This window comes from Shewanella sp. N2AIL (genome assembly GCF_022690845.1).
Lineage (GTDB): Bacteria > Pseudomonadota > Gammaproteobacteria > Enterobacterales > Shewanellaceae > Shewanella > Shewanella baltica.
In genome coordinates this window covers 1-53493 of the sequence record NZ_JALBYT010000034.1, presented here as the reverse complement: position 1 = coordinate 53493, position 53493 = coordinate 1, and the positions used below count along the sequence as shown (strand labels likewise).

Sequence of the window (53493 nt, the reverse complement as noted above, 5' to 3'; positions counted from 1 at the left end):
GCGCCATCAAGATAAACAAGATCAGGAACATGAGGCTCAATTGTCGTTGCAGATGATGTAGGTTCTTGGAATAGCCCCTTCCAGGGGCAAGTCAAAGCCGCCTTCTAAGAAGGCGGATTCTTTACTGTGGCGTAATACTTATCATAGACAGGCAGAGTGTATCGACACTCCACCTGAATTTGAGTCTGACTTTGCTACTTGATATTGAAGTTGTAATAGATATCAAGGGATTGGCCTAAAGTGCCCGATACGGTTTCAAGATAAAGCTGCGAGAGCAGGTAATATCTGACCGTCATCTCATAGCCAGGGTTAAACACGCCCACCCCGTATTTCACCATCAAGTTCTCGCCGATAAAGCCACTGATCGCCACACGGCCCTCATCGTTGGTGTCGAGTTGTACGTTAGAGAAACCAAACTCTTCAATCAATCCGGTCGCGGTATTCCCTATGTTGTTAATGGCGCCGCCGCCCACCTGCGAGCTTAAACCTAAGGCTGCGCCCATCATCAATGAGTTATTTTGCTCATTGTTGGCACTGTTAAAACCACTGCCTTTAATAATGTAAGACAAGATCTCAGCCTGCTCTTTGGCAGGATTAGAGAACAGGGTCACCACAGGACGGGCGGGAGTGCCAGTGACGCGCACACCCGCGACTAAGTCTTCACTCTTAATCTCGCGTATTGCCTCAATATTCAGGTTAGGCACTGACGTTGGCCCCACAAACTGCACTTCACCAGTACGGATCCTCAGGGTTTGACCCATAAACCGGTAACTACCCTGATTAACTCTAATATTACCGAAGAGCAAAGGCGGACGGAACGCTTGCTGTTGCAGTTTTAAGGTTCCTTGGAGCCTACCTGTGAGGCCCATGCCATCAATCCTGAGTTCGTTGCCCACACTGATATTCAGATCGGCCACGATTGCATAGGGGCTGGTTTTAGGTTGCGTGGCGGCAATGGAGTCGTCAAATACCACGTCATCAGATGTGGCGATACCACCTTCCGCTAATGGCACAATTTTAATGTTGCCAGAAGGAACGGCTATTTTGCCCTTCACCGTTAATTGTTTACTGTTGAAGGTTAAATTGATGTCGGGTGAAACATCAAGGATAGCCAGTGGCGGTTGGATCACGGCAAGTTTGTCACCTTCAAGGGCTAATTCACCGCTAAATTGACCTTGTGGCCATTGCAGCTGGCCAGTCACTCGACCCAAGCCATTGCCCATCATCCAGCGACCCTTGAGCTCGGCTTGTTGACCCGCGAACGACATTGACATATCAATTTTGTCGATTAGCGTCGGGTTTGCCGTCAGGGCTAAGGAGCCCTCCGTTAAGGCCATGCTTCCCGACACTTCTGGCGCCTCTAGACTGCCCGCAAAGTTAAGCTGACTGGTCAGCAAGCCTTGTACTGTATTGAGTTGCGGGAAAAATTCTCCCAGTGGTTGTAAGTTGATTTGCTTGATATTGGCAAAACCTGAGAGCGCACGATCTGGGGTGACATTAACGTTGATCTCACTCTGCCAACTGGCCACGCCTTCAGATTCAAAATTTAATACCGTTGCAAGCCGTTTAGCATCTAAGGTCGCCAGCAATGACAGATGTTGGTAATTAATGGTGACTTCACGATTCTTATCCCGCTTGAGCATGATACTGCCAGGGGCAAAATCAAAGTCCACATCGGCTGTGGGTTTACGACCCGCAGCCCAAGCAAAATTAGCTAACAGCGAGGCGGGGCCATCCCAGCGCATATTCGTTGGCAATATCGGCACGAGTAATTGCCCCGGATTTCCTGAGTAGCTCACCTGCGCGCTGCCTTTTTTGCCGATTGTCGTCTCGCTGTTTAGGCAGATGCGGCTGTTCGGGTTCATGAGGCAAAACGGCGTGATGCTGCCCTGATTCTTGTTTTGATCCCAAGCGAGATTAATGGCGTTATCGAGCTGCCATAGGCCAACGGGGGTATTGAGATTTAAACGTTCGACATCGAGCCGTAGTCGCGATTTTTTCACATCGTATTGGCTACTCACTGTGGTATCTAGGCCAAGATCGCCCGTGGCATTCAGGGTCAGCTTTTGAGCGTCAATCGTGCCTTTCGCCCCAAGCGTCACTGTATCTAAATTCTGATCCGCAATCTGTAAGGCTTTTGATTTCAGCGAGATAGCAAATTCATGTTGATCTAGCGGCTTGTAATAGGCTTTTAAGTTGGATTCTCGCAGTTTAATGTTTTGATAAAACAGTTCAGCGAGTTGGGCGGTGAGTTCAACTTGAGGGTGTTTTTCATCCCCTGTGACATTAATTTGCGCCTGCAATTGGCCGCTGGCCTTAGGCAACCAAAGACCGAAGTCGGGCACTTGCAGCTCACCCTGTAGATCCCAGTTGGCGTTGGCTTCGCCTTTGAGTGCCAGAGTAGAGCCCAGTACTTTGGCGTTCAGCCCCTTAGAACTGACATACAGGGAATCATTCACACTGATATCCCCTGTGATATCGAAGGGATAACCTTGCAGGGTGCCCGTGAGCTCAGTGTCGTTCAGGGAGACTTGCCAGCGAGGATCAGCAAATGAGCCTTGAGTGCGTAATTTTCCTGAAATCAAACTGTCCGGTAGACCGGTTGCAGCTTGTGCCGTATCCGTTTGTGGCAGTTGTACTTCCTGCAGTTTGACGTCATTGAGCCAGAGATTGGCGTTCCAGCGAATGGCTTTTTGATAATCGAGTTCGCCCGTGAGCTTGACCTGACCAATCGCGCCCGTTGCATCAAGATTATTAATGGTTAACTTCGCATCTTGATGCTGAAGGCTAGTGTCTATGGTGAGTACTTTATGGAACGGCGTCGTCAGTTCACCTTTAAGGCTCGCCTCTTGACGATTGAGATCGCCTTGACTTTCCAGTGCCACATCGCTGACTGAGTATTCAGGGCTTTTTAGCGGCCACTGCAGCCGTGTCTGTTCAAGTTTTACCTTGTAGGGCAGGTTAGGATCGCGAAGCGTTATCTGCCCATCTAGCGTGAAGTCGGCATCGCCCTTGGCGACAGCGTTGACTTGTAGTTGCCCTAAGCTTTGGCTCAGCTTTACATCTAATACTTGGTGAGTCAGCTCAGGTAATTCGGCTAATTGGTTAAGGGTGAGGTTGGCTTCTAAATCGAGTGGATAATCTTTATCGAGCGTTAAACTGCCTGTGATATCCGCGCTGCCATCTGTATGGCTGATGGCGAGATGATCTAAGGTCAATTGATATTCGCGGAAACGACCTTGCAGCTCGGCATGGCTAAAGACATCTTTACGATCGCCGATTTGCAGCGTGGTGTTATCAAGCGTGAGGGCATTGACCGTCACAGGAAAAGGCATAAACACTTGTGGTAAGTGCGCTAGAGCCCATTCAGCACTACTGTCTTTTGCTGGCTTGTCTTTTGCCGGCGAGTTGGCCGATGGATCAGGCGTTGCATTGGCTGTTGTGCTGGCTGTGCTGGCCGCTGCGTTGGGTGTCGTACTCTCGGCTATGTCGGCGTTAGAAGCCGTCGTTGTCGCTGCTTGGTTCGTGTGTGCGGCATCGGTTGATGTGGGGATCAGCACGAACAATCCTTCGCTGGAAAGCTGCTTAACCGACAAGCCTTCGGCAAGCCACTTTGCCTCTGCGTTAAGGCGATTGGCCGTAAATTGCATCTCATCCACTTGGATATTCACAGCCTTGAGCTCCGCGGAGTCTAACTCAATATCAAAGGGTAATTGCAGCTCGTTGGGCTCTTCATTGAGCGGCACTATCGGGGTTTCGTTTGTGTCGGCAGACAGGGCTAAGGTATCAATAGTCACATCGACTTTGGCTGCAGATAAGCCGTTCACGCACAAACGCTTTTGTAGTAAGCAAGCGGGTTGCCAGAGTAAATGCAGATCTTCAAGTTGCACCTTAATGCCCGCCATAGACCAAGACGCATGGGACAGGGCTAAGTCTTTATTAATGGAACCTGAGGTGTAAGTGAGATCAAGATCGGGCACAAATTGATCGGCTAAGCCTACGGTTATGCGCGAGCCAAACTCAGTGCCGAGTAATAGTGCGATTAACACTAAAAGCCCTAATGGCACATAGATGATAATCCGAGTCCAGAGTTTGAACTGCCGCCACAGTTTTTGGATGAATGACACAGATTGGCTGACAGAGGTCGCAATGGCTTCAGTGACTTCGGTGATAGGGCTGTCTATTACGTCTTGCTCTGTTGGCTTATTATGCTCTGGGGGCTGGCTCATAGATCAGTCCCCATGGTCAGGTGAATACGCCATGATCTTTCAATGGTATCGGTTTCTTTCAATCCAACCCCTAAATCCAGTTTGATTGGGCCGATGGGGGAGATCCAATGGATACCGCCACCGACAGAGACAACAGGTTCAAATTGATTATTATCGAAGGCGTTACCCGCATCGATAAAGGTACCGACCCGCCAAGTGGGGGTTACATAATATTGATATTCTAAACTGCCGACCATTAAATAGCGGCCACCTATGACCTCGCGATTGGTTTTGCCATCATCTGCGACATAATCTAAATAGGGACCCAATTCTTGATAACCATAACCACGTACACTTTGATCACCACCGGCAAAATAGCGCAGCGAAGGCGGAATAGAGGCCAGATCATTTTCGTTGGCTAAGTTGGCGGCTAAATCGATACGCGCGACAATTCTGTGGTTGTCGAAGAAGGTATCAATCCATTTAAATTTTGCCTGTAGGCGCGCCAAACGGGTTTCTGAGCCCAAATAGGGATCGGCATAATCTAGGCTGTAAATCTGCCTAAAACCGGACTTAGGATCGAGTGAATTATCCCCGCGCGTTGTCCGCGAAAAGTTAATCCCCGCCAGATAAAACGACGGCATATAATCGACATCAGACTGGGTATATTCTTCGCGAATAGCCTCAAGCGAATAACTCATTAGCCATTGGTTTTCGAGTCTTTGTTGGCGTAATAGCCCAAGAAGATATTTAGTCGATTCAAGCTGACCTGTGTTACTAAAATCGCGATTCTCGGCGTCATACACTTGGGTCACACCGTATTTGTCCCGTAGCAAACCGACGCGGATTTTTAATTGATCATCTAAGGGATGCGTCAAGGGGATAGTATAAGTGGTTAATAACTTTGGTCTATCCGGTGACCATTCAAGGCTGGTTTCCTGTGAGTGACCGTATTTATTGATTTGTGGCGTCCGCCAAGTCACGCGCACTCTTGGGTCGAAAGCTTGATCTGTCTTGCCAATATCACCACCAAAACCGAGCTCAATGGCGTGGCTTGCCTTAGGTGTTAATTCCACCAGCACAGGAATATGGCTCTCTTCGACACCGTCGATTTGCGGGATCACTTTAATATTGGCGAAATAGCCCGTATCTAATAACTGGCGATTCAGCGCGCCCACACGGCGAGTCGAGTAGGAAGCGCCTTCTTTAAAGGGAATAAGTTTTTCTAAAATTTCAGGTTCTAAAGTATGGCCTTCGAAGCTGACTTGGCCAAATTTATAACGTTTGCCAGAGTCAAAATGCAAACTTATCTGTGCGGTATTGATGTCGCGGTTAACTTTAATCTGTGATTCCGTAAATTCGCCATCGAAGTAACCTCGGGCCAGAGCTAAGGTGACCAGTTGCGATTTTATGTCGCTATACACACCGTGGTTTAGCACATCGCCAGGCTTAAGGTTGACCTTTGCCAACCATTGATCGAAGGCGCGATCATCGAGCATTTCGCCACTGAAGTTAATATCGACCCACTGTACTATGGTTGGCTCGCCGGCAGTGATCACCAGTTTTAGTTCCCACGGTCCCTTGTCATGTTCCGTCAGTTTTTCTTCCACTTCGCCATGATAGTAACCCATGGATTCTAAGGCTGTGCTGACATTGTCATCGACATTAAACAGAAAGGCACGGCGCTGCACCTCGGATTCGGGTAAGGTGCCTAAGTGCGCAACTATGTTACGTTGCAGAGCTTCATTCACGCCTGTGACAGATAATTTAATAAATTCATCTGCCGCCGCAGCGACGGATGTGACTGAAATCAGACTCAGAAATAAGCAAAAACGAAAGTAATGTGAGGTGATTTGCAAAAATGGCTGCACTTTATAGTCCCTGTGATGTGGCATCATTGTCGCCAGAATAAAACCAACAGGCAAGGAGATGATTGAAATTACACGATGAAATGGGTACAAAGGACGCTACTTTTTAAGGGGATGTAAAGAATGAAAACAAAATTAGCCACCTTTAGTTTAATTATCTCGGGTTTACTTTTTATGTCACACAACACCTTTGCCAATGACAAACCGTTCGCCATTGCGATCCACGGCGGCGCTGGCACGATTTCTAAGGCTAATCTCACCCCTGAGCAACGCCAAGCCTACAAAGATAAGTTAAAGGAAGCCGTTGATAAAGGCTCAAAAGTGTTAGAAGAGGGCGGTGACAGTTTAGTTGCGGTGCAAACAGCTATTAACATTCTCGAAAATAGCCCACTGTTCAATGCTGGTATAGGCGCGGTGTACACCTACGACGGTGGGCATGAGTTAGATGCGTCTATTATGGATGGCAAAACCATGAATGCTGGCGCAATTGCTGGAGTGCGCCATATCGCCAATCCCATTGATCTCGCTTTAGCTGTGATGAATAAGTCTGAACATGTAATGCTCTCGGGCGCAGGTGCAGAAGAATTTGCACTGACTCAAGGCTTTAGCTTAGTGCCAAACAGTCATTTTGATACTGACGAGCGTTATCAACAATTACTCGATGCTAGGCAAAAACTGCAAGCTGCGGCTAAATCAGAGCAAGTCGCGGGTGTTGAGATGAAAGATCTCGATTACAAATTTGGTACCGTAGGCGCCGTCGCCTTAGACAAAAATGGCAACTTAGCTGCTGGTACCTCAACTGGCGGCATGACAGCAAAACGCTTTGGCCGCATTGGTGACTCTCCTGTGATAGGTGCCGGTACTTATGCTGAAAACGGGGTGTGCGCCGTATCGGCAACCGGACATGGTGAATTCTTTATTCGTTACCAAGTGGCGGGGGATATTTGTGCCAAGGTGAAATACCAGCAGAAATCCATTATTCAAGCCGCCGATGAAGTGATCAATCAACGCCTTATCACCGCAGGTGGTTCGGGCGGCGTGATTGCCGTCGATCAGCGCGGTAATATCGCCACGCCATTTAATACCGAAGGCATGTACCGCGCTACCCGTAGCAATGGTGAACCCGCCCAAGTGCTGATCTGGCAAGACCAATAACTTGAATTGTAAAAGCAGTTGGTTCGAGACGGACATTGCTTACAAGATTGTTTAGAAATATCACATAGAAACATCACTTATAAACCTTAAAAAGCGAGTGCTGCGAAAGTGGCACTCGCTTTTTGCTAGCGGATTTTTGCTTTAAGAGTGAATAAGAAGCTGATAAGTTTGGGCTATTACGAATAGTTAATGGTATGTGGGGTGTCGCCCGTTGTTTGATTTCATTAGGGGTACAATAGTCACACACAAAGCCGCACTTAACTCACCGTCAAAGCTGTCGTTTGTGTCCAGCGAACTCATCGCGTCTGCATGAGATTGCACTCAGCGTAAAGGATATTTACATGATTTCTACCGTGTTAACCGACCGCGTCAGGGTTTTCCTCAATCGGTTTCGCCATCGACTTTGGGTTAAACCACTGCTTGTTTGCCTATTATCGATTGCAGTCGCCTTTGTCGCAAAATTGGCTGATGGCACTGAGCTTGTCGAGATTGCACCTAAGGTGTCATCGGCCTCCATCGAGGCGCTGTTATCCGTTATGGCTTCCAGCATGCTGGTTATCGCCACTTTTTCCGTGGGTTCTATGGTCTCGGCCTATGCTTCGGCGGCGAACACGGCAACACCACGTTCATTTATTTTAGTTGTCGCCGATGATGCCTCTCAAAATGCGCTATCGACCTTTGTTGGGGCATTTATCTTCAGTATTGTGGCACTCACTGCGGTTAAAAATGATTACTTTCAAACGGCAGGTCTGTTTATCCTCTTCCTGCTGACCACGTTTATTTTTGGCATGGTGATCTTTACCTTTGTACGTTGGGTTGATCGCATTGCCCGTCTTGGCCGCATGGCAACCACAATTGAGAAAGTTGAAAAGGCGGCGGCCGATGCCCTGACACGGCGACGCAATATCCCACATCTTGGCGGCGTTTCTGTGCGTCCCCAAGCGCGTGGACGAGCCGTGTACGCGGCTAACGTCGGTTATGTTCAGTACATTGATATTGCTGCGATGCAGCGCTGGGCAGAGAAAAACGAGGTGCGAGTCGTGATTGCAGCCTTGCCGGGCACGTTCACTGCGCCCAATCGACCATTGGCATACATTAGCGCCGATGGTGCGGAGCAGACTGAGATTGATTGCACCTGTGTTGCCGAGTCATTCCAGATTGGTGATACCCGTCTTTTTGACGACGATCCGCGATTTGGTTTGGTGGTACTGTCGGAAATCGCTGGCCGCGCCTTATCACCCGCGGTCAATGACCCAGGTACGGCCATTTGCATCATAGGCACACTGGTACGGCTGTTTACACTATGGGGTGAACCTGCGGCAGATGATGACAAACCCGCGCCAGAGTGCGATCGCATTGAAGTCCCGCACGTTTGTGTGCAGGACATGTTTGATGATGCGTTTACCGCGATAGCCAGAGACGGCGCGGGAGTGGTGGAAGTCGCAGTACGGCTACAAAAAGCGCTTGAATCGTTAGCATCCAGTGGTGACGGGGAAATACGCGCGGCGGCCGAGCACCACGGGCGGCTGGCACTTAAGCGTTCACAAAAGGTGCTTGATATCGAAGAGGACTTACAAGCCGTACAAGACGCCGCCAAGTTTGCCGAGTCAGCAGCTTCGTCTAACACTTAACGAGACATTTATTATTTCGTCGTGCTGTGTATCCGTTTGTTGTTTCTTTCTATTCTGTCAGCACTTTTTGACATTCGGTTTACATACTCGATAAGCGCAATCGATATAAATCGCACATCCTTGCCGATATTTTGACTAGACTTCAAACGTAGAGTTAATTCGAGGGGAAGACTATGGACTTAATTAAGATTCGTGACCATATGGATCGTCAGCCCGTGTTACTGCGCGCGAATATGTCGCTGGCGACCGCGGTCGAAAAGCTGTTAGATAATAATAAAATGGGTGCTGCAGTGGTTGATGATGCGGGCGATTTGGTGGGCTTTTTATCCCAGCAGGATTGTCTGGCTGTGATGATCAAGAGTAGCTATCACTGCGATATGACCTCAGTGGTGAAGGATTGTATGCGCACTGAAGTGCTGTTTGTCGGGCCTGATGACAGTATTTTGCAACTCGCTGAACAAATGCTCGGGCCTAAACCTAAGGTTTATCCTGTGGTTGAACACGGTAAAGTGATAGGCACGATAAATCGTACTAATGTGCTCAAAGCAATGAATATCTATATGCAACAATGCTATCTGTCACCGGTTTAATCTGAGCTGCTGTGGACATAATCTGACAGCCTTTATCCTGAGTGCAGAGTAATTAGCAATACCATTGCGCCACTTTCCTTGCTAGGATCGCCGTTTTTGATGCTAGCAATGGAATTTGGATTTGAACTCAGACAAACATCCGCTATCGAACGCCTTTCTTAATCTTTGTTATCAGGCTGATGCGTCTAGGATCCGTCGTCGTTTATTTAAGCTCAATAAAGAAGCCGACTCAGATAAAAAGACCCAAGTCTTAGCCCAGCTGAGTGAGCAAGCGCAGGCGGCGTTTGAGAAGGTTGAGCAGCGCCGTAACGCTCGCCCTAAAATCCACTATCCTGAAAACCTGCCCGTTTCCTTGATGCGCGATGACATTGCACGCGCGATTGCGGGCAATCAAGTGGTGATCATTGCCGGTGAAACGGGCTCGGGTAAAACCACGCAGCTCCCCAAAATTTGTTTAGAACTCGGCTTAGGTTGCCGTGGAATGATTGGCCACACCCAGCCAAGACGCTTAGCTGCCCGCAGCGTGGCGAGCCGAGTTGCTGAAGAATTACAAAGTCCGCTCGGTGAAGTGGTCGGCTTTAAAGTGCGGTTTGCCGATGCACTTAAGAGTGACTCTTATATTAAGTTGATGACCGACGGTATTTTACTGGCGGAATTGACGTCCGATCGCAATCTCGATCAATACGATACCATCATCATAGATGAGGCCCACGAGCGCAGCCTCAACATTGATTTTATTCTGGGCTATCTTAAACAAATTCTTAAAAGACGCCCCGATCTCAAAGTTATTATTACGTCGGCGACCATAGACGTTGAGCGTTTTTCTAAGCATTTCAACAATGCGCCTATTATCGAAGTGTCGGGTCGTACCTTTCCGGTCGAAACCCGTTATCGTCCATTGGTGCAAGATAGCGATGCCGATTTAGATCAAATCGAAGGCATTTTTGCCGCCGTCGATGAGCTGGTGGCCGAAGGGCTGGGCGATATTCTGATCTTTATGAACGGCGAGCGAGAAATTCGCGATACAGCCGAGCAATTGAGCCGACGTAATTACCGCGATACCGAAATTTTGCCGCTGTACGCGCGTTTGTCCTATGGCGAGCAGTCCAAAGTCTTCAGTAGTCACAGAGGTCGGCGGATTGTACTAGCGACGAACGTAGCGGAAACTTCGCTGACTGTGCCGGGCATTCGCTACGTTATCGACCCAGGTACAGCGCGTATCAGCCGCTATAGCTATCGCACTAAGGTGCAACGCTTACCAATTGAACCTATCTCGCAGGCGAGCGCTAATCAGCGCCAAGGCCGTTGTGGTCGTGTGGGACCGGGTATTTGTATTCGTTTGTACGATGAGGCGGATTTTAATAATCGTCCGGCGTTTACCGATCCTGAAATTTTGCGCACTAACTTGGCCTCGGTCATTTTACAGATGCTGGCCATCGGTTTGGGTGATATTGCTGGCTTCCCGTTTATCGAGCCACCCGATCCACGCCATATCCGCGATGGTTTCTTGCTGCTCGAAGAATTACAAGCGGTTGAGAGCAAACACGGCAAGCTAGTATTGACGCCACTTGGGCGTAATTTGGCGCAAATTCCTGTGGATCCGCGTTTGGCACGTATGGTGGTCGAGAGTCAGCAGTTAGGTTGTTTGAACGAAGTGCTGGTGATTGCCGCGGGCTTATCGATTCAAGATCCCCGCGAACGCCCGATGGAGAAGAAGCAAGCCAGTGATGAAGCCCATCGCCGTTTTGCCGATCCCAGTTCTGATTTTGTTAGCTGGATAAATCTGTGGCAGCACTTAAAAGATCAGCAAAAAGAGTTATCTGCTAGCCAGTTCCGTAAAAAGTGCCGCGATGAATATTTAGCCTATTTGCGCGTGCGCGAGTGGCAGGACTTATACACTCAGCTTAAACAAGCCGTGCACGATTTAAAGTGGCGTTTAAACGATACACCCGCCAATTACGACAGCTTGCACCGTGCGTTGTTGTCGGGATTGTTGAGCCATGTTGGTTTTAAAGATAACAATAACGAGTACTTAGGTGCGCGTAATCGTAAGTTTTTTGTGTTTCCCGGTTCGCCGCTCGCCAAAAAAGGCCCTAAGTGGATTATGGCGGCTGAGCTTACCGAAACATCGCGTCTATTTGCTCGCTGCTGTGCCAAAATCGAACCCGAATGGCTAGAGCCCTTGGCGGCGCATTTGATCAAGAAAAGCTATGTAGAGCCCCATTTTGAGGCAAAACCTGGCAGCGTTATCGCCCTTGAGAATCAAGTGCTCTACGGCTTGACGGTTGTACACCGTCGCAAGGTGCAATACGGCCCCATCGATCCCGTTGAAGCGCGTGAGATTTTTATCCGCAGCGCCTTGGCAGAAGGGCAGTTACAGACCCAAGAAGCGTTTTTTGTCGCTAACCAAAAGTTGCTCGAAGACATTGAATCCCTCGAGCATAAATCCCGCCGCCGCGATATTTTGGTGGACGAGCAAGTGTTGGTGGATTTTTACGAGCCGCGGGTCCCGGAAGGGATTTACAACGCCCAGCTGTTTTTTGGCTGGTGGAAAAAAGCCAAGCGCGAGCAACCGGATTTATTGGATTTCAGCAAAGCGTTGTTAATGCAGCGCAATGCTGACCATATTTCGACCTTGGATTTCCCCGATACGTGGCACAAGGGCAATTTGCGCCTGCAGCTGAGTTATCACTTTGAACCCGCTGCGGCGGATGACGGCGTGTCGGTGCACATTCCGGTGGCGCTGCTCAATCAAATCGACGATAGCGATTTTGATTGGTTAGTGGCTGGGCTGAGGGAAGAAAAGTGCATCGCGCTGATCAAATCTTTGCCTAAGAGTTTACGACGTAACTTTGTGCCCGCGCCTGACTATGCCCGTGCTTGTGTGCAGGCCATGGTGCCTTTTAGTGCCAGTTTGCTTGAGGCTATGTGCAAGCAATTGCTGCGCATGAGTGGCACGCGCATAACGCCGGAAGATTTTGATTTAACGCAGATCCCTGCGCATTTGCAGATGAACTTTAAAATCGAAGACGATAAAAACAACTTAGTGGCCGAAGGTCGGGTGCTCGATACCTTAAAAGCCGAGTTGCAGGGCGTGGTGGCGAAGGCTATTCGTCAGGTGGCGGATAAAGGTATAGAGCAAGAAGCGTTAACCGAGTGGTCCTTCGGCGATTTGCCGCAGCAATATCAACAGCAAAAAGGCAATTACCAAGTGCGGGCGTTTCCGGCGCTGATCGATAAAAAAGACAGCGTTGCGATCAAATTATTTGATGATGAGTTTGAAGCCTTAGATGCCCATCGCCAAGGTCTAAGGCGCTTATTGCTGTTAAACATTCCATCACCGGTAAAACATTTGCAGCAAGCTTTGCCAAATAAGGCGAAATTGGCGATGTATTTCAATCCCTTTGGTCAAGTGCAAATCTTGATTGATGACATTATTGCCGCCGCTGTGCAGCAGTTGTTGGATGAAAAAGCCCTCGATGTGCGTAATCAAACCCAATTTGAGCAGGCAAAGGATTGGGTTCGCCAAGAACTCAACCCGACAGCCGAGCAAATCGCCTTGAAGGTTGAGCAGATTTTGACCTTATACCAGAGCATTAAAAAGCGTCTCAAGGGCAAAATTAGCTTAGATATCGCTTTTGCTATGAGTGATATTCAAAGCCAATTAGACAAATTAGTGTTTAAAGGGTTTGTCGAATCCTGTGGTTGGGATCGGTTAGCCGATGTGGCGCGTTACTTAAAGGCAATTGAAATCCGTGTCGAGAAGTTGCCTGTCGATCCGACTCGTGACCGTTTGCATATGCAGAGCATTAACAAGGTACAGGAAGCATTGACTGCGCAACTGGCTAAAGTGCCACGATCGCAGCCGACACCGCCCGCGTTAATCGAGGCACGCTGGATGATTGAAGAGTATCGTGTTTCCTGTTTTGCGCAGGTGTTAGGCACGGCTTATCCGATATCTGAAAAACGCATTTTGAATCATATCCAGCAAGTATAAAATTATGATGTCAGTGAATTCATTATTTACGACTCAATAGTTGTTATTCTTGGTTATCTCATGACGCCGCTAAGCTTACTTAGCGGCGTTTTTATTTTGTGGTTTTAGTCATTCTCGTTTTGCGATCACTAACTTGCCTGAGCAAACAACATTTAATCTCGAAACGTCAACACGCCCTAATCAGTTTGCTTTACTCCTTTGGAGATATTTAGCGCTAATTTTAAGCATTCACCTTGCTAAAAAACTGATCTTTGACCATGTTTTAGCCACACCTTAATAACTTCTTTGTCCGAATTCACCTCATTACAATCTAATAAATCGTTTACAAACCATGAGCTAGTTAAATCTATCGTCAAATTGATGATCTGGATCAAGCATCATCAGCTTTACCAATTTGGAGGTATACAGTTTGTTAACAACTAAAAGGTATGATGTTTGAGTGAGTTAAAGATGCAACGGATATACATAAAACCTGCCGCTGACGCTTGTTCCAGCGCGAAAAAATGGCAGGAACACACCTCTTGGAGGATGCATGAGTGCTAGCACCGCAGAAGAAAAATCCTTAGAACTGAAAATCTTTATCTTTTTAACCGTGTTTCTCGCGCCGTTATTGTCTGTGCTGCTGGTCAGTGGCTTGGGCTTTGCGATCTGGTTTAGTCAGATCCTGACTGGACCGCCGGGAGCGGGTTAATCGCTTTATTATCAAATATTAGACAAAGAGTGGAATGTCGGATGAGCAAAGAACTCCATATCACCAGTTTAGTGGTGCAGGTCTTACCGCAGAAAATGGCAGATGTTAGACAAGAGATCATGACCATTGAAAATGCCGAACTTTCCGTCAACAACGAAGTGAAATTGGTCGTGGTTATCGAAGGTGAGACTCAGCGCGCCTTGATGGACTGCATAGAAGCGATCAATGCCATTCCGGGTGTGTTATCCGCCACTATGGTTTACCACCAGAGTGAAACGCTCGAAGAGGGTGAAGAATGAATATGAACAGACGTGACTTTATTAAGACCAACGCGGTGATCGCCGCTGCAGGGGCCGCAGGTTTAGCTTTGCCCGCTGGCGCAAGTAACCTGATAACCAGCTCAGAACAAACCAAATTAGAGTGGAACAAGGCGCCATGCCGTTTCTGTGGTACGGGCTGCTCTGTGATTGTCGCCACTCGCGACGGCAAAGTGGTGGCAACCCACGGCGATGCCAACAGTGAAGTGAACCGTGGACTTAACTGTATCAAGGGTTATTTCCTGTCGAAAATCATGTATGGCAGCGATCGCTTAACCACGCCCATGCTGCGAATGACCGATGGCAAATACGACAAGCACGGCGAGTTTTCGCCGATAAGCTGGGACAGCGCCTTCGATATCATGGCGCAAAAATGGAAAGAGACCATTAAAGCCAAGGGCCCAACCGCTGTGGGCATGTTTGGTTCGGGCCAATGGACTGTGTGGGAAGGTTACGCCGCCGTTAAGTTGATGAAGGCGGGCTTTGGCTCTAACAATATCGATCCTAATGCGCGTCATTGTATGGCGTCGGCCGTGGTCGGTTTTATGCGCACTTTCGGTATCGATGAGCCAATGGGCTGCTATGACGATATGGAAGCCGCCGATGCATTTGTGCTTTGGGGCTCGAACATGGCCGAAATGCACCCGATCCTGTGGAGCCGCGTGACCGACAGACGCTTGAGTGAACCTCATGTCAAAGTGGCCGTGTTATCGACTTTCCAGCATCGCTCCTTCGATCTGGCAGATTTACCGATAGTGTTCACCCCGCAAACCGATTTGGCTATGTTGAACTTTATTGCTAACTATATTATTCAAAACGATAAAGTGAACTGGGATTTCGTGAAGAAACACGTAAATTTCCGCCAAGGCACGACTGATATCGGCTACGGTTTACGTCCGACTCATCCCCTAGAGCAAAAAGCTAAAAATGCGAAAACGGCGGGAGATTCAACGCCAATCGATTTTGAAGCCTTCAAAGCCTTTGTCGCCGAATATACAGTCGAGAAAGTCAGTAAACTGTCTGGGGTACCAGAAGATAAACTGATCGAATTGGCTAAGCTATATGCCGATCCCAATGTCAAAGTGACGTCGTTCTGGACCATGGGATTTAACCAACATACCCGTGGAGTCTGGTGTAATAACCTGATTTACAACATCCATTTATTAACGGGTAAGATTTCAACCCCAGGTAACAGCCCATTTTCGTTGACCGGTCAGCCATCGGCCTGCGGTACGGCTCGTGAAGTGGGGACTTTCTCCCATCGTCTACCCGCCGACATGGTGGTGACCAATCCCGAGCACAGAAAACGTGCCGAAGAAACGTGGAAAATTCCAAGCGGTATCATTCCGCCCAAACCCGGTTATCACGCTGTCGAGCAAAATCGCCGCCTGAAAGACGGTGACTTGAACTGCTATTGGGTGCAAGTGAACAACAATATGCAGGCGGGGCCGAACATTAACGAAGAAGGGCTACCGGGTTATCGTAATCCTGCCAACTTTATCGTGGTATCAGATGCTTATCCTACAGTCACTACTCAAGCTGCCGATTTGATCTTGCCCACTGCTATGTGGGTTGAGAAAGAGGGGGCTTACGGTAATGCCGAGCGCCGTACTCAGTTCTGGCATCAAATGGTGCAAGCGCCGGGCGAGTCGCATTCGGATCTGTGGCAGCTGATGGAGTTTGCGAAACGTTTCACCACAGATGAAGTGTGGCCAAAAGATGTTTTAGCCGCTAATCCAGAGTTTAAGGGCAAAACCCTATTCGAAGTTCTGTACCAAAACGGCAATGTTGACAAGTTCCCATTGACGGATGCGGATCCTAAGTATCTGAACGATGAAGCGAAACATTTTGGTTTCTATGTGCAAAAAGGCCTGTTTGAAGAATACGCCTCCTTTGGACGCGGTCATGGCCACGACTTAGCACCGTTTGATGCCTATCACGAGGCCCATGGTCTGCGTTGGCCTGTGGTGGATGGCAAGGAAACCAAGTGGCGTTTCCGTGAGGGTAGCGATCCTTATGTTAAAGCAGGTAAGGGTTTTGAGTTTTACGGTAAACCAGATGGCCGTGCGGTGATCTTTGCGCTGCCCTATGAACCCGCCGCTGAGTCGCCAGACGAAGAATACGATATTTGGTTATCGACGGGCCGAGTACTGGAACATTGGCATTCGGGTTCTATGACCCAACGTGTGCCTGAGCTTTATCGTGCTTTCCCTGATGCTGTGTGTTTTATGCATCCAGAAGATGCCAAGAAGCGCGGTCTGCGCCGTGGCGATGAAATTCGTGTGGTGTCACGTCGTGGTGAAATTAAGACCCGAGTTGAAACCCGTGGCCGTAACAAACCGCCTGTGGGCTTAGTGTTTGTGCCTTGGTTCGATGCTAGCCAGCTCATTAATAAAGTCACCTTGGATGCGACAGATCCATTGTCAAAACAAACTGACTTTAAAAAATGTGCGGTGAAGATCGTCAAGGTTTAGGAGAACACGATGAAAACTCTACAATTAGTCTCAGCGATCGGTTTACTGGCATTCGGTTCATTGATGATGACGAGCGTATCTGCCGCCAGTATTCCCGACGAAAAAATAGCGACCCTGCGACAAGCGCCAATTGATGTGGAACCGACGCCGCCGGCGATGCAAAACGTGCGTAATACCGATGTGAAGGAAGTGCGCAGCTACCCCATGCAGCCGCCTGTGATCCCGCACAAGATCGACGGTTATCAGCTCGATCTCAAAGTGAACAAATGTATGGCCTGCCATGCCCGCAACCGCATTGGGGAATCCCAAGCACCTATGGTCAGCGTCACGCATTTTATGGACAGGGATAATAACTTCTTAGCCACATTATCGCCGCGCCGATATTTTTGCACTCAGTGTCATGTGCCGCAGTTGGATGCCAAGCTACTGGTCGAGAACGACTTTGTGGACATGGAACATCTGATCAAAGCTAAAACTGAGCAGAAAAAACACTAGGAGTTAGCATGTTAGATAAACTGAAAAAAATCTGGCAGGTACTCAATCGTCCGAGTGTGCATTACAGTTTAGGTTTTTTGACCTTAGGTGGCTTTGTGGCTGGAGTGATTTTTTGGGGCGGCTTTAACACAGCCCTTGAAGCGACCAACAAGGAAGCCTTCTGTATCAGTTGCCATGAAATGGAAAACAACGTCTATCAAGAGTTACAGACGACAATCCACTTCACTAACCGCAGCGGTGTGCGGGCAACGTGCCCTGACTGCCATGTGCCGCATAACTGGACCGATAAAATCGCCCGTAAAATGCAGGCATCTAAGGAAGTGTGGGGTAAGGTTTTCGGTACGATTAACACCCGTGACAAGTTTGAAAGTAAACGGCGCGAACTGGCTGAGCATGAGTGGGCGCGATTAAAGGCCAATGACTCGCTCGAGTGCCGTAACTGCCATAACTTTACGTATATGGACTTTACCCGCCAATCACCCAGAGCGGCGCAGATGCACTCAACGTCACTGGCGAGCGGCGAAAAGACCTGTATCGACTGCCACAAGGGGATTGCTCACCATCTCCCTGATATGGAAGGTGTGAAGGGATTTTAAGCTGAATCGTTCCCCGTGTTGCTTAGCGTGACTTTGTTTTGTGTAATCGTGACTTAGTTTTGTGTAGTTTAGTCTCGTTTAACTTAGCGTTGGTTAGTGTTAGTAAGTGTGACTTAGTGCGGCTAAATGTTTATTAGCCATCTCCAGCCAAAGGCCAAGCATAGTGATGCTTGGCCTTTTTATTGATTGTAATGGCACCGTGGCATAGTGACCTAAAGCCGTACTTGGTATGCTGAATTAAGGTTTAATCAATTAATTGTGTTACCGAGCAGCTAATGGCGTTTTATTCACTTCACAGCTCAGGATACAATCAGCAAAGAATCGTTATTGTATGATAGAGGTCAGTATGAAAAGGCCGCTATGGAAAATACCATTACGCAGGAGGCGATGATGAATGAACAACTTGAAAAACTCTTAGAAGACATAGGTTTTATGAGCCAGAGCCTGCTTGAAATCGTGCAGGGCGTGCGCCAAACCGTTAAAGCCACTGCCGCCGTATCCTCGCTCGACATCTCTGAAACTGTTAAATACGGCGGAATACTCTTTAGCGCGAAGAGCGCTTTTGGTGGGGTTTTCGCCTATAAACAGCATGTGTCATTGGAGTTCAGTCTGGGCGCAAACTTTAGCGATCCACACAAGGTACTCGAAGGCAGTGGCAAATTTCGCCGCCATATCAAGTTAACCTCAATCGATGAAATCGCAGCTAAACACGTGGCGGAATATATCACGCAGGCGCTGCATCAAGCGGATAAGTAACAAGTGGATTAGTATCAAGCGAATGAGTGGCTGTTTCGCCTTATGATGTTAGGTAATAGTGTTAGGCATTAGTGTTGGGTCGTGATGATAATTTATGTTGCTAACTCATGGTATTAGCTCAGAGTATTAGCTAAGCATGCTAGCAAATGCGCAGAAACAAAAAAGAGCTGAATAGTCAGCTCCTTTCGTTTTGCTAAGGTTTAATAGAGATGCCTTAGCAATGCAGTCCCAAGTTAAGGGATATTAGAAGTTCGCAGTACGCGGTGCACGTGGGAATGGGATAACATCACGAATGTTGTTAACGCCCGTCACGTAAGACACTAAACGCTCAAACCCTAGACCAAAACCTGCGTGTGGCACTGTGCCATAACGGCGCATATCACGGTACCACCAGTAATCTTCTTGGTTCAGATCCATTTCGGCTAAACGCATATCCAGCACGTCTAAACGCTCTTCACGTTGAGACCCACCGATGATTTCACCGATACCTGGGGCTAACACGTCCATCGCGGCAACGGTTTTACCGTCATCGTTTAAGCGCATGTAGAAGGCTTTGATATCTTTTGGATAGTTCTTCACAACCACAGGGGCTTTGAAGTGTTCTTCGGCTAAGTAACGCTCGTGCTCAGAAGATAAGTCGATACCCCAAGACACTGGGAACTCGAAGGTTCTGCCACATTTTTGCAGAATTTCAACCGCATCTGTGTAATCCACTTGCGCAAAATCACTTGAAACGAAAGATTGCAGACGGTCGATCACTGTCTTATCAACGTGCTGGGCGAAGAAAGTTAAATCGTCCATACGCTCAGTCAATACGGCATTAAATGCGTATTTCAACATCGCTTCGGCGAGGCCTGCGATGTCGTTTAAGTTAGCGAAGGCCACTTCAGGCTCAACCATCCAGAATTCCGCTAAGTGGCGGCTAGTGTTTGAGTTTTCAGCACGGAAAGTGGGGCCAAAGGTATACACTTTTGACAGTGCACAGGCGTAGGTTTCAGCGTTCAACTGGCCAGATACGGTTAGGAAAGCTTCTTTACCGAAGAAATCTTTATCGTAATCGACTTTCCCTGCATCAGTACGTGGCAGGTTTTCCATATCTAAGGTCGATACGCGGAACATTTCACCGGCGCCTTCACAATCTGATGCAGTAATCAGTGGGGTAGATACCCAAATAAAGCCTTCTTCGTGGTAGAAGCGGTGAATCGCTTGGGATAAACAGTTACGCACGCGGGCAACAGCACCAATAATGTTAGTGCGTGGGCGTAAGTGCGCTAATTCGCGTAAATGTTCAATCGAGTGACGCTTAGCGGCCATTGGGTAAGTGTCTGGATCATCAACCCAGCCCGCGACTTCAAGTTCAGTCACTTGCAGCTCAAATGCTTGACCTGCGCCTGGAGATTCCACCACGTCGCCTGTCATCACAACAGAACAGCCCGCAGTCAGCTTTAACACTTCGTTGTCGTAATTATCTAAGCTATTGGGCACGACACCTTGGATAGGATTAAAGCAAGAGCCGTCATAAACAGCTAAAAAAGAGATGCCGGCTTTAGAGTCACGACGGGTTCTGACCCAGCCACGAACTGTGACTTTAGAACCGACGGCGTGCTCACCTTTAAATACAGATGCGACAGATGCGATGCTCATTGTTGCTTAATTCTCCAACGAAACGTTTTATATGAAAATTTTGGAGGTTTATATTACCTTGCTGGTGGCTTTTCTCAAGCTGAAAAAGGTATCCTGAGGTTAATAATATCGATATTGGGCGATATAGTGAGTTAAACGGCGGGAGGCAGTATGAGTAAAGTTAGAATATTTCAAATTATCCTCGCGACATTATCCATTTTAGGCTGGGCGTTGGCCGTCTATGCGTTATTAGTGTTCGGTGATGCGAGGCCTGACCGCGAAGTCGGCGATTATTTAAGCCGTGGCGCGACATTTAGAGTCCATTGGGATCCACACGAAACCCAGTTATTACAGTATTTGATTTGGACCTGTGGCGGCATTAGTTTGGTCAGTTTAGCGTTTAACTATTATGTCGCCCACCATAGCCGTATGGGATATTGGTTTAACATTCCCATGTTGCTGTTAACCTCGATTGTCGCCGGTTTGTATATTCACTTGGTGGTTTAAATTAGCCAGTTGGCTTTTTAACGGTTTAGCGATGGTAAATTAAGTCAGAGAATATCGGCAGGAATGCTTAACTGGCGGCACAGATGGTCGATAATGGCGGCGGTCGCGCCCCAGATAAAGCGTTGTTGATAGGGAATAAAATGCACGCTGTAGTAGCGCCCTTGGCGTAAAAAGCGTTTTTGGTGGCGATTGCTCGGCTCAATAAAAAAGCTTAATGGCACAGTAAAGCAATCGGCTACCTCACCGGGATCGAGTTTCCAATCAAAGGCCTGCTTGATAATGCCGACCACGGGCGTGATTTCAAATCCGGTAAAGGTATTGTGGGCCGGAAATGTGCCCACCACATCGACGTTATACCGCGATAATCCAATTTCTTCTTCAGCTTCCCTTAACGCAGCCGCAATTGCATCGACATCGTAGGGCTCAATTTTACCGCCGGGGAAACTGATCTGTCCTGGATGGGCGCGAAGGTGCATCGGTCTTTGAGTCAAAATTAGATTCAGTTCACCGTTGATATCCTGCAGCGGGATCAACACCGCGGCTTTGCGCAGTCCAAGGTGTGGGAAGGCCGCCGGATCTTGCAGCGCTAAAGGGTGCAGATTAAATCTGAGTCTAAATTCCGCTTGATCCATCGACGTTCTCGTTACTGTTTAGTATGAAAGCTTACGGCTTTTGCGGCTCTGCGCCAAGCAAAGGCAAAATCCGGCTGATCTTATCGAAGGTTTCTTGGTATTCAGCATTCACTTCAGAATCCGCCACTATGCCGCCGCCCGCCCAGCAATAGAGTTTCCCCTGCTCAGCCACAATAGTGCGAATGGTGATACTGGTATCCATTTGGCCATCTTGGCTGATATAGCCCATAGAACCACAGTACAGACTGCGCCGTGAAGGTTCGAGCTCTTCAATAATTTCCATGGCGCGAATTTTTGGTGCGCCGGTAATTGAGCCGCCGGGGAACGCCGCGCGCAGCAAATCGCTGGCGCTGTACTTAGCATCAAGCTTAGCCGTGACTGTACTGACAAGGTGATGCACAGCAGGAAAGCTTTCAATCTCAAATAGATGCGGTACACGTACCGAACCAGCAGCTGCCACTTTGCCGATATCATTACGCAGCAAATCGACAATCATGACGTTTTCGGCGCGATCCTTTGGCGAGCTGGCAAGGGTTCTCGCGGCTTTGGCGTCGAGCGCGGGATCTGCGTGACGCGGCAGCGTGCCTTTGATGGGTTTAGTCTGAATATTATCACCGCGAAGTTGAATAAAGCGCTCAGGTGAAATCGATAAAATCGCGTTTTGCGGTAACCGCATAAAGGCCGAGAAGGGGGCTTTATTGGCATTGCGCAGTTGGCAGTAAGCCGACCATTCGTCGCCATGATAGCCAGCTTCAAATCTTTGGGTTAAATTTATTTGATAGCAATCGCCGCTGTGCAAATAGGCTTGTACTGCCTCAAATTTGGCCGTGTATTGGGCTTTATCGATTTGTGCTGTCCATGGGCCTGTGAGCATGAATGCATCTGAGTTTGGCTTGTGCGCCATTTTCGCTTGAATTTTATTCAATTCAATGTCGAGTGCTGCTTCACCTAAATAATGCAATAAATGCCAACACTGGGCTTGGTAATCATAAACTAACGCCCAGTCGTAAAAGCCGATGTTCATCTCCGGCAGTTGAATATCTTGCTGGGCGCTTGTTGGCAGGGATTCGATGCGACGGCCTAAGTCGTAACTAAAGCTGCCCATGGCGCCGCCACTGAAGGGCAGATCGCAATCAAAAGATTTTGAATACCAATGATTTAATAAAGTGTTGAGCAGGTCGAAGGGATCACGGTTTGGGTCCATCGCCTCGGGTAAGCTCAAGCTCGTATCGATGAGCTTTATATCGCTACGCTCGCCCTGAGTCACTAATGTTGCGATGGGATTGGCGCAAATGATGTCGAATCTGGCGTCCTGATGCGACGCGTTCGCCGAATCTAACAGGATTGCCCATGGGTCATTGGCAAAGTGTTCGAAGAGTGCTGCGGTGCTTAATGTCCAGTCAAGTTGGCGTGATGCAAGCTGTTTTGACGCCCTAATTGCCATCGATTAACCCTATTCAAAATGTGATGTAGCCCAAAAAGATGGGAAAGAGTATCATATTGGCCCAGAAAGAATTAAACAAAAATAAGTTAGGCCGCAAAGGCTGCTGGAGCGCTCCTACTATGTCATCTAACCATGAAATGTCTGTCAATTCTGTGATTAAGCAAGCCGACTTTATTGAAAGTGTGGCGGATGCTTTGCAATACATCTCTTATTACCACCCGAAGGATTTTGTTGATGCCATGAGCCAAGCTTATGAGCGTGAACAAAGTGCTGCGGCGAAGGATGCCATTGCCCAGATCTTAATTAACTCGCGTATGTCGGCCGAAGGCAAACGTCCTCTGTGTCAAGACACTGGGATTGTGACCACCTTCGTTAAAGTGGGTATGGGTGTCCAATGGGACAAAACCGATATGACAATTCAGGAAATGGTCGACGAAGGTGTTCGTCGTGCCTATACCAATCCTGATAACCCACTGCGTGCATCCATCGTGTCAGATCCTGCGGGCAGCCGTAAAAATACCAAAGATAACACCCCATCTGTGGTGCACATCGACATGGTGCCAGGCAACCATATCGAAGTGGCGATTGCGGCTAAAGGCGGTGGCAGTGAAAACAAAGCTAAGATGGTGATGTTAAACCCATCTGATGATATCGCCGCTTGGGTAGAAAAAACGCTACCGACGATGGGCGCAGGCTGGTGTCCACCGGGTATGCTGGGTATCGGCATTGGCGGCACGGCAGAAAAAGCCGCCGTATTAGCTAAAGAAGCGCTGATGGAAAGCGTGGATATCCATGAGTTGATGGCCCGTGGCGCGCAAACGACCGAAGAAAAGCTGCGTTTAGACATTTTTGAGCGCGCGAACAACTTAGGTATAGGTGCCCAAGGTCTCGGCGGTTTAACCACAGTGTTAGACGTTAAAATCAAATCGGCGCCAACCCATGCGGCATCAAAGCCTGTGGTGATGATCCCGAACTGCGCAGCGACTCGCCACGTGCATTTCCATTTAGACGGCTCAGGTCCTGCTGAATTGACGCCACCATCATTGTCAGATTGGCCAGAAATCACCCGTGAAGTGGGTGATGATGTGCGACGTGTTAACTTAGATACTGTGACTCAAGCGGATATCGAGCAGTGGCAGAGCGGTGAAACTATTCTGCTGAGCGGTAAAATGCTCACAGGTCGTGATGCTGCCCATAAGCGCATTCAAAGTCTAATCGAAAGTGGTGAAGGTCTGCCTGAAGGCGTGGACTTTACGGGTAAGTTTATTTACTACGTTGGCCCAGTTGATCCCGTCGGTGCTGAAGTTGTCGGTCCTGCGGGCCCAACCACGGCAACCCGTATGGATAAATTCACTGACTTAATGTTAGAGAAAACTGGCTTGATGGGCATGATAGGTAAAGCTGAGCGCGGCCCAGCGACAGTTGAATCGATCAAAAAACACAAAGCGGTATATCTGATGGCCGTTGGCGGCGCAGCGTATTTAGTGTCAAAAGCGATTAAACATTCTCGCGTTGTGGCCTTTGCCGATTTAGGCATGGAAGCGATTTACGAGTTTGACGTGCAAGATATGCCAGTGACTGTGGCTGTGGATTCAAATGGCGTGAACGCCCATGAAACTGGCCCAGCAATTTGGAAAGTGAATATCGCCAACGCGAAAGCCTAAGTGGGAGTGAAGCGAAGGCGTTAGCGGATTGAACTTGATGGCTTTTTAAGCAAAGCCGTTTAAATTTGCGCTCTGATATCGGTTGCTTCGGTAATCTGATATCAGTTCCTTACACAAATTATTGCGCCACTGACATTTTGTCACAAAAAAATACGCTCAGGTTCGCCATTTGGCTTGCCTGAGCGTTTTTGTTTCGATAGTGTGGCAAGCTTATCTTCAAAAGATACGATCTCAGATCGTTTTTAACATTCGTGTTTGCAGCAATGATGATTATTGAATATTTGCAAGCCTCGAACCTGTTCAACAAAAAGACGGACATAACAATGAAAATAGCTCCTCTCCTATTGGCGCTCGGCGCCGCAGGGTTGGCGTTATCAGCCCAAGCGGCCGATCCAACGCCTTTTACTGTGCAACAACTCATTAAACTCAATAAGATGCATTCTGCGACTGTGTCCCACGATGGCACTAAATTAGTTTATGGTCTTAAAACGGTAAACGATAAGGGAGAGGGCAGTTCTGATCTGTATCTATTGGATCTGACTGACACGAAAGCGAAACCGTTACAACTGACCTCTGCTGCGGGCACTGAGCACGATGTGAGTTTCGCCACTGACGACAAATCAATTTATTTCCTTGCCGGTCGTAGCGGTTCAAGCCAGCTATTCCAACTGCCATTAACGGGCGGTGAAGCGGTTCAAGTTTCTGATTTACCTTTGGATATAGATGGTTACAAACTATCAAACGACGGTAAACAAGTTGTACTTAGCATGCGTGTATTCCCAGAGTGTAAGGATTTAGCCTGCTCAAAGGATAAATTTACCGCTGAATCTGAGCGTAAATCGACTGGCCGCGAATACAAGCAGTTAATGGTTCGTCACTGGGACACTTGGGAAGATCACGCCCGTAGCCACTTATTTGTTGGCGCAGTCAACGGTGAAAAACTGACTAAAGTTGTTGATGTCACCCAAGGGTTAGACACTGAAACGCCGCCAAAACCATTCTCGGGTATGGAAGAAGTGACCTTCACCCCAGACGGTAAGTTCGTCGTTTATAGCGCTAAAGCGCCGAGCAAAGATCAAGCTTGGACCACTAACTATGATTTGTGGCAAGTGCCAGTCACGGGCGGCGCCGCAACTAACTTGACCAAAGACAATCTCGCATGGGATGCACAGCCAACGTTTTCGAGCGATGGTCGTTATATGGCCTATTTAGCGATGAAAAAACCGGGTTTTGAAGCGGATCGTTACGGCATCATGCTGCGCGACACCACTACTGGCCAAACTAAAGAAGTGGCACCATTATGGGATCGTAGCCCAAGCTCACTGATGTTTGCCCCTGACAATCGTACCTTGTATGTCACGGCGCAAGACATAGGCCAAGTATCTATTTTCCAAGTGAATACTCAATTTGGCGATGTGCGTTCTATCTACAGCGATGGCACAAACAGCTTAATTGCGGTCACTAACGATGAACTGATTTTCGACAGCAAAACCTTAGTTGAGCCAGGCGATCTCTACAGTATCACTACAGATGGCCAAGGGCTTAAGCGTCTGACTGAAGTGAATAAAGACAAGTTAGCCGAGATCAAGTTCGGTAAGTTTGAACAGTTCAGCTTCAAGGGTTGGAATAACGAAGACGTCTACGGTTACTGGATCAAACCGGCTAACTTCCAAGAAGGTAAAAAATACCCGATTGCCTACTTAGTACATGGCGGACCGCAGGGTTCATTTGGTAATGCCTTCAGCGGTCGATGGAACGCGCAGTTATGGGCGGGTGCAGGCTATGGCGTTGTCATGGTGGATTTCCACGGCTCTACTGGTTACGGCCAAGCCTTTACGGATTCTATCAGCCAAGATTGGGGCGGTAAGCCATTAGAAGATTTGCAAAAAGGCCTAGCGGCGGTGAGCCAACAACAAAAATGGCTCGATCCGCAAAACGCCTGTGCGCTCGGTGGTTCTTACGGCGGCTACATGATGAACTGGATCCAAGGCAACTGGAACGATGGTTTCAAGTGTCTTGTTGATCACGCAGGTCTGTTCGATATGCGTTCTATGTACCATGTGACCGAAGAGTTATGGTTCCCTGAGTATGAATTTGGCGGTACTTACTCAGATAACAAAGCCTTATATGAGAAGTTTAACCCAGTGAATTATGTTGAAAACTGGAAAACGCCCATGTTGGTGATCCACGGCGAGAAAGACTTCCGTGTCCCTTATGATCAAGGTTTAGCGGCATTTAGCTTTATGCAGCGTAAAGGTATTCCATCTGAGTTGTTGATTTTCCCAGATGAAAACCATTGGATCCTAAAACCTGAAAACCTAGAGCAATGGTACGCCAATGTATTCCGTTGGATGGACCGCTGGACTAAGCAGTAACTGCCAGCACAATAACAGACTGTTGAATGACAGACTGTTGAATGACAGACTGTTTAATAACAAACAGTGAATGGCAGTGTAATAAAAGGCGTAAGGCTCGCCCTGATAGGGTTATCATCGGCGAGTTGTTTGATGTGATTAACTATTAAAGTGTTTTACGCGAAGCGTCTTTTGTTCAAGCGTCTTAAAAAGCCAGGACTCTGTTCTGGCTTTTTATTGCGTCATGTAATGGATTTATTTTTAATCAAGGAGTTAAGATGAATATTCGAGCCGCAACCTTAGCTGATATCCCTGAAATAAGCGAATTGCTCACTCAGTTAACCCAAGACTTTATCGCTCCAACATGCACTGCAGAGGGCGCTGCAATCTTAGTGAATGCCATGTCGATTGAAGCGATTGGTAGCTACTTTGCTATGGGTTATCAGTATCATGTCGCCATAACGGACTCGGGCCAACTTGCAGGTGTAGTGGGGATGAAGGCGAATAGTCACTTATATCATCTTTTTGTTGCCTCCCATGCGCAGGGACAAGGCGTAGCGCGAATGTTATGGGAACATGCCAAAGCTCAATGTTTAGCCCAAGGCAATCCGGGCGTATTTACCGTGAACTCGGCATTGAATGCACAAGCTGTGTACTTAGGTTTTGGCTTTGAGCCATTAGGAGCAGAGCGAGAGCGCGGCGGGATCCGCGATATTCCCATGCAGTTGACGCTTTAGGCTGGCAGCACTCATTCATCCAAACACTAGTACTCTCAATTGAGCTAATAGAACTAAAAATAGAGGAATTATGGCAAATTTAACCTTTTATCCCATCGGCACCGCGGGTGAAAAATGGGGCGAGTCTGAAAAAGCCGCATGGCTGGCGAGCACCCAAATCAAGCGTTCGTATCATGATGATGTTGTGACGCCACTCAAGGCAATGGAAGCAAAGCTATCTTTGCTTGGGCTTGGCATTGTGCAATATGGCGCCTTATCGATTAATGCCGATCGTTATCCATTATTTGCGGTAAAAAGCCAACAGTTTGATCCACAAAAGCCAACCGTGCTGGTGACTGGCGGCGTGCATGGTTACGAGACCAGCGGTGTGCATGGCGCATTGGCCTTTTTAACGAATGAAGCGGCGAATTACGTGCAACAGGTGAACTTAGTAGTTGCCGTGTGCGTGAGTCCTTGGGGTTACGAGACTATTAATCGCTGGAATCCAAAGGCTATCGATCCAAATCGTTCATTCTATGCCAACAGCCCTGCAGAAGAATCGGCGGCCTTGATGGCTTTAGTTGCTTCAGTTGCGCAAGGTTTTGATGTGCATGTGGATTTACATGAAACCACAGATTCAGATGAGTTAGAGTTTCGCCCAGCGCTTTGCGCCCGCGATGGCATTGAATATGACAAAGGCACTATCCCAGATGGCTTTTATGCTGTGGGCGATACCGAACATTCAATGGATGCTTTCCAAAAAGCCATTATCGATGGCGTGAGCAAAGTGACGCACATTGCTCCTGCCGACGAGAAAGGCGAGATCATAGGCTCGACTGTGGTGCAGCACGGAGTGATTAACTACCCGCTTAAGTCATTAGGGCTTTGCAGCAGTGTCACGGGTTGTATCTATAACACAACGACAGAAGTGTACCCAGATAGCCCAACAGCCACACCTGCCGAATGTAATCTGGCGCAGGTTGCGGCCATCACCAGCGCCATCGATTATGTACTGGCGCAGCGTTAGTCGCTGTTTGTTGTGATGACCAGTCTAGTGATGTTCAGCTCAGTGGTGATCAGTTGAGTTAGCGGCAAGAGAAGTGATATTTCGTTCATTTCATTAACGTATCGCCTTATGCATTCCTTAATTAGGTCGTTCACGGAACATCACGCAGTAAAAAGCCCTCATTCGAGGGCTTTTTCATTTATGTTGCGCGGCGCTTAATTAGCACGCGCTTAGCATTGTTAGGCTATGGCTTAGTTGTTGTCGCTATAGTCACGGCCATAATAGCTATCGAGGAACAGTTGTTTCAGCTCGTTAATCAAGGGGTAACGTGGGTTGGCACCGGTACATTGATCATCGAAGGCATCTTCGGCTAATTCATCTAACTTGGCGAGGAAGTCGGCTTCGTTGACGCCAGCTTCTTGGATAGAAGCAGGAATGCCAATCGTCTTCTTGAGGTGTGTGATTTTCTCAAGCAATTTTTCGACTTTTTCTTCATCCGTCTTTCCGCCTAGTTTCAAGTGATCTGCGATGGCAGCATAACGGCACAGGGCTTTTGGCCTGTCGTATTGGCTAAAGGCCGCTTGCTTAGTGGGCAGATCCGTTGCGTTAAAGCGTATTACGTTATTGATCAATAGCGCATTGGCTAAACCGTGGGCAAGATGGAACTCTGCGCCCAGTTTGTGCGCCATTGAGTGGCAAATCCCAAGGAAAGCGTTAGCAAAGGCGATACCAGCAATAGTGGCGCCATTATGGACTTTTTCACGGGCGACAGGTGACTGTGAGCCCAAGTTGTAGGCATCGGGTAAATATTTGCACAGTAAATCGAGGGCTTGCAGTGCTTGGCCGTCGCTATATTCGTTTGCCATCACGCTGACATAGGCTTCAAGAGCATGGGTTACCGCATCTATGCCACCAAAGGCGGTCAGAGATTTAGGCATGTCCATTACTAGGTTAGGATCAACAATCGCCATGTTGGGCGTGAGTTGATAATCGGCAATCGGATATTTTTTACCGGTAATTTCGTCTGTCACAACGGCAAAAGGTGTGACTTCTGAGCCTGTGCCTGAGGTGGTTGGAATCGCCACCATCATGGCTTTACTGCCCATTTTAGGGAATTTGTAGATACGTTTACGAATGTCCATAAAGCGCAGTGCCAAATCAGCAAAATCGACATCGGGGTGCTCGTACATCACCCAAATAATCTTCGCCGCATCCATTGGTGAGCCGCCGCCGAGCGCAATAATCACATCGGGTTTAAAGCTTTGAGCCACCTTAGCGCCTTGACGCACTATGGCTAAAGTGGGATCGGCTTCAACATCGTAAAAGATTTCGGTTTCAAGGCCTTGGGCCTTTAAAATCCGCATGGTTTCGTCGCAATAACCGTGGTTAAATAAAAATCTGTCGGTGATGATCAGCGCGCGTTTTTTATCGCTCAGTTCTTCGAGTGCGATGGGTAAACTGCCGCGGCGGAAATAGATAGATGCAGGAAGCTTGTGCCACAACATGTTTTCGGCCCTCTTAGCGACGGTTTTTTTGTTGATCAGATGGCTCGGGCCAACGTTTTCTGAAATCGAGTTGCCACCCCAAGAACCACAACCCAAAGTGAGTGACGGTGCTAGTTTGAAGTTGTACAGATCGCCAATGCCGCCCTGTGAGGCAGGGGTGTTGATCAAGATACGCGCCGTTTTCATTCTAAAACCAAAGGCATGTACACGTTCGGTTTGGGTATCTTGGTCGGTATAAAGCCCTGAAGTGTGGCCAATGCCGCCAAGTGCGACTAAAGCTTCAGCTTTATCCATGGCATCGTTAAAGTCGATGGCGCGGTACATGCCAAGCAGTGGTGATAGTTTTTCATGGGCGAAGGCCTCACTGTCGCAAATGTCGGTGACTTCACCAATCAACACTTTTGTCCAGTGCGGCACTTCAAAGCCGGCCATTTGCGCGATACTGGCGGCGCTTTGGCCAACGATATCGGCATTTAAGCCACCATTTTTTAAAATGACCTGCTGCATCGCCGCGGTTTCATCCTTCGATAGCATATAGCCGCCGTGAGTCGCGAAACGCTCTTTGACTTGCTCGTAAATACTATCAACCACAATTACCGCTTGTTCTGACGCACAAACGACGCCGTTATCGAAGGTTTTCGACATGAGAATCGAGCTGACCGCACGTTTGATGTCGGCGGTTTCATCGATGACAATCGGCGTGTTACCCGCACCGACGCCAATCGCCGGTTTACCGGAAGAGTAGGCGGCTTTTACCATGCCTGGGCCACCGGTTGCGAGAATTAAATTGATCCTTGGGTGTGTCATCAATTGATTTGACAGTGCGACGCTGGGTTCATCAATCCAGCCAATAATGTCTTTAGGTGCACCCGCAGCAATGGCTGCATCAAGCACTAATTTTGCTGCCGTTGTGGTAGATATTTTGGCCCTAGGATGGGGCGAGAAGATGATCGCGTTACGGGTTTTAAGGCTGATTAAAGCCTTAAATATCGCTGTCGATGTGGGGTTAGTGGTGGGCACTATGCCACAGATGATGCCCACGGGTTCAGCAATGGTAATAGTACCGAAGGTGACATCTTCAGATAAAATCCCACAGGTTTTTTCATCTTTGTATTTATTGTAAATGTACTCAGAGGCAAAGTGGTTTTTGATCACTTTGTCTTCAACGACACCCATGCGGGTTTCTGCGGCGGCCATTTTCGCCAGCGAGATACGCGCATCGGCAGCGGCAAGGGCCGCTGCGCGGAAAATGTTATCGACTTGCGATTGGCTGAACGTCGCATACTCGGCTTGTGCTTTCGCTACTCGCTCGACCATGAGATCCAGTTCTTGTGCATTGGTCACTGTCATGATTAATACTCCTAAAAAGATTTAGTGAATCAAGTCATTCACTAAATCCTCTTTATGGTAGAAAATTACACCTAAAACCGCGTTGAAAGTGTGATATTACCGACAATATCGGGCTTTTATGTAATAAAACTACACTTAGGGTAACTTGTTTGTTTAAAAATGCGCTGAAAATGCATCGGCTTCGATAACTAAATATTATTCGAAGTTGTGATTTAACCTCAAAAATCTCATTTTTCAGTCAATAGCGCTTGAGATACTATACTTGCCCTCAAGCATATTTTGATGAAGACGGCGTGACACGCATATAAGGATAGTCCCTTGGAGTTAACTCTTTACGTTAAATTTTTTCTTGGCCTCGTTGCTATCATCAATCCGGTTGGCTTGTTGCCTGTGTTTGTGAGCTTAACCAGCCATCAAACGGAGGCTGAGCGGAATCACACGGGTAAAGTGGCCAACTTTGCGGTTGTGGTGATCCTCTTAGTCACAATTGTGGCGGGGCAGCACATTCTGAATATGTTCAGCATTTCGTTATCAGCCTTTAGGATCGCGGGTGGCAGCTTGATTGCCATTATTGCGATGTCGATGTTGCAAGGTAAATTAGGCGAAGTTAAGCGCAACCAAGAGGAAGACCGCGAATCCTCGGCAATGGAATCGGTGGCGGTGGTGCCTTTGGCCTTGCCACTGATGGCGGGACCTGGTGCTATCAGTTCAGTAATTGTCTTTGCCGCCGAGCATAATTCATTGTCGAACATTATTGCCATGTTCATCACTGTGATTGTGTTTGGTTTAGTCAGTTTTGGCCTGTTTAGAATGGCATCTATCATCTATAAGATTTTGGGTAAGACGGGGATTAACGTGATTACCCGTCTTATGGGGCTATTAATGCTATCTATAGGTATTGAAGTGATTGCGGCAGGTGTAAAGGGATTATTCCCGCAGCTTTTTAGCTAAGTATTACTCCGCAGGATTCATCGTACTTTTATCAATAAACGCACAGGTATTATTCCTGTGCGTTTTTATTTGTACGCTAATTTTTTTGAATTTTATCGGTTTACCTTGAGTGCACTTGATAAGTCAGCGCTTTTTTTCACCTTTAAAGAAAGGCATGAAGTCGCCGTTTATCAGCATATTAGCGACTACTTTTCTACAAACCTTAGTCGTCCTATGCATAATCTTATGCTATACCTAGTGTTCGCTAATTTAGTTAAAAATTCGTTTAAAAGGAAATTTCTATGAAATGGCAATGGATTGGTAATCTCAGTCTAAAACAAAAATTATTAATGGTCGTTTTGCCTCCCTTATTAGCTTGTTTCCTCTGCGGCTCACTTTACCTCATTGAAAAGTATGAATATAAGCAAGATTTAACCTTAGTGGTGCAATTGAGTGAGTTGGCTGTGACAAACAGTAATTTAGTGCACGAATTACAAAAAGAGCGCGGAATGAGCGCTGGATTTCTTGGCTCTGCGGGAAAAGCCTTTGCCGCGAAAATCCCTAGTCAAAGACAGCTTACGGATACACAGCTGAATCTCTATCAGCAATTTATCACCCAAAATCAGCTACCAGCGATATTTGCTCCTAAGCTTAAGGAACTTAATTCACAGTTAGGGCGATTAAATTCAATTCGCTCACAGGTGGACAGTTTAAGTATCAGCGTTGCCGACGAAGTCGCCTATTACACAGAATTAAATAAGATATTACTGGCGATAGTCGATGAAACCGCTAAAACTGGCGCCAACCAAGAAATCGCTATCAAAGCCGCAGCCTTTAGTGCCTTTTTGCAATTGAAGGAGAGGGCGGGGATTGAAAGGGCAGTACTCAGCTCAACCTTTGGTCAAGCCGGATTTAAGCCTAAGGTTTATGCAAAATTTATCACTTTAGTCTCGGAGCAAAATACCTACCAAGAAAGGTTTTTAGCCTTAGCCTCAATGGATTTATCCGCTGCATTTAACCGTTTACAGAGTTCAGCTGCAATGCATGACGTTGAACTGTTACGTCAAATTGCGTTTGAGCAAGATAATCAAAAAATTCAACAACAAAGCCCAGAAGATTGGTTTAGTAAATCAACCGCGCGGATTGAGTTATTACGTGAGTATGAGCAACAGGTTTCAGCTGATTTACTCAAGATCACCCATGAGAGATTATCCTCAGCAAATGAGAAAATGTTCTTAGTGCTTGCGACCTTAATCTCAGTATTAGCGATAGTCTTGATACTGAGTTTATCTGTGATCCGCTACTTGCACGACAGTGTGCATCATTTGTATTCGACTATTACACAAGCCCGTAAACATTATGATTTGAGTGTGCGTTTGACTCAAACAAGCTCGGATGAGTTTGGTGAACTTGCCATCGCCTTTAACGACATGATGAGTGATTTTGAAAAGGTTATCCTACATGTGCGTGCTAGCGGCGCGAAACTACAGCAAGCGGTAGCCCAAATGGACCTTTGTACCCACGCCATGGAGCAAGATGTGATGGCGGGTCACAGCGAGGCAGAGCAAGTAGCCTCAGCTATGACAGAAATGAGCGCGACAGTGACCGAAATTGCCAGCAATGCCGTACAGGCATCCGAAGCGTCCTCGGCTGCTAATCGTGAGGCAAAGTCAGGTAACATTGAAGTTGGCCGTACAGGTATATCAATTAAGGCTTTGGCAGATGATATTAGTGGTGCATCTCAAGCGATAAATGAATTGGATAAAGAGATCCACGGTATAGTCGTTGTGCTCGATGTGATCAGCAGTATTGCTGAGCAAACCAATCTACTGGCGCTTAATGCTGCGATTGAAGCTGCACGAGCAGGGGAAATGGGCCGCGGTTTTGCCGTTGTCGCTGATGAAGTCCGCAGTTTAGCGCAGCGCTCGCAAACTTCTACTTCTGATATTAAAAATATGACCGACAGATTAAAAACGGGGGCGAGCATTGCAGTAAAAGCCATGGAAAGGGGCTTGGCACAGGCAAACAACAGCGTTCATGAAGCTGAGAAAGCGGGTATCGAACTGAAACGTATTGTAGAGCAAGTCGATATCATTGATCGAATGAACGAGCAAATTGCCACAGCAACCCATGAGCAATCGGCGGTATCCGAAGACGTAAATCGTAATGCACTGAAGATCAGTGAGATTTACCTTAATACCCAAAGGATCTCCGATGAGCTTAGGGAACTGACCAAAGCCCTAACGTTTGACGCAAATTTAATGTCAAAAGAAGTACACAAATTTACCGTTAATTAACGGCATAAAACGGTGAAAAGATTCAGGAAATGACGCTGGTTTGTTTAGCAATTGTGCAACCGCCTGAAACTGAGTCTTTTTTACTTGACCCCCTTTAGGCTTTTGCGTACAGTACCGCTCCGTTAACGATGAAAGCCTCTCGGCAAGGCTATATGAAATCGCTAGCGATTGTTAAACGTGAAAGATTAACCACGCTAACATAAATCGACATATGGTGAGGTGTCCGAGTGGCCGAAGGAGCACGCCTGGAAAGTGTGTATACGGTAACGTATCGAGGGTTCGACTCCCTCTCTCACCGCCAAATTATTAAACAAAAACAGCGACTTACGAGTCGCTGTTTTTGTTTTGGGAACTATTTGGGATCCAAATGTGGATTTTAATATAGTTGTTTAGTCTAAAATCTCCCTTCCAATCATTTTTTTCCGGTTTTACCTTAGTGATATTCTTTCACTCATTCAGCACTTATCTACCCATCTTAGGCATACTGGCAGTTGGTATGTTATCAAGTGTAGGTGTGTAAAAAATCATCTATGTTAGTTCGACAATTTCTAGAATTATTTGATGGGCTGAAAACAACTGAAATGTTGCTTAGCTAATGTGAAGGTAATAACAGTTGAAATGTTGAAACCAGCATTGTTCCGGTGATTTTTTAGAACCTTAATAATGCTGGATATTGGCATGCTTATTTTATCTAATGTAAGCAGCTCTATAGTTACCCTTGAGCGGTTGTGAACCGTTCAAAAATAGAATTTATCTTTTGGGATGCGCTATCTCGTTCTACTTTGTTTGGAGATTTATTCCATTTAAGATAGTGTTTCTCTGTTGTTAAGACGCTTGCATGGCCGAGTTGTTTTGAAATGTACGTTTGATTAGCACCTTCATTACATGCTAAGGATGTAAAAGTGTGTCGGCAATGGTTTGGTTTTGTCTTGCTGACGTTGATAACCTTCAGAAAATGATAAAAATCCTTTCTAAATTTCTGTTCGTTTTGATAGCTTGTTTGTGTATCCATGCATAGCAAAACGAATCGGACATTTTCTTGTTTGATTTGTTTATAATCCGCACCAAGAGTCTTGATTGTTTGTTGAGGTGATAGTTCATAGAACCTTTTCTTCATTTCATTCAGCATCCAAAGCGCAGGATCTAAAATATCGACTCGACGAGATTCGACGCCTCTTACTTTTAAGGTTTTATATTTTCCATCTACTCTCGCTCTGCGGATGGTAATAATTTTTTTTTCTAAATCAATATCCTCCCAAGATAAACCCATTAGCTCTGAAAACCTGAGCCCTGCGCAACAATTGAACAATATAATGAGTGCAATCATTGGGTTAATAGAAATGCTATTCTGAATTTTGTTAAGATCCCCGATCGTGAATAATTTTTCAGTGATTGTGCTATCGCCATGACCCTGCTTAATTTTCATTCTTCGTAAATTGATCGGCGACTTAACTAAATCACCGTTGTCGACGGCATTTTGTAAGAGTGCATCCAGCAGCCTGATCGTCTCATTCACTGTTTTCCATGCCAACGTAGATAATTGTTCGTTACGAAACTTAAAGACATCATTTGAGTTAATTTCAAGTATGTTTTTTTCACCAATAGCCAATGAGATACGCTTAAAGTGACCTTTATAGCTTTTGACTGTAGCGGGAGCTAAGGTGGGATAGTGGTTTTTTGTATAGTTTTCTATTAAGTCATTAATAGTTAAAGGGACTTTGGTATTATTTCTTTTATAATTAGCGAACGCGAGTTCCAACTCGGCTGGCGATAACTTCCGCCATCCATCTAACTTAGATATCACGGAAACAATTTCTAGAGATGTAAGACCCACATACAGTGTTTGTTTATAAGTCCTGTTTTGTCGTTTAAACACAGCTCTTAACGAATTACCATGTACTTCAATATTTTTAATTTGATGCTGATTTATCACCCCTTTTGCTTCAGCAGGTGTTAGTTGCACAGTATTTAAAGGAAATTGTTTCACTGTGCTTAATTCCCTTGTTCATTGATTAATACGTCAATTGCTTCGTAGTGAAACATATTCGTACCATCGAATTTCTTGTAATGAATCACTTTAATCAGCACCTTACGACGAATTTTGCTCTTAATTGCGTTATAAGTTAACCCTTTGTAACGTTCCAAAATTTCTGCAGTGACCCATCCTAGTTTTTGAGACATATCTTAACCTCGCATTTTGTTGGTATGAGGTTATTGTCATCGAAGTGATTTGGCTCTGAAAATTTTGATTATGCTTTCTTTGCTTTTTATTTTTGTAACCCAAGCTTCATAGTTTTTTTTATGTTGCTGATTTTTAGTTATTTTGTTTTGACTTAAGGTTTGTTGTCGAACCAGGCAACACTACTGATATTTAAAAAAAATATTTTTGAATTGACTACTTTTTAGGGCAGTTCTTGGAGTGATTATTTTGTTTAGGAAGGAATTTAAGCTGAGTTTCACAGTGAAGATTCCTTTTAATATCATTAATTTAAGTTAATATCAAGGTATATTTCATACTTTGGATAGACCAGATGTTAATGACAGTTGAGCAAGCGAAATTGTTTTGTAAGAAAAAAAATATTAAACATCTAGATATTCGCTCAAGTACCTGCGTCCGAATGATGTTTAAACTTAACTCAAAACTATACCGAATGGCATTGGATGATATTGAGTGCACAGAACAAGGATTGTTACGCGCATCAGTAATCGTTAGTGATTTGAAAAATATAGCTAAATATAATCATGAGCAATTTTTGAAGCAACTTGATAATTATCATTTCATTCGAGAGGAACAACTTGAAGCTAAATTATTCAATCATTACATTGACGCTTTTTTGAACGCGAAAAGGATAACGTTAGCGCCATGTACGATTAAAAACTACGAGAATAAGATTCTGACGCATATCGTGCCTCGCTTTGCAAATGATGCAGTTGATAAAATTAAGCCGTTAGATATTGAATCATGGATGAATACTAAACTAGCGTATTTGAGTAACAAAACGATTAAGGAGATTTTAAGCATTTTAAATCAGATATTTACCTTTGCGCTGTTGGATGAGGCAATATCGGTTAATCCGCTGGATAGGTTAAAATCGACTAACGTTACAAATCTCAAAGTGTTAACGCAAGTACCAGATCCATTCTTAGCCGAAGAGATAACCCAAATAGCATCAGTGGCCACAGATAGACAATCTGAAGTCAATATGATCATTTGTAATTGCTTTCTCGGTCTAAGGGTCAGTGAGTTGATGGCGTTGGCATGGGAAGATGTTGACTTAGAGAACGATACAATTCATATCTCGCGTGCAGTCGTTGAAGGCATTTACAAAAAGCCAAAAAACCTATCTAGTAACAGGCATATAGAGTTACTCCCGCAGGCAAAAACAATACTCATTGATCAGCGTGATAATTATAATTATTCTGCACTAGAAACGATTAATGTGCTTCGAGAGGACAATAAGTCTATAGAGAGGCAGCGTGTTCACTTTGTATTTTGTAATAGTAATACTAGAAAAGCATACACTTCAGATGCCCACTTGAGACAAAGATTTTATTGTTACCACTTGAAGAAAGCTGGGATTCGTTTTAGAGGGCCAAGTCAAACGCGGCATACCTTTGCATCGCACTTAATTTCGGCAGGACTACCTTTATCATGGGTTGCTCGGCAAATGGGGCATACCAGCATAAAGATGATCGAGAAACACTATGGTAAGTGGCTACCAACGCAAAAATACTGCATGAGAGAAATGGCTGAAAAAGCCTTCACGTTTTGATTTAAATGATTTAAATGATTGAAATTAATTAAGGTTAATATATGCCAAAAATCGTATATGTTGATATGGACGATGTGCTTGTAAATTATACAGAAGCTGTAACCTTTAAAAAACTCCAGAAACCTGAGCAGGCATACCCTCAAGCTGAATTGGGATTTTTCAGCTGCTTAGCCCCTAAAGTAGGTGGCATTGCTGTGATGAAAAAGATGCTCGAACATCCAGAAATTGAACCTTACATAGCCACAGCGCCAAGTTTGCAAAATCCATTGTGTTATATGGAGAAGCGTATTTGGGTAGAGCAACACTTAGGCATGGAATATGTCAGTCGTCTTATCATCATTCCGAACAAAGGATTGCTGAAGGGAGATATTCTTATCGACGACCACGTTGAAGGAAAGGGCCAAGAGTTTTTTAAGGGGGATTTGTGGCAGTTTGGTTCAATACGCTTTCCAGACTGGAGTGCTGTTGAGATTGAGTTATTTAATAACTTTCTCAGATGATGACGCCTTACTTAATAGTCAAGCTAACTGGCGAAAGTTGTTGGCTCGAAGTGGTGGTTGAGCCAGATTGATTTCGATGCGATTTAAATAAGGAAACTGCTTTAACATTTAGGCAGATTCCTTACTATGGTCACGGATTTCAGAGTTTTTTCTTATCTATTTCTTTGGCTTACATCTTTTCACAAGCACTATGCTGCCAATAATCATTAGCGCAATTGGTAGTAAAAATTCCATCATTTTTCCTTAACCGCCCTATAGGCGTCATTCACTAATTTGTCTGGTTAGTTACGTTGAGGTTTAGCAAAACCGGAACATCATGTACTTAAAACGCACCCATGGATCCTCGGGCTCGGGTGTATTTGCATAACGTCTATCATAGGCTAAAACACCGAAGGCGTACTTAATCTGCAGTATTAACGGAGGTAAAAGGCAATTCATATCCTCAGTATAGATAAACCAGCAAAAGCACATGATAGTGATAATGCTCAAAAGGACTAAAGGTATCCATTTGGCAAGTGTTTTGTCGTTTAGATGACGGCGCATAATTAGAAACCATCCCCAAATCCACTGTCGAAATCGCAGCTAAATGTGTCGTTAGGCAATGACCAAGCATCATCGCTTGTGCTGCTATTACACGCCGATGTGTCGGATTCAGTAATGCCAAATGGGTTGCCATGCACATCGACTCCTGTGTTACTTATCATAGGTGTGCCATCAATGTTTACGATCGGGCCGTTGTGATTATTGTCAGTCATGCAGTTATTCCTTTAATGTGATTAAGAGTAAAGCTCCTAAATTGACATTAATGAAAAAAAGCACTTTTTCAAGCATATTTTTCGCAATGGTGGACAATAAAAATGTTGAGTGAGTTTTGTTGTTTTTCTTTCATTTTTTTATCTTGTCTCGGACTTCACACTCACATTAGTGACGACATTTTAATGCTGAGCTTGCAGGTTGGCGTTAACAGAATGTGCTTTTGACGAGCAAAAATCGGTACGATTTTCTGCGACAAAAGTGCTTGTGATAACAAGCTTTCAAGCGCGGATTTGGGCGATTACGCAGTAATGGCTCAAAGGAGCACGCGCATGTACAGCTGGTCTGTACTAACCGCATTTTAGTTTTGCCTCAGCAAAATTTAGGGGTGAATTTGGCACAAATACACCGCTAAACCCCAGACTTTTCGTGAGAAAAGTGAGCGAGACGCGAGGGGGAATAAGATGGCACATCGCCCCCTCGACGTGAGCGGCGAAAATGCGGTTAGTACAGAGCGTAGCTCGGTGCATGCGCGTCTGATGTCGTGGAGTGCTAGAACGGAGTTCGTAAGCCAGCTCTGATGACGAGTCATCAGAGCTGGCGGGCGCTTCAGGGCATCTGAGTCGTTTGCGCAGCAAGTGACTCATCAGCCAAAGGCTGGCTTGGTAGCGATGTTCATCGCTATTTTCATTCCGATAGGATGAAAGCAGTTTATCGTGATGAAAATCTGCAACTATTCAATCAAAAATATCATCAATGCGTTAAATTTGTCCCCTCGATGGCTAGTTAATTGTACCCATTTAATCAAAGGTATTTTTAATGACATCACACAGTAGCGCAAAGGATAAATCGGTCGCGAATCTTCCACTTCGATACGACCCGTTTTTGAATTTCGATATGCAATATCGACCTGGCGTAAATAACAATAAAACGGGGAAAATCCGCCGCGAGTTCACGATGAAATTGGTGGCTCGATTTGGCCTGATTTCACCGAGTAACATTGCTTGGCTCTATGGCATCAGCCATCGGCAATCTCTGGAGCATTTAAATAAGCTTGTCCAAGAGCAACTGCTTTGCCTTGTTACTACCCATCGTTCCCACGATGGCCGTGTTTATACACTCACTTACAGTGGCGCAAAATACGCCGAAGAGTTACTGAATGTTGCAGTCTATTATCGTGCAAAAGAGCATCCGGCGCTGCAAGTGAACCAGAACACTTTAATGCACGACTTAATCATGCAGTTTGTGTTGTTGAAAGGCATCCATCATCACAAGCCCAACGGTGAGCCTAATCCGCTATGGTGTGCCATGATGACTGAGCCCGAGTTTAAACGGCGTTTTACTCACAGCAGTGTGCGAAATGTGGATGGGATAGTGAGGGAGGTGGATGGAACCATTTGTGCCGTCGAAATGGAGCATTCCTTTAAGACAAAAGCCGCGCGGCAAACCATTTTATTGAAATGGCATCATGGGATAGGGCAAGGCTATTACGATAAGGTCATGCTGTTTTCTCAATCCTTGCACATTTTTAGCGACATTAAACGACTTCATGAGCAGCTCTATGATGAGCTAACCACAAGGCCTGATAAAAAGACTCGTCAGCCTTTATTAACCGCGCAAGATGCGGCATCACTTAAGCAACGAATTATCTATCGTACTCTGCTGTGTGATGAACTCACCGAACGGTTTTATCGCTAGCAAACAATCTCTAATTTCCAAAAACGACAAAAGGCACCTAAGTGCCTTTTGAAGGGTATACAAAGATTTTACAATGCATTACCAGTAGATGAAGTCGGCTGCACACTTTGGTACTGCCATCTGAAATAATAATTTTTATTATTTCAGCCTGTTAAGGCTTCATTGTGAGGTCGTCCCTGTTCCCCACATTGATAAGTAAGCACATCCTCGGGCAAATTAATCAGTTAATTGAATATTTATGATGAAATGTCCACGTTATTTGGTTTTGATGTAAAACACAAAATAAGATAATTACAGGGTAATTGCTGTTCTAACCCTAGGTTACTTAAGGGCTTTGTGGCAAACTCAATAATCAGAATATTCGGTTATCTATCTAGAGGGAATTGGATTAGTAATGGTCAACCATAACGCGAGCATCAATAAAGCAAAGTTAACCGAAACAGACATCATCACAAAGTTCATCATGCCTGCGGTAAAAAATGCGGGTTGGGATGATATGACGCAAATTCGCCAGGAGGTGAAGTTACGTGATGGTAAGGTGATTGTTCGGGGTCAAATGGGCATGCGCACAACGGTTAAGTCAGCCGACATTGTGCTCTACCATAAACCGAGTATGCCGCTGGCGGTGATTGAGGCTAAAGCGAATAAGCATGAAGTCGGTAAGGGCATACAACAAGCACTCGATTATGCTCATTTGCTCGATGTTCCCTTTGTGTTTGCCTCTAACGGCGATGGTTTTATCTTCCACGACAAGACCAAACTAGGCACCCCAGAGGCTCACAACCTTGAATCCGAAATCCGTTTAGAAGATTTTCCTAGTCCTGAAGAACTCTGGGCAAAATATTGTATTTGGAAAGGTTATACCGCAGCGCAGTTACCTATCATTAACGAAGCCTATTACGATGACGGCACGGGTAAGCACCCGCGTTATTATCAGTTGCAAGCCATCAATAAAACCGTTGAAGCTATCTCATCGGGTAAAGATCGGGTATTGCTGGTGATGGCAACGGGCACAGGTAAAACCTATACAGCGTTTCAAATCATTTGGCGGTTATGGAAATCCCGCGCCAAGAAACGCATCTTATTCCTCGCTGACCGTAATATTTTGGTCGATCAAACTCGCATAAACGATTTTCAGCCCTTTGGCACATCGATGACCAAAATTACTGGCCGCACAGTCGATCCTGCTTATGAAATCCATCTAGCACTTTATCAAGCACTGACTGGCCCTGATGAGAGTCAAAAAGCGTTTAAACAAGTCGCTCCAGACTTTTTTGACCTGATCATTATTGATGAATGTCATCGTGGCAGTGCCAGTGACGACAGCGCTTGGCGCGAAATTCTGGAGTATTTCAGCAGTGCCGCACAAGTGGGCTTAACCGCAACACCAAAAGAAACCGATGAGGTCTCTAATTCTGATTATTTTGGCGATCCGCTTTACACCTATTCGCTCAAAGAAGGTATCGACGATGGTTTCTTAGCGCCTTATAAAGTGGTTCGTGTGGATATTGATGTGGACTTACAAGGCTGGCGACCTACAAAGGGCCAAATCGACAACAATGGCGAAGTGATCGAAGACAGGATCTATAACCAAAAAGACTTTGACCGCACTATGGTGATTGATGAGCGTACTCAGTTGGTGGCCGAAACCATCACGAACTACCTTAAACGCACCGATCCTATGGGTAAAACCATTGTTTTTTGCAACGATATTGATCATGCCGAACGGATGCGACGCGCACTTGCCAATCTTAACCCTGAGCAAATGGCGAAAAATGACAAATACGTTATGAAGATCACGGGTGATGATGAACTCGGCAAAGCCCAGCTGGATAACTTCATCAACCCTAAAAAGGCCTATCCGGTTATTGCGACCACCTCAGAACTCATGACCACAGGTGTCGATGCGAAAACCTGTAAGTTAGTGGTGCTCGATCAAAATATTCAATCCATGACCAAATTTAAGCAGATCATCGGTCGCGGCACTCGAATAGATGATAAATACAATAAGTTATGGTTTACCATTCTGGATTTCAAAAAGGCAACCGAGTTATTTGCCGACGAACGTTTTGATGGTACCCCTGAAAAAATCATTAAAGTGACGCCTGAAGACATTGAAGATGAAGACGTGGATATTGATGCCGCTGATGATGAACCAAACGAGGAAGATGTTCAGGGGGACATTCAAGATGAGCAACAAGGCGAAGGCCAAGACAACACCAAAAATGATCCTCAAGGCGATGGCCAGGATAATGATAAATGGGATGAAAGTGAATGGGACGAAGGCGAAACCCGTAAGGTCAACAAGTACCGCGTATCTGGCGTGACAGTCAGCAAAGTTGCCGAGCGGGTGCAGTATTATGACAGCGACGGCAAACTGGTCACTGAATCCTTTAAGGATTACACCCGTAAAACCATGGCGAAACAGTTCAGCTCCCTTGATGAGTTTGTCAGGCGTTGGAATGACGCCGACCGTAAACAAGCGGTCATCGATGAGCTGGCGCAAGAGGGGATTATTTGGTCAGCACTTGAGGATGAAGTGGGCAAAGACATGGATCCCTTCGATATGATTTGCCATGTCGTGTACGACCAACCGCCGTTAACCCGTGCCGAGCGCGCCTCAAACGTTAAAAAACGCAATTATTTCACTAAATATTCCGACACGGCCCAAGCCGTACTCGAGAATTTATTGGTAAAATACGCCGATGTGGGCGTGCAAGAAATTGAAAATCTGCAAGTGCTTAAAGTTCAGCCATTTAATGATATAGGCAGTTTAAGTGACATCATCAAAAAAGGCTTTGGTGGCAAACCCCAATACGAACAAGCCATTAGTGAGTTAGAAGCCGAAATCTACCAAATTGCACAATAATCAGCCTAATAAGCAGGTTAGATAATGCCGTGCGTGCTTTGGTGCGTTTTACTTACAACTAAAAAATAAGCGTTAAGCATTAAAAACGAAAAGAGAAATTTATGTCTATCAGTTCAGCCGTTAAATCCATTCAAGACATTATGCGTAAAGATGCCGGCGTCGATGGCGATGCCCAGCGACTAGGCCAAATGTCTTGGTTACTGTTCTTAAAAGTATTCGATGCCCAAGAAGAGCAGTTAGAGCTAGAACTCGATGATTACAGTACACCTATCCCGAGTGATTTTTTATGGCGTAATTGGGCTGCCGATAACGAAGGGATCACAGGTGACGAGCTGCTTGAATTTGTGAATGATGAGATATTCCCTGATCTTAAAAATCTCACCGCCCCGATAGATAAAAATCCCCGCGGTTATGTGGTAAAAGCGGCGTTTTCAGATGCCTTTAACTACATGAAAAACGGCACGCTACTGCGTCAAGTCATCAATAAACTCAATGAAATCGACTTTACCGACTCAAAAGAGCGGCATTTGTTTGGTGATTTGTACGAGCAAATCTTAAAAGACTTACAAAGCGCGGGTAATGCAGGCGAGTTCTATACTCCGCGTGCCATCACCAAGTTTATTGTGGCCGTAACAGACCCAAAACTTGACGAGTCGATTATGGATCCGGCCTGTGGCACCGGCGGCTTTTTGGCCTGTGCCTTTGATCATGTTAAAGCCAATTACGTCAAGACAGCGGATGATCACCAAACTCTGCAACAGCAAATTCATGGGGTAGAGAAAAAGCAATTACCGCACTTACTGTGTACCACCAACATGATGCTGCACGGTATTGAAGTGCCGGTACAAATTAAACACGGCAATACCTTAAACAAACCGTTATCAAGCTGGGATGAAGATATCGATGTCATCATCACCAACCCGCCTTTTGGCGGCACCGAAGAGGACGGGATTGAAAAAAACTTCCCTAGCGAGTTCCAAACCCGCGAAACTGCCGACTTATTCCTGCAGCTGATTATCGAAGTGCTTGCCCCTGCAACAAATGGCAAGGGCGGCCGCGCAGCCGTGGTATTGCCCGATGGCACCTTGTTTGGTGAAGGCGTTAAAACCAAAATTAAAAAAATGCTGCTCGAAGAATGTAATCTGCACACCATAGTGCGTTTACCTAACGGCGTATTTAATCCTTACACTGGCATTAAAACCAATATCCTGTTTTTCACTAAGGGCACGCCGACTAAACATGTCTGGTTTTACGAGCATCCCTACCCAGCAGGGGTGAAAAACTACAACAAAACCAAGCCCATGAAGTTCGAAGAGTTTGAGACAGAACTCGCGTGGTGGGGCGATGAAGCCGATGGTTTTGCAGCGCGGGTCGAAAACGAGCAAGCGTGGAAAGTCTCCATCGACGACATTATTGCCCGTAACTACAACCTTGATATTAAAAACCCCCATGTGGGCGAGGTGGTAAGTCACGATCCGCAAACCTTGTTAGCCGATTACGCTAAACAACAAGCGGATATTCAAGCCTTGCGTGACCAACTCAAAGGCATCTTGTCTGCGGCATTATCTTCCCCTACACAATTATCAGACGGTGAGGGCAAGTAATGGCTGATTTATCCATACCAAACGCTCACGATCGCAATATCGAATCTTCGCCAACGTCTGAAAATTTAATTACCACGCACCTTGATATTTGGACGACCGCCATTGAGCAAAAGTCCTCAGCAGGCCGCGGTAGTTCTAATAAATTTTCGCTTTATGGCATTAAAAAACTGCGTGAATTGATTTTAGAACTCGCCGTGCGCGGTAAGTTAGTGCCACAAGACGCGAACGATGAACCCGCGTCAGTATTGCTAGAACGCATTGCTGCTGAAAAAGCGCAATTGGTGAAGGAGGGCAAGCTTAAAAAGCAAAAGCCGTTGCTTGAGATTGGTGAGGATGAAAAGCCGTTTGAATTGCCGGAAAGTTGGCTTTGGGTTCGATTAAATGAAATTGCTGATTATAATGGTAGGCCAAATATTGACCCAGTGAAAATTGATAATGAAACTTGGTTATTAGATTTAGAAGATATTGAGAAAGATACCTCAAAATTAATTTATCGAGCTAAATATTCTGAGCGTGATTCTAAATCTAGCAAGTCCACCTTTAAAAAAGGTGATGTTTTATATGGGAAATTACGTCCGTATTTAAACAAGGTTATTGTTGCTGATGATGATGGTATTTGTACTACAGAGATTGTTGCAATTGTACCAAGTGAAGCTATTTATGCAGAATTTTTAAAATATTTATTAAAGTCACCAACGTTTTTAAATTATGTAAATTCATTAATGTATGGCGTTAAGATGCCAAGACTGGGGACTGAAGATGCTTTACAAAGTGTGCACTCTTTACCTCCACTCAAAGAACAACACCGCATTGTCGCTAAAGTCGATGAGTTGATGAGCTTGTGTGACGCCCTTGAAGCGCAAACCGAAGCGAGCATTGCGGCACACCAAACCTTAGTTGAAACCCTGCTCAATGCGCTGCTACTGCCACAAACGGCTGCTAATACTGCAAGTCAATCTAATGTCAGTCTTGAACGGCCTTTTACAAATAGCTTTGTTAAGGATTGGCAACGTGTTGCCGAGCACTTCGACACCTTATTTACTACTAGTGCCAGCATCGATACGCTAAAGCAAACCATCCTCCAACTCGCCGTGATGGGTAAGCTAGTCAAACAAGACCCTAATGACGAACCTGCAGCCAAACTATTAGAGCGTATCGCCAAAGAAAAAGTCCAGCAGATCAAAGAGGGGAAAATCAAAAAGCAGAAGCCACTGCCAGCAATCACAGATGAAGAAAAACCGTTTGAACTGCCTCAAGGGTGGGAATGGTGCCGATTGCCTGATTTAGGTGAATTAGCTAGAGGAAAATCAAAACATAGACCTCGTAATGACCCCAAATTATACCAAGGTGGTAATATTCCTTTAGTGCAAACAGGAGATGTTGCTCGATCGTCGGGCATTATAGGAACTTATACGGCACAATATAATGAGTTTGGTCTTGCACAGAGTCAGCTTTGGCCAAAAGGAACCTTGTGTATCACGATTGCTGCAAATATTGCTGATACAGGTATTCTTGGTTTTGATGCTTGCTTTCCTGATAGCGTTGTTGGCTATACACCGTTTAATTTCAGCATACCAACTAAGTATTTTGACTACTTTATAAGGACTGCTAAGTCAAATTTAGAGCGATTTGCACCTTCAACGGCACAAAAGAATATTAACTTAGAAATATTAAGCCAAGTATTAGTGCCATGCCCGCCCGCACAAGAATTCCAGAGGGTCGTAGATAAAGTTGATGAGTTAATGGCACTGTGCGACCAACTCAAAGCCCGTTTAGCGGATGCGCAAACCACCCAACTGCACCTCACCGACGCCATCGTCGAACAGGCCGTTTAAACTATGGCAATTATTAACAAGGATGTGATCGCCGTTAAAGGCATTATGGAAATGGCGTTGGAGATCCCTGATTACCAGCGCCCCTATAAATGGCAAGCTGAGCATGTCAATCAGCTATTCGATGATGTGATGCATCATAGTGAACAGGCAGCCTATCGACTAGGCACTCTGGTGTTATGTCGCGAGCAACATAGTAGGAAGTTTGATATCGTTGATGGTCAGCAACGTTTACTCACTTTGACGCTGTTCATTGATGCCTTGTATCGGGAATTAGCACTAACATCATCAGCAACTTCTGCAACATCAAGATCAACGCCGCGACCGCTTAAGTTGGGTTTACTGTCTACCCAATTTAGCTCACCTGAAAGTATCAAAAACCTGTCGCATAATGCGGCGCTATTGCAGAGTCGGGTGCGGCGCTTAACCTTTGACGAGCAAAATAAACTACTCGGATTTTTGTTGGGGCAATGTGAGCTCATTTGTATCACCTTGGATAACCTCAGCGAAGCATTTCAGTTTTTTGACTCACAAAATGCCCGTGGTAAGCCACTTGCGCCCTATGATTTACTGAAAGCTTATCATCTGCGTGAGATAGGTATTCAAGACAAACATGCTGAGGCGGGGTGTGTTGAGGCATGGGAATTAGCAGCAACGTCTGTTGAAAATAATCAACCTTCACTGTTACAAGTTGTAATGTCTAATCACCTTTACCGCCTGCGCCGATGGGCTCGCGGGCAATCTGGGCGCACATTTACGAATCAAGAGATTGAGGTGTTTAAAGGGGTTAACCTTGCCGATACAGTATTCCCCTTTGTTGATCGTTTCAGGGCCGCTAATTATGCCGTGGATCTCTACAACGCGGATCCCGCGCGGCAGTGGGATTTGAACCAACGTCACTTCCCATTTCTGATTGATCAAATCATGGTTAATGGTCGACGTTTTTTTGAATATATTCATTATTACATCGCGCTTCATCACCGTTTGTTTGTACAAGTTCATCCCGTCTTACAGCCTGTACTTGAGGTGCTTAATCATTATCCGGGAAAACATCGAACCGGTGATGGTTATGTCCGCAATCTGTTTGAATGTGCCGTGCTCTTTTATGTTGATAAGTTCGGTGAGCATTCTCTTGAACAAGTGGTGTGGTTGTGTTTTTTCTGGAGTTACCGCATCAGGCTTACTCATCATACTGTTCAGCTTATCACCGTTGATAATGCTGGCAGTGGGCAAGGTAAGTTTGATGCAGGGCTGATCCAAGTGATTGCTAATGCGCTGCATCCTAAAGAAGTATTGTCATTTATGGTACCAATGTTAAGCGCTAACGATCTAGATGGTAATCAAACACAAGTTGAAGATTTACTCGAATGCTTCAAAGCGAAAAGGTATTTTATCGATGCCCAATAATCCAGATATTACCCCGTTGACTGTGGCTGAGCTGTTCAGCCAAGGACATTATTTTATCCCTATTTATCAGCGTAACTACGCTTGGGGCGAGCCTGAAGTTAGACAGTTACTGCAAGATATTCTTGATGAATCGCGTAGAGCTAAAAACAGTCGTCATCCAGCAAGCCAGTATTACATTGGTAGTTTAGTTGTCGATAAAAGGGGCGAAGGTCAGTTTGAGACGATTGACGGTCAACAGCGCCATACCACTTTGTGTGTGGTGTTATCTGCATTAAAAAACGAGTTTGCTGATAGCATAAATCAGCAAAGTTGTTTAAACGTTAAAGCAACCGAAGATACACCTTTTCAAAAGCTTAGCTCGCTATCGCTTAATTTATCATTTACCAATCGTAAACGGTCGACCAGTACGTTAGCCTTATTAGCACAGGGGATAACGACTGGCTGTGAACAGGCCTCTATGCATGGGGCTTATGATGTTGCGGTTCGTTTTTTTGAAGAGCATAAGCAGGAGTTATGCACTCTCACGGATTATTTGTTGAACAATGTGGTTATTTTGCGCGTTGCCGTTCCTAAAGGAACCGATCTTAACCATTATTTTGAGATTATGAATAACCGAGGTGAGCAACTTGAAAAGCACGAGGTGCTTAAAGCTAGGCTGATGCGGCCTCTGGGTATCGATGAACGTAAAGTGTTTTCGACGATTTGGGATGCCTGTGCCAGTATGGACAGATATGCTCAACTCGGTTTTGAGAAAAGTTTGCGCTGCACCTTGTTTGGCGCTAACTGGGATCAACATCCTGTTGATTTTGAATCAATCAGGCAAGAAATGGTGAACTCTGATAGCCCAGCGCCATTAGTTAGCTTGGAAGAGATAGTTCAACATCCAGTATTGCAAGACAAGAAAGAAAACCCAGTTAATGACGATTCTGAACAATATGCTTCAATTATTAGTTTTCCTAACTTTTTACTGCACGTGTTGCGCATTACCCATGTAAGCCATATTGATACGGATGTGCCATTAGACGATAAGCGGTTATTGCTCGCGTTTGAGCGGTTTAGCAATCGTACTGATGAGGATATAGCAACGTTTTCCCGTGAATTTGTCATGAATTTGCTAAGATGTCGGCTATTGTTTGATCGTTATATTATTAAGCGAAAAAATGATCTCGACTGGAGTTTGGAACAGTTAAAACCGAATGAAACAAGGCATCATTATGTTTCCAGTGGTGGCGATTTTAATCAACAGTTGATTATGCAGTTGTCTATGTTCCATGTTTCCTTTCCTACACAGGTGTATAAACACTGGTTAAGTGCGGTGTTGTATTATTTGCTAAAGCAGCATCAACTCGGTGAGTTTCGCATTAGTCAATACCCTGCTTTTTTAGATCAGTTGAGTAATAAATTTTTCTATGGTCGTTTTGGCAAGCAACCCATTGAGTATTTTGATATTTGTTTTGAAGATGTTATGCCAGAAAACGACTTTGATCATCATAACCTCAAATTAGGAACGCATATCCAGAATTTTATTTTTAATCGCCTAGATTATCGCTTGTGGCGTAAATTGAAAGATGGTCATGAGTTTGATGTCGATATGGACTTTGTAAAGTCATTTTTAGATAAGTTCCGTTTTACTTTTAGAACGTCAGTGGAACATTATTTTCCGCAGCATCCCATAGCGGGTGAACCGATGGACGAGTCGATACTCCATAGCTTTGGTAATTTATGTTTGATCAGCCATAGCGATAATTCCAAATTTAGTAATAACGATCCCGCCACCAAAAAAAATCAGGTAAAGGATAAGTTGAACCGAGAACAATTGGCTGAAAGCCTCAAGCTGGTCTTTATGATGAGTTATGAACACTGGGATCCAGAAAATCAACCAGCGATGATTCAACACGAAAAGATGATGGTTGATGTCCTATGTTCTTAGAGGGTTTATTTACGCTGAGATGAGATACGAAGTGGTTTAAGCTTACTTAATTGCTGTAAGCGAATCTTTCTCGATCAATTCAATGGATCATGTTTACCTTTACTGATGTTTATCTTAAGAATTTAGCGTGAGTGCACTTTTTTAGGCGTAACGAAAATGGTTGAATGAGTTAACCTTGTTCGCTGCTGGGATTAAGTGAATTTTGTTAGTTAAGTGACACTCAGCATGTTCCTCAAAAAGTGATTTACTGATGCTAATGCTTAAGTGCTGTCCTTTAATATCGCGATGAAGATAGATATATCAGCTGAAAATTGTAGCTTGGAAAATATCCAGAAGTGGATTGATGCCTTAAAACGTTTTTCCCCGAAGCGTGTTAAACCAATCACTCAATAAAGAGTTCAGATTGGATCTCTGTTGTTCATTTACTGCAGTCTCAACGACTGTTTACTTAGTAAAATACAGTTTACTTTTAAACGATTACGGTAAAGTAGTATTTACCAATCTGACTTGGCCTATTATTTTGACATTTGGGTTTTGGTAAATTATTGTTTACTCTAACTGGTTTATGGTGAAGAGTAATTTTCTATGGGAAGGAATAAAATTCAAGTTGGCACTGTTGCTAGTGCTGCACTAGCTCATTTCGCCACTCTGCTTTCAATCCAGCGTAAGGAAAAGAAAATCACAGTAGAAGAGCTGTGTTCACGAGTTGGGGCATCTAAGCCCACTATGATAAAGATTCTTAAGGGTGATCCGTCTGTAAGTATCGGACTTTACTTCGAAACTGCTTGGGTGTTAGGTGTTTCCTTATTTGAACCCGATGAAAATCGGTTTGCTATTAAACATAAAACAAATGCGAAAATAGAAGCACTGCTGCCTAATCGAGTGAGAAGGAAAAAGGTAATTTTGGATGACGACTTCTAGTAACCAATGCTTCGTTTGGAAATGGCTTAGAGGACGTTCAGAACCTGTGGTAGCCGGTAGACTCACTATTGATGAATCTGGCCAACATTTTACCTATGGTCAGTCTTACTTGAAGCGCCCAGATGCAGAGCCAATTTACTCACATGAATTACCGCTTTCTGCTGGTACTATGCAGCCAGTTCAAGGTATGTCTATATTCTCATGCTTGCGTGATGCAGCTCCTGATGCTTGGGGACGTAGGGCCATTATTTCTCGGCTGATGAGCAAAGGCTACGATGCTGAGTTTAACGAAATGACGTATTTGGTGCATTCTGCTTCAGACCGGTTCGGTTCTCTCGACTTTCAAGAATCGGCCACTGAGTATGTTGATCGTTCTACTGATGCAGCCACGCTTGAAGAGTTATATCTGGTATCTGAAATCGTCGCTCAAGGTAAGAAAATCCCGTTGGATTTGGATAAAGCACTTATGCATTGTACATCGCTGGGAGGCGCTCGTCCGAAAGCGATGATCACTGCTGGCGAAGTTAAGTATATTGCTAAGTTTTCATCCCAAAATGATACTTACGAGGTTGTCTATTCAGAATACGTAGCCATGAAGTTAGCTAAGTTAGCTGGACTCAATGTGGCCGAAGTTGTATTAAAAAAAGCATTAGGCAAGGATGTTCTTCTTGTTAAACGATTCGATAGAGAGTTGATTGGTGGTATTTGGTGTCGTCGCTCTATGGTGTCCGGACTGACAGTTTTAGGCTTAGATGAAGCATGGGCTAGCGAGGCTTCTTATGTAGACCTAGTAAACGTTATGAAGCAGTATTGCATCGCATTTGCCTCTGATAGCCAAGAGCTATTTGCACGAATGGTATTTAACGTGCTGATCGGCAATACGGATGACCATGCTCGCAATCACGCTTTCTTTGTCGAAGGGGATAAAATATCTCTATCACCTGCTTATGATATTTGTCCACAAAACCGTAGCGGTGCGGAGGCGAATCATGGAATGAAGCTATTCGACAATTCAAATTTGTCTCTGTTATCACTTTGTCTGAAAGCAGCACAAAGCTTCAATATTAATGCCGAAAAAGCAGAAGAAATTATTAGTTCGCAAATTAATACGATTATCCAAGAGTTTGAATCCGTGTGTAACGAAGTAGATGTCCCTGAAGTAACGCGAAAGTTACTTTTCAAACGTGTGATATTGAATGACTACATATTCAATGAAATGGAACTTTAGATGAATCTAGACAAGGCATTTATGCTTAAAGCATTGGAAGTATCTCGGGCTGCTCTGCCTGAGTGCCAACCTAATCCTCCGGTAGGTTGCGTTCTCGTTCTAGGCGGGCAAGTCATTGCCGAAGGATTCACACAGAAAATTGGTGGCAACCATGCTGAGGTCGAAGCGATTA

36 protein-coding genes, 1 tRNA gene and 1 pseudogene are annotated in these 53493 nt (G+C 45.6%); 29 read left to right on the top strand and 9 right to left on the bottom strand.

Going from position 1 to position 53493, the window contains the following annotated elements:
* Nucleotides 1-194 precede the first annotated feature (194 nt).
* Nucleotides 195-4229, bottom strand: coding sequence for a translocation/assembly module TamB domain-containing protein (locus tag MO387_RS17330; protein WP_107947242.1), 4035 nt, complete (start codon nt 4227-4229; stop codon nt 195-197).
* Nucleotides 4226-6079, bottom strand: coding sequence for an autotransporter assembly complex family protein (locus tag MO387_RS17325; protein ID WP_107404962.1), 1854 nt, complete (start codon nt 6077-6079; stop codon nt 4226-4228). The genes MO387_RS17330 and MO387_RS17325 overlap by 4 nt, the downstream gene beginning before the upstream one ends.
* 120 nt (nt 6080-6199) lie before the next feature.
* On the opposite strand from MO387_RS17325, the gene MO387_RS17320 reads away from it, so the two are divergent.
* From MO387_RS17320 to MO387_RS17275, 10 genes are all read left to right on the top strand, one after another.
* Nucleotides 6200-7231 (top strand): isoaspartyl peptidase/L-asparaginase, encoded by a 1032-nt coding sequence (locus tag MO387_RS17320; RefSeq protein ID WP_012089022.1) that lies wholly within the window; start codon nt 6200-6202, stop codon nt 7229-7231.
* Between the two features lie 341 nt (nt 7232-7572).
* Entirely contained in the window at nt 7573-8862 is a 1290-nt protein-coding gene (locus MO387_RS17315; protein ID WP_107947244.1) for a DUF2254 domain-containing protein, read from the top strand.
* A gap of 173 nt (nt 8863-9035) precedes the next feature.
* Nucleotides 9036-9452 carry a CBS domain-containing protein gene (locus tag MO387_RS17310; protein WP_006081403.1) on the top strand — a complete coding sequence of 139 codons (417 nt, stop codon included), beginning with the start codon at nt 9036-9038 and terminating at the stop codon, nt 9450-9452.
* Nucleotides 9453-9567: 115 nt separating this feature from the next.
* Nucleotides 9568-13449 carry an ATP-dependent RNA helicase HrpA gene (gene hrpA, locus MO387_RS17305; protein ID WP_107947246.1) on the top strand — a complete coding sequence of 1294 codons (3882 nt, stop codon included), beginning with the start codon at nt 9568-9570 and terminating at the stop codon, nt 13447-13449.
* Nucleotides 13450-13981: 532 nt separating this feature from the next.
* The gene (locus tag MO387_RS17300; protein WP_028760147.1) at nt 13982-14140 is read left to right on the top strand and encodes a nitrate reductase; all 159 of its coding nucleotides are present in this window, start codon (nt 13982-13984) and stop codon (nt 14138-14140) included.
* 41 nt (nt 14141-14181) lie between these two features.
* On the top strand, nt 14182-14439 hold the full coding sequence (locus tag MO387_RS17295) for a chaperone NapD (protein ID WP_006086429.1): 258 nt from the start codon (nt 14182-14184) through the stop codon (nt 14437-14439).
* Nucleotides 14440-14441: 2 nt separating this feature from the next.
* Nucleotides 14442-16931 carry a nitrate reductase catalytic subunit NapA gene (gene napA / locus MO387_RS17290; protein WP_107950200.1) on the top strand — a complete coding sequence of 830 codons (2490 nt, stop codon included), beginning with the start codon at nt 14442-14444 and terminating at the stop codon, nt 16929-16931.
* Nucleotides 16932-16940: 9 nt separating this feature from the next.
* Entirely contained in the window at nt 16941-17426 is a 486-nt protein-coding gene (locus MO387_RS17285; protein ID WP_107947248.1) for a nitrate reductase cytochrome c-type subunit, read from the top strand.
* 8 nt (nt 17427-17434) lie between these two features.
* Entirely contained in the window at nt 17435-18022 is a 588-nt protein-coding gene (locus tag MO387_RS17280; RefSeq protein ID WP_107947250.1) for a cytochrome c3 family protein, read from the top strand.
* A gap of 390 nt (nt 18023-18412) precedes the next feature.
* Nucleotides 18413-18778 (top strand): DUF1801 domain-containing protein, encoded by a 366-nt coding sequence (locus MO387_RS17275; RefSeq protein WP_049770360.1) that lies wholly within the window; start codon nt 18413-18415, stop codon nt 18776-18778.
* A 243-nt stretch (nt 18779-19021) separates the two neighbouring features.
* On the opposite strand, the gene asnS is transcribed toward MO387_RS17275, so the two are convergent.
* Nucleotides 19022-20422, bottom strand: coding sequence for an asparagine--tRNA ligase (gene asnS / locus MO387_RS17270; RefSeq protein WP_107947252.1), 1401 nt, complete (start codon nt 20420-20422; stop codon nt 19022-19024).
* A gap of 150 nt (nt 20423-20572) precedes the next feature.
* On the opposite strand from asnS, the gene MO387_RS17265 reads away from it, so the two are divergent.
* A complete protein-coding gene (locus tag MO387_RS17265) occupies nt 20573-20908 on the top strand; it encodes a hypothetical protein (RefSeq protein WP_006081412.1) in 336 nt (111 codons plus the stop codon).
* A gap of 44 nt (nt 20909-20952) precedes the next feature.
* Here the strand turns inward: MO387_RS17265 and MO387_RS17260 are convergent, their stop codons facing one another.
* Together MO387_RS17260 and pabB are read right to left on the bottom strand one after the other, a co-directional pair.
* Nucleotides 20953-21540 carry a CoA pyrophosphatase gene (locus MO387_RS17260; protein ID WP_006081413.1) on the bottom strand — a complete coding sequence of 196 codons (588 nt, stop codon included), beginning with the start codon at nt 21538-21540 and terminating at the stop codon, nt 20953-20955.
* A gap of 31 nt (nt 21541-21571) precedes the next feature.
* Complete coding sequence (pabB, locus tag MO387_RS17255) at nt 21572-22984, bottom strand: aminodeoxychorismate synthase component I (protein WP_107947255.1); 1413 nt, start codon at nt 22982-22984, stop codon at nt 21572-21574.
* Nucleotides 22985-23103: 119 nt separating this feature from the next.
* Here pabB and MO387_RS17250 point away from each other — a divergent pair, with 119 nt between their 5' ends.
* From MO387_RS17250 to MO387_RS17235, 4 genes are all read left to right on the top strand, one after another.
* Nucleotides 23104-24648, top strand: a complete 1545-nt coding sequence (locus tag MO387_RS17250) for a fumarate hydratase (RefSeq protein WP_107950202.1) — start codon at nt 23104-23106, stop codon at nt 24646-24648.
* Between the two features lie 323 nt (nt 24649-24971).
* Nucleotides 24972-27023 carry a S9 family peptidase gene (locus MO387_RS17245; protein WP_107947260.1) on the top strand — a complete coding sequence of 684 codons (2052 nt, stop codon included), beginning with the start codon at nt 24972-24974 and terminating at the stop codon, nt 27021-27023.
* Nucleotides 27024-27280: 257 nt separating this feature from the next.
* Nucleotides 27281-27739: a GNAT family N-acetyltransferase gene (locus tag MO387_RS17240; protein WP_107947262.1), complete on the top strand. Its 459-nt coding sequence runs from the start codon at nt 27281-27283 to the stop codon at nt 27737-27739.
* A 70-nt stretch (nt 27740-27809) separates the two neighbouring features.
* Nucleotides 27810-28745, top strand: coding sequence for a M14 family metallocarboxypeptidase (locus tag MO387_RS17235; protein ID WP_107947265.1), 936 nt, complete (start codon nt 27810-27812; stop codon nt 28743-28745).
* A 230-nt stretch (nt 28746-28975) separates the two neighbouring features.
* Here the strand turns inward: MO387_RS17235 and adhE are convergent, their stop codons facing one another.
* Nucleotides 28976-31579 carry a bifunctional acetaldehyde-CoA/alcohol dehydrogenase gene (adhE, locus tag MO387_RS17230; protein ID WP_107947267.1) on the bottom strand — a complete coding sequence of 868 codons (2604 nt, stop codon included), beginning with the start codon at nt 31577-31579 and terminating at the stop codon, nt 28976-28978.
* A 318-nt stretch (nt 31580-31897) separates the two neighbouring features.
* On the opposite strand from adhE, the gene MO387_RS17225 reads away from it, so the two are divergent.
* From MO387_RS17225 to MO387_RS17215, 3 genes are all read left to right on the top strand, one after another.
* The gene (locus MO387_RS17225; protein WP_006081420.1) at nt 31898-32530 is read left to right on the top strand and encodes a YchE family NAAT transporter; all 633 of its coding nucleotides are present in this window, start codon (nt 31898-31900) and stop codon (nt 32528-32530) included.
* Nucleotides 32531-32811: 281 nt separating this feature from the next.
* A complete protein-coding gene (locus MO387_RS17220; RefSeq protein WP_107947269.1) occupies nt 32812-34806 on the top strand; it encodes a methyl-accepting chemotaxis protein in 1995 nt (664 codons plus the stop codon).
* 213 nt (nt 34807-35019) lie between these two features.
* Nucleotides 35020-35107: transfer RNA gene (locus MO387_RS17215), tRNA-Ser, on the top strand.
* Nucleotides 35108-35518: 411 nt separating this feature from the next.
* Here MO387_RS17215 and MO387_RS21345 read toward each other — a convergent pair.
* Together MO387_RS21345 and MO387_RS17205 are read right to left on the bottom strand one after the other, a co-directional pair.
* Nucleotides 35519-36793 (bottom strand): site-specific integrase, encoded by a 1275-nt coding sequence (locus MO387_RS21345; RefSeq protein ID WP_226059047.1) that lies wholly within the window; start codon nt 36791-36793, stop codon nt 35519-35521.
* Nucleotides 36794-36798: 5 nt separating this feature from the next.
* Complete coding sequence (locus MO387_RS17205; protein ID WP_242326431.1) at nt 36799-36987, bottom strand: excisionase family protein; 189 nt, start codon at nt 36985-36987, stop codon at nt 36799-36801.
* 350 nt (nt 36988-37337) lie between these two features.
* Here MO387_RS17205 and MO387_RS17200 point away from each other — a divergent pair, with 350 nt between their 5' ends.
* Complete coding sequence (locus MO387_RS17200; protein WP_226059046.1) at nt 37338-38579, top strand: site-specific integrase; 1242 nt, start codon at nt 37338-37340, stop codon at nt 38577-38579.
* A 41-nt stretch (nt 38580-38620) separates the two neighbouring features.
* Nucleotides 38621-39079, top strand: a complete 459-nt coding sequence (locus MO387_RS17195) for a hypothetical protein (protein WP_107947332.1) — start codon at nt 38621-38623, stop codon at nt 39077-39079.
* A 545-nt stretch (nt 39080-39624) separates the two neighbouring features.
* On the opposite strand, the gene MO387_RS17190 is transcribed toward MO387_RS17195, so the two are convergent.
* Complete coding sequence (locus MO387_RS17190) at nt 39625-39834, bottom strand: hypothetical protein (RefSeq protein WP_107947334.1); 210 nt, start codon at nt 39832-39834, stop codon at nt 39625-39627.
* Between the two features lie 817 nt (nt 39835-40651).
* Here MO387_RS17190 and MO387_RS17185 point away from each other — a divergent pair.
* The 9 genes and pseudogenes from MO387_RS17185 to MO387_RS17145 all read left to right on the top strand — a co-directional run.
* Nucleotides 40652-41530, top strand: coding sequence for a hypothetical protein (locus MO387_RS17185; RefSeq protein WP_242326430.1), 879 nt, complete (start codon nt 40652-40654; stop codon nt 41528-41530).
* Nucleotides 41531-41924: 394 nt separating this feature from the next.
* Nucleotides 41925-44399, top strand: a complete 2475-nt coding sequence (locus MO387_RS17180) for a DEAD/DEAH box helicase family protein (RefSeq protein WP_242326429.1) — start codon at nt 41925-41927, stop codon at nt 44397-44399.
* Between the two features lie 101 nt (nt 44400-44500).
* A complete protein-coding gene (locus MO387_RS17175; RefSeq protein ID WP_242326428.1) occupies nt 44501-46003 on the top strand; it encodes a type I restriction-modification system subunit M in 1503 nt (500 codons plus the stop codon).
* A complete protein-coding gene (locus tag MO387_RS17170) occupies nt 46003-47838 on the top strand; it encodes a restriction endonuclease subunit S (protein ID WP_242326427.1) in 1836 nt (611 codons plus the stop codon). Before MO387_RS17175 ends, MO387_RS17170 begins: the two co-directional genes overlap by 1 nt.
* 3 nt (nt 47839-47841) lie before the next feature.
* Nucleotides 47842-49242, top strand: a complete 1401-nt coding sequence (locus MO387_RS17165) for a DUF262 domain-containing protein (RefSeq protein ID WP_242326426.1) — start codon at nt 47842-47844, stop codon at nt 49240-49242.
* The gene (locus MO387_RS17160; protein ID WP_159049131.1) at nt 49232-51172 is read left to right on the top strand and encodes a DUF262 domain-containing protein; all 1941 of its coding nucleotides are present in this window, start codon (nt 49232-49234) and stop codon (nt 51170-51172) included. Before MO387_RS17165 ends, MO387_RS17160 begins: the two co-directional genes overlap by 11 nt.
* Nucleotides 51173-51757: 585 nt before the next feature.
* Nucleotides 51758-52093, top strand: coding sequence for a helix-turn-helix transcriptional regulator (locus MO387_RS17155; protein WP_106649799.1), 336 nt, complete (start codon nt 51758-51760; stop codon nt 52091-52093).
* A 46-nt stretch (nt 52094-52139) separates the two neighbouring features.
* Nucleotides 52140-53321, top strand: a complete 1182-nt coding sequence (locus tag MO387_RS17150; RefSeq protein WP_242326425.1) for a HipA domain-containing protein — start codon at nt 52140-52142, stop codon at nt 53319-53321.
* A pseudogene (locus MO387_RS17145) lies at nt 53322-53493 on the top strand (riboflavin-specific deaminase); the annotation flags it as partial.

What these genes read in the sequence shown, in the direction of transcription:
- MO387_RS17280 (WP_107947250.1), top strand. Translation starts at nt 17,435, where the DNA reads ATGTTAGATAAACTGAAAAAAATCTGGCAGGTACTCAATCGTCCGAGT.
- MO387_RS17295 (WP_006086429.1), top strand. Translation starts at nt 14,182, where the DNA reads ATGAGCAAAGAACTCCATATCACCAGTTTAGTGGTGCAGGTCTTACCG.
- MO387_RS17320 (WP_012089022.1), top strand. Translation starts at nt 6,200, where the DNA reads ATGAAAACAAAATTAGCCACCTTTAGTTTAATTATCTCGGGTTTACTT.
- MO387_RS17170 (WP_242326427.1), top strand. Translation starts at nt 46,003, where the DNA reads ATGGCTGATTTATCCATACCAAACGCTCACGATCGCAATATCGAATCT.
- MO387_RS17190 (WP_107947334.1), bottom strand. Translation starts at nt 39,834, where the DNA reads ATGACTGACAATAATCACAACGGCCCGATCGTAAACATTGATGGCACA.
- MO387_RS17285 (WP_107947248.1), top strand. Translation starts at nt 16,941, where the DNA reads ATGAAAACTCTACAATTAGTCTCAGCGATCGGTTTACTGGCATTCGGT.
- MO387_RS17265 (WP_006081412.1), top strand. Translation starts at nt 20,573, where the DNA reads ATGAGTAAAGTTAGAATATTTCAAATTATCCTCGCGACATTATCCATT.
- MO387_RS17185 (WP_242326430.1), top strand. Translation starts at nt 40,652, where the DNA reads ATGACATCACACAGTAGCGCAAAGGATAAATCGGTCGCGAATCTTCCA.
- MO387_RS17300 (WP_028760147.1), top strand. Translation starts at nt 13,982, where the DNA reads ATGAGTGCTAGCACCGCAGAAGAAAAATCCTTAGAACTGAAAATCTTT.
- MO387_RS17165 (WP_242326426.1), top strand. Translation starts at nt 47,842, where the DNA reads ATGGCAATTATTAACAAGGATGTGATCGCCGTTAAAGGCATTATGGAA.
- MO387_RS17250 (WP_107950202.1), top strand. Translation starts at nt 23,104, where the DNA reads ATGTCATCTAACCATGAAATGTCTGTCAATTCTGTGATTAAGCAAGCC.
- MO387_RS17220 (WP_107947269.1), top strand. Translation starts at nt 32,812, where the DNA reads ATGAAATGGCAATGGATTGGTAATCTCAGTCTAAAACAAAAATTATTA.
- asnS (WP_107947252.1), bottom strand. Translation starts at nt 20,422, where the DNA reads ATGAGCATCGCATCTGTCGCATCTGTATTTAAAGGTGAGCACGCCGTC.
- MO387_RS17240 (WP_107947262.1), top strand. Translation starts at nt 27,281, where the DNA reads ATGAATATTCGAGCCGCAACCTTAGCTGATATCCCTGAAATAAGCGAA.
- MO387_RS17205 (WP_242326431.1), bottom strand. Translation starts at nt 36,987, where the DNA reads ATGTCTCAAAAACTAGGATGGGTCACTGCAGAAATTTTGGAACGTTAC.
- MO387_RS17175 (WP_242326428.1), top strand. Translation starts at nt 44,501, where the DNA reads ATGTCTATCAGTTCAGCCGTTAAATCCATTCAAGACATTATGCGTAAA.
- MO387_RS17330 (WP_107947242.1), bottom strand. Translation starts at nt 4,229, where the DNA reads ATGAGCCAGCCCCCAGAGCATAATAAGCCAACAGAGCAAGACGTAATA.
- pabB (WP_107947255.1), bottom strand. Translation starts at nt 22,984, where the DNA reads ATGGCAATTAGGGCGTCAAAACAGCTTGCATCACGCCAACTTGACTGG.
- MO387_RS17200 (WP_226059046.1), top strand. Translation starts at nt 37,338, where the DNA reads ATGTTAATGACAGTTGAGCAAGCGAAATTGTTTTGTAAGAAAAAAAAT.
- MO387_RS17245 (WP_107947260.1), top strand. Translation starts at nt 24,972, where the DNA reads ATGAAAATAGCTCCTCTCCTATTGGCGCTCGGCGCCGCAGGGTTGGCG.
- napA (WP_107950200.1), top strand. Translation starts at nt 14,442, where the DNA reads ATGAACAGACGTGACTTTATTAAGACCAACGCGGTGATCGCCGCTGCA.
- MO387_RS17310 (WP_006081403.1), top strand. Translation starts at nt 9,036, where the DNA reads ATGGACTTAATTAAGATTCGTGACCATATGGATCGTCAGCCCGTGTTA.
- MO387_RS17235 (WP_107947265.1), top strand. Translation starts at nt 27,810, where the DNA reads ATGGCAAATTTAACCTTTTATCCCATCGGCACCGCGGGTGAAAAATGG.
- MO387_RS17160 (WP_159049131.1), top strand. Translation starts at nt 49,232, where the DNA reads ATGCCCAATAATCCAGATATTACCCCGTTGACTGTGGCTGAGCTGTTC.
- MO387_RS17275 (WP_049770360.1), top strand. Translation starts at nt 18,413, where the DNA reads ATGAATGAACAACTTGAAAAACTCTTAGAAGACATAGGTTTTATGAGC.
- MO387_RS17155 (WP_106649799.1), top strand. Translation starts at nt 51,758, where the DNA reads ATGGGAAGGAATAAAATTCAAGTTGGCACTGTTGCTAGTGCTGCACTA.
- MO387_RS17315 (WP_107947244.1), top strand. Translation starts at nt 7,573, where the DNA reads ATGATTTCTACCGTGTTAACCGACCGCGTCAGGGTTTTCCTCAATCGG.
- MO387_RS17180 (WP_242326429.1), top strand. Translation starts at nt 41,925, where the DNA reads ATGGTCAACCATAACGCGAGCATCAATAAAGCAAAGTTAACCGAAACA.
- adhE (WP_107947267.1), bottom strand. Translation starts at nt 31,579, where the DNA reads ATGACAGTGACCAATGCACAAGAACTGGATCTCATGGTCGAGCGAGTA.
- MO387_RS17195 (WP_107947332.1), top strand. Translation starts at nt 38,621, where the DNA reads ATGCCAAAAATCGTATATGTTGATATGGACGATGTGCTTGTAAATTAT.
- MO387_RS17260 (WP_006081413.1), bottom strand. Translation starts at nt 21,540, where the DNA reads ATGGATCAAGCGGAATTTAGACTCAGATTTAATCTGCACCCTTTAGCG.